We start from the raw sequence: 55,697 nt of genomic DNA on the forward strand, positions 1-55,697 counted from the left end.
GACGCCGGCGCGGCAGATCTCGCGCTCGCCGTAGGCGTCGGCCAGGAAGGCGTTGAGCGCCCGCACCCGCTGCGTCAGGCCCTTGTGCATGAACTCCCATTCGTCCCAGGCGATGACCCGCGGAATGATGTCGAACGGGATGGTGGTCTCGTGGCCCTCGGTCGCACCGTAGGCGCCGAAGGTGATGCCGTGCCGGCGGTAGAACTGGTCGACCTCGTGGCGCGTCGCCGCCAGCCGCTCCGGCGAGGTCGAATCGAGCCATTGCTGCACACCGCGATAGGGTGCGCGCAGTCCGTCGGCGCCCGAGCGCATCTCGTCGAATGCTTTAGCCGCCATCCGGCATTTCGCCCCCTGTCGAATCGCAATATAAGCAATCGACGGGCCAAGGAAAAAGGGCTCGTGGAGGCGTCCCCATGAGGACCACATGAAACAGGTGCTCATCGACAGCTACGGCACGCCGTGGGACGTGGCGCGCTGCGCCGACGTGCCCGATGTCGGCGACCCGGCTGCGGACGAGGTCGTGTTCGACGTGCTGGCCTTCCCGATCAATCCGGCCGACATGTGGTTCTGCCGCGGCAGCTACCGCCTGAAGCCGCCTTTGCCCGCGACGCCCGGCGCCGAGTGCGTCGGCCGGGTCACCGCCGTCGGCGCGCAGGTCAGGCACGTCAAGCCGGGCGACCTCGTCATCAACCTGCAGCGCGAGAACTGGGCGCAGAAGCGCCGGGTCAAAGGTGTCGATGCCATCTCCCTGCCGGCCGGCATCGACCTCGAGCAGGCCGCGATGGTGCGCATCAACCCGCCGACCGCCGAGCTGATGCTGTCGGACTTCGTGCAATTGAAAGGCGGCGACTGGGTGATCCAGAACGTCGCCAACTCCGCGGTCGGCCGGCTGGCGATCGTGCTGGCGCATGAGCGCGGCTTGCGCACGGTCAATATCGTACGCCGGCCCGAGCTCGCGACCGAGCTGAAGCCGCTCGGCGCCGACCTGGTGATCGTCGACGGCGACGATCTCGCGGCCCGGGTGACGCGCGAGACCGGCGACGCGCCGATCCGGCTCGGCCTGGAGGCGATCGGCGGCAAGGCGACGGGCCGGATCTGCGACTGCGTCGCGACCGACGGCACGGTGGTGCATTACGGCTCGATGAGCGGCCAGAACCCCGACGTCAGCCGCAACAACTTCATCTATCGCGGCGTCAAGCTGACCGGGTTCATGCTCGGGCGGTTCCTGGCGAAGCGCAACGCGCAGCAGATCCGCGACATCTACGCCAACCTCGCGGCGCAGGTGATGGATGGGCGGCTGCATGCGCCGGTGGACACCGTCTATCCGATCGAGAATATCAAGGAGGCGCTCGCCCATGCCGACAAGGGCGCGCGCAACGGCAAGATCTTGGTCAGCCCCAACGGGGCGATTTAGGGAGAGACGGACATGAGCTCGGACGTTGCGGAAGTCGAGAAGGTGCTGCAGGTCTATTTCGACGGCCTGTACGAGGGCGACACCCGGAAGCTGGGCCAGGCCTTCCACCCGTCGTCGCATCTCTACAGCGTCGGCGCCGACGGCAAGGCGGCGGACTTCCCGCGCACCGACTGGTTCAAGATGGTCGAGAACCGCAAGTCGGCCAAGGACAGCGGCAGCGAGCGGCGCGACCGCATCGTGTCGATCGACTTCTCCGGCCCCGGCACCGCCTTCGCCAAGGTCGAATGCCAGATCCCGCCGCGCTACTTCACCGACTACCTCACCCTGCTCAAGGTCGACGGCCGCTGGCAGGTGATCTCCAAGTCCTTCCATACGGCCACGAAGGACAAGTAGCGTCGAGGCCACCGAGGCCATCGGTATCGCGGCTGTGTCGCATCGAATTGACATGTTCCGCCGTCGGCATGCGCTATTCCTGCTCGGTGCCCTCGCGGCTGCCCCGGCAGGGCACGCCCAATCCCTCTCGGTCAGGCTCGGCACCACGCCCGCCGGCGGCGGCTTCGAGCCCTATAGCGTGGCCCTGGTCGAGACATTGAAGTCGGTCGATCCCGCGCTCGCCGTCACGGTCGTGGAGACCGGGGGTTCGAGCGACAATGCCGCGAGGCTGCAGGCCGGCACCCTCGACCTCGGCCTGGTCAGCGCCGAGGTGCTTCACGAGTGGGCCGCGGCGCTGCCGCCCCGCGCGCCGATGCTGCCAATCGTCAGCGTCATGTATTCCACGCCGGGGATGCTCGGCGTCCGCGCAGACAGCCGCTATCGCCAGATCGACGATCTGCGCGGCCAGCGGGTGGTATGGGGGCCGCGCGGCACCGGGAGCGCCGCGCAGGCGCGCTATGTGATGAGCGGCCTCGGTCTCGACATCGACCACGACTTCGAGCCGATATATCCGGACCAGTTCCTGGATGGGCCGGTGCTCGTCCTCGAAGGCCGCGCAGCGGCGCTATGGGGCAGCGGCCTGCGTTGGCCGGGCTTCGTCCAGCTCGCCGACCATCCGGTGAGCGCGCGCTTCCTGACACCCGACGCCGCACAGATCAGCCGCATTCGAGCGCGCTATCGCTTCCTCGTCCGGCTCGTCGTCCCGGCCAGCACCTATCCTGGCCAACGCAGCGCCATCGAGACCGTCGGATCCTGGAGCTTCATCGTCGCCCGTCACGGGTTGGACGAGACCATCGGCCATCGCCTGGCAATGGCCTTGCACAAGATCGAGCAGCTCACCTGGAAGCCGAGGTACCTCGCCCAAACCACCGCCCGCAACACGCTGAGTGCGATCGGCTCGAATGCTGAGCTGCAGCCCGGCGTCCTGCGCTTCTATCGCGAAGCGCACTTCGTCGAGTAACGGCGAGCCTGCACCATGAAGGCCCAGTGGATTCGCTTCCTCATCGCCGTGTTGGCGATGGCGGCTGCCGGAATCGCGTTCATGATGCTCGACGGCTGGACCGCATGGGTGGCGGCAGCCGGTCTGTTGCTGATGGGATGGAGCTTCGCCGAAGCCGCGTTCCGCCGGCTCGCCGACGCCGAAACCAAGCGCGCCGACCTCGAGGAGCGGGTTCGGAATTCGCATTTATAGGCGCGCCGGTACGGTTCCGGCCCTGCGAATTTTTCTTTCCTCCGCCCACCCTCCGGCCGCCGTTGACTCGTCCCGCCCGGAGTGAAAGCATTTCGTAACAAAGGGCTTCGCTCCGATCGAGGCGCCGCGGGTTCATCTCCTGCGTTCGCGTCACGGCCGAGGGTAGTTGGCGACCGTCACGGACGCTGGAGCTTGCCCGACGTCTCTCGGGGCTTCTCGCTTTCCAGCGGAGAAGGAGGACGTCGTCATGACCGACCTGAAGACCGGAACAGTCCTAAGCGGCAGACCAGGCAGCGGCGCGCATCGCGTGGTGGCGCTGTGCGGGCCGTATCTCTCGGGCAAGACCAGCCTGCTCGAGAGCCTCCTCTACGCCACGGGCGCCATCGGCCGGCGGGGCTCGACCCGCGCAGGCACGTCGGTCGGCGACGGTTCCCAGGAGGCGCGCAAGCGCAACATGGGCACTGAGATCAACATCGCGTCGGCCGAGTATCTCGGCGACCACTGGACTTTCCTCGACGTACCGGGCTCGATCGAGTTCCAGCACGACTCCCTGGCCGCGCTCGCGGTTTGCGACGCCGCGGTGATCGTGTGCGAGCCCTCGCCCGAGCGCGTGATCGCGCTGTCGCCGCTCGTGAAGTACATCGAGGACAACCGCATCCCGCACATCTTCTTCGTCAACAAGATCGATTCGGCCGACGGCCGGGTGCGCGACACGCTGGCGGCGCTGCAGACCGTCTCGTCGCGCAAGCTGGTGCTGCGCCAAGTGCCGATCCGCAAGCCGACGTCGGACGGCGGCGAGGAGACGATCGGCTATGTCGACCTCGTGAGCGAGCGCGCCTACCGCTACAAATCGAGCGGCGCGTCGGACCTGATCGAGATGCCGGCCGAGATCCTGCCACGTGAGAGCGAGGCGCGGCGCGAGATGCTGGAAACGCTGTCGGAGTTCGACGACACCCTGCTCGAGCAGCTGATCGAGGACGTGGCGCCCGAGAAGTCGCTGATCTACCGCGACCTGCACGACGAGTTCGGCGCCGACCAGATCTCGCCGGTGCTGATCGGCGCGGGCGACCGCGAGAACGGCGTGCGCCGCCTGCTCAAGGCGCTGCGCCACGACACGCCGTTCGTCGACGAGACCGCCACGCGCCGAGCGCTGCCGTCGAACGGCCCCTCGTCAAACTCAGGGGCGATGGCCGAATGCTTCAAGGTCCTGCACCAGGCGCATGCCGGTAAGCTGTCGCTCTGCCGCGTCTGGTCGGGCGCGTTGAGCGAGGGCCAGTCGCTGGGCGGCGTGCGCATCGGCAGCCTGTTCCGGCCGTTCGGCCAGCGCCTCGACAAGGCGAACGAGGTCACGGCCGGCGAGATCGTCGCCCTCGCCAAGGTCGACGCGCTGTCGGCCGGCCAGTCGATCGCCGCGGCGGGCATCGCCCCGGTCGACGACTTCCCACCGGCGGAGCCCGCGGTGTTCGCGCTGGCGCTGACGGCCAAGAACCGCAATGACGAGGTCAAGCTCACCGGTGCGCTGCAGAAGATCACCGAAGAGGACCCGTCGCTCTCCTACGAGCAGCGGTCGGAGACGCACGAGCTGCTGATCAAGGGCCAGGGCGAGATGCACCTGAAGGTCGCGGTCGAGAAGCTCGCCGGCCGCTACAACGTCGCGGTCGAGACGGTGCCGCCGCGGGTCGCCTATCGCGAGACCATCCAGGGCGGCAGCCAGCAGCACGCGCGCTACAAGCGCCAGACCGGCGGGCACGGCCAGTTCGCCGACATCAAGGTCGAGGTCAAGCCGCTGGCGCGCGGTTCGGGCTTCCGCTTCGTCGACAAGATCGTGGGCGGCGTGGTGCCGCGCAACTTCATCCCGGCGGTCGAGGAAGGCCTGCGCGACTACCTCAAGGAAGGCCCGCTCGGCCAGCCGGTGGTCGACCTCGAGGTCACTCTGTTCGACGGCCAGTACCATGCGGTCGACAGCTCGGAGATGTCGTTCAAGATGGCGTCGCGCATCGCCATGACCGAAGCGATGCCGAAGTGCCGGCCGGTGCTGCTCGAGCCGATTCTCAAGGTGACGGTGGCGGCGCCGTCGGACTCGACCTCGCGCATCCAACGCCTGATCTCGGGCCGGCGCGGGCAGCTCTTGGGCTACGACGCGCGGCCGGGCTGGCCGGGCTGGGACGAGGTCTCGGCGCTGATGCCGGAGGCCGAGGTCGCCGACATGATCGTCGAGATCCGCTCGGTGACGCAGGGCGTCGGCACCTACCGCACCGAGTTCGACCATCTGCAGGAGCTGGTCGGCCGCACCGCCGACCGCATCGTCGAAGAGACCAAGAAGCGCGCCGCTGCGTAGCTGCTGGCCGCATGAGCGCTGAGTCACAAGGCAGTGAGGCCGGCTTCCGATGGAGCCGGCCTCTCTTCATAGTGGCCTCGTGGAGTCCTTACGAGGAGCTTGAAGCATCATGTTCAACAGACGGTCCTTGATGGTGGGTGGCCTGGCGTCGGCCGCCGCACTGTCTTCGACCCGCGTCGCGCTCGCCCAGTCTGGGAAGCCGATGCTGGTGTTCGTCGGCCACGAGCTTTGAGGCGGCTGCAAGATCTGGCGTGCCCAGTCCGAACCGCTGCTGCTGAAGTCCGAAGCGTTTAGCAAGATCGACTACCGCGTCGTGCATCCCGCCGACGGCACGCTGATCCTCAAGGAAGAGCACTGGCCGGCCGACGCGCGGTGGGTGCTCACCGAATTCCTGATGAGCGACGAAGGCGCCCAGCGGGGCAACCAGACGCCGCGCTTCATCCTGGCCCAGGACAAGAAGATCGTCTTCACCGCCACCGGCAATGCCGGCTGGAAGGGGAAGATGTGGCCGAAGATCGTGGAAGTGACCGGAACGAAGGCCTAAGATCCGGGCCTCATGCCCACCGGCCTCTTCCAGCGACAGCTCGCCCGTTACGCGGCGGTCCACCGCTCGTGGCGCAACAAGGCGACGCACTTCGTCGGCATCCCGGTCATCGTCTTCTCGCTGCTGCTGCTCCTCGCCTTGTGGCGGGTCGAACCGGCGGGCCGCGAGATGTCGATGGCGCTGGTCATCGGCGTGATTGCGGTGCTGGGCTGGATGGCGCTCGATCTGGGCATCGGCCTGATCATGGGCGCGATCATGGTGCCGGCCTGGTACGCCGCCGAGGCGCTGGCCGGCGCGCTCGGCCAGTCGGGCAGCCTGACCGCCTTCGCGGTGCTGTTCGTCGCCGGCTGGGCCCTGCAGTTCCTCGGCCACCATTACGAGGGCAAGCGGCCGGCCCTGATGGATAACATCTTCCAGGCCTTCATCGGGCCCATGTTCCTGGTCGCCGAGACGCTGGTCGCGTCAGGATATCGCGCCGATCTTGCCGCAATGATGGGCGAGGGTGGCGACGTCACGGCACGGTGACTGAGGCTTGATTTGCCGAAGCTCCCGCGCCGAGCCATCTGAAACGGGAAGGCGTCTTAGGAGCACATCATGCTGATCAAGCGCATCAGAGGCTGGGAACTGCCCGAGCGCGCGGCCACTCCCGAAGGCCTCTATCTCGACCGCCGAGCCGTCGTGAAGGCGATGGGCCTCGGCGCCGTGGCGATCGCCGCGCCCGGCCTGGCGCTGGCGGAGGGCGATCCGAGCGCCGGCAAATATCCCGCGCCGCGCAACGACAAGTTCGGCAAGCCCGAGCCGATCACCGCCGAGAAGCTCGCGACGACCTACAACAATTACTACGAGTTCGACACCGACAAGAGCATCTGGAAGGACGCGCAGAAGCTCCAGATCCGGCCGTGGACCATCAAGGTCGGCGGCAAGGTCGAGAAGCCGTTCGAGATCGGGTTCGACGAGCTGCTCGCCAGGATGCCGCTCGAGGAGCGCGTCTACCGCCACCGCTGCGTCGAGACCTGGTCGATGATCGTGCCGTGGTCGGGCTTCCCGCTGAAGGCGCTGGTCGAATTCTGCAAGCCCACCGGCAATCCGCAGTACATCGTCATGAAGACGATCGCCGACCGCAAGACCATGCCGGGCACCAAGGACGTGCTCTATCCGTGGCCGTACACCGAGGGCCTGGCGATGGACGAGGCGACGCATGAGCTCGCCTTCATCGCCACCGGCCTCTACGGCAAGCCGATCCCCAAGCAGAACGGTGCGCCGCTGCGGCTCGTGGCGCCGTGGAAGTACGGCTTCAAGAACGTGAAGTCGATCGTCTCGATCGAATTCACCGACAAGCGGCCGGTCTCGTTCTGGGAAGCGCTGCAGTCGAGCGAGTACGGTTTCTGGGCCAATGTGAACCCCAAGGTGCCGCATCCGCGCTGGAGCCAGGCGACCGAAAAGCCGCTGGGCAGCGGCGAACGCATCCCGACCCAGCTCTACAACGGCTATGCGGAGTTCGTGGCCGGGCTGTACACGAACCGCACGGCAGAAAAGCTCTATATGTAAGCCTCCTTTGCCTCCTCGCGCCGGCCCGCTAAAACAAAGGTCGGCCCGCTCGGAGGCCTGGGAGGAAACGTGACGCTCAACCGCCGTGCCGCGCTCGCGGGCGCCGTCGCCTTGCCGTTCGCCGCGAACGGCGCGCGGGCCCAGGATTTCCCGAGCAAGCCGATCAAGATCATCGTGCCGTTCGCCGCGGGTAGCGCCACCGACACCACGGCGCGCGGGCTGGGGCAGAAGCTCTCGGAGATCCTGAAGCAGCCGGTGATCGTCGACGACAAGCCCGGCGCGTCCGGCCAGCTCGGTGCCTCGGCGGTCGCGACCGCCCCGGCCGACGGCTACACGCTGCTGATGGGCACCAACACGACCAACGCCGCCAACGGTGCGCTGTTCAAGAAGCTGTCCTACGATCCCGAGAAGGACTTCGCGCCGATCGCGCGCTGCATCACCGGCGTCAACGCGCTGGTGGTCAACAACGACCTGCCGATCAAGTCGGTGGCGGAGCTGGTCGACTACGCCAAGAAGAACCCGGGCAAGCTCAACTACGCCGAGGCGAGCGCCTCGCAGCGGCTGTCGGGCGAGATGTTCAATGCGCTGGCCGGTGTGAAGATCGAGCACGTGCCGTACAAGGCGAGCCCGCAGGCGCTGGGCGACGTCGTCTCGGGCCAGGTCCACATGATGTTCCCCGACCTGCCGCAGGCCCTGGCCCAGGTCCAGGCCGGCAAGGTCCGCGGTTTGGGCGTCACCGGCCCGCAGCGCACCAAGGTCGCGCCCGACCTGCCGGCGATCGCCGAGACGGTGAAAGGCTACTCGCTGGTCTATTGGCTCGCGGTGTTCGCGCCGGCGGCGACCCCCAAGCCGATCCAGCAGAAGCTGTTCGACGCGATCGCCGAGGCGATGAAAGATCCCGCCACGGTGCAGGCGATGACGCAGGGCCGCATGGAGGCCGCCGTGATCGGCCTCGACGACTTCGCCACCTACGTGAAGACCGAGACCAAGTGGTGGACCGACCAGATCAAGGCCGCAGGAATCGAACCGGAGTGACAGTCATGAGCAAGGTCATCATCGAGAAGAAGGGGCCGGTCAAGACGGTCTGGATGAACCGGCCGGAGAAGCGCAACGCGCTCGATTCCGAGCTGATCGGCAACATGATCGACGCGCTCGGGGCGCCGGTGGCGGCCGACGACCGCGTCGTGGTGATCCGCGGCAAGGGCGACGTGTTCTGCGCCGGCCTCGACATGGCCGAGCGCAGCAAGACCGCTGGCGCCGGCAAGGCGAGCGGCATCGAGGTGATGCTGCGCGCCATCGAGCTCTGCCCGCTTCCGGTCGTCGCCGTGGTGCAGGGCGACGCGATCGCTGGCGGCAACGAGCTGGCGCTGCATTGCGACCTCGTGGTGGCGAGCCAGAAGGCGCGCTTCGGCATGTCGCTGGCGCAGGTCGGGCTGGCGCCCAACTGGTTCCTGGCCAAGAAGCTGATGGAGGTGCTGGGCCCGGTGACGACGCGCGAGATGCTGCTGCTGGGCGATCCCCTGCCCTCGACCAAGCTGCACGCATTGGGCCTGATCGCTCGCTGCGTGCCGCATGACCAGCTCGAGGCGGAAGCCGACAAGGTGATCGGCCGGCTCGCCAACAACGCGCCCTTGTCGCTCAAGGCGATGAAGGCGCTGACGGTACGCCAGCTCGAGATCCGCGACCACATCAAGCACGACGACGTCGATGCGCTGGTGGTCGCCGCGATGCAAAGCCAGGACGCGCAGGAAGGCATGAAGGCGCGGCTGGAGAAGCGCACTGCGAAGTTCCAGGGGAAATAAGATGTCCCTGCGGTTGCGCCTCGACAAACCCTGGCAGCCGCTGACGGCCGAGACCGCCCAGCGCCTGCCTGGCCAGCTCGGCGTCTACCAGATCGCCGACGGCCAAGGCACCGTCCTCTATATCGGCCAGGCCGGGGCGCGCTCGCCCTTCGGCCTGCGCTCCGAGCTGCAGCGCGAGTTCGCCGAGCGCGGCCCGGGCTGCCAGTTCCGGGTCGAGGTCAACCAGCAGTACCGCTCGCGCTGGTTCGAATTGCTGATGGTCCATCAGGCCGACCACGGCAGCCTGCCCGTCGACAATGCCAAGAACCCGCCGCCGAATCTCGGCCGGCTCAGCCCGTCATGATGACGAACCTCACCCTGAGGAGGCCGCGAAGCGGCCGTCTCGAAGGGTGGGCCACCCGAACCTTGCCTGTTGCCCATCCTTCGAGACGCGGCCTGCGGCCGCTCCTCAGGATGAGGTGTCACTAAGGAAACGCCCCATGGATTTCGAACCGTCCGACGAACAGCAGATGCTGATCGACCAGGTGCGCCGCTACGTGCGCGAGGAGATCATCCCGCTCGAGGCCAAGCTCGATCCCGACGCCTCGGAGCTGCCGCCCGAGGACTTCAAGCGGCTGACCGAGAAGACCAAGGCGATGGGCCTGTTCGGCATCGACATCCCCAAGGAATTCGGCGGCCCCGACATCGACATCGTGACGCGCGTGCTGCTGGCGATCGAGATGGCGCAGCATCGCGCCGGCCTCTACGTGCCCTGCTACGGCACCTTCGGCGGCGCGGGCCTCGCCCAGATCTTCGAGGCCAACGAGGATCAGAAGGAGCGCTACCTCTATCCGACGCTGCGCGGCGAGAAGAAGGCCTTCTTCGGCCTGACCGAGCCGTCGGGCGGCAGCGATCCGGCGCGCGCCATCCAGACCAAGGCCGAGCGCAAGGACAATGGCTGGGTGCTGAACGGTGCCAAGATCTTCATCTCCAATGCCGACCGCGCGCAGTACGGCATCGTGTTCGCGCGCACCGACGCCTCCAAGGGTCGCGCCGGCATCACCTGCTTCATCATCGACAGCGACACGCCGGGCTTCCATGTGCGGCGCGTGGTGCACACGCTGCGCTCCTCGCACTACGCCACCGAGCTCGAGTTCAAGGACTGCTGGGTGAGCGATCACCAGGTGCTGGGCGAGGTCAACAAGGGCTTCGCGGTCGCCAACGACCGCCTGACCCGCCAGCGCATCCCCTACGCCGCGGGCTGCATCGGTGTCGCCATCGCCGCCCATGAGATGGCGATCGAATGGGCCAAGATGCGCAGCACCTTTGGCGAGAAGCTCGCCAACCGCCAGGCCGTGCAATGGATGCTGGTCGACAACGAGATCGACATCCGCACCGCCAAGCACTTCACCCTGGAAGCCGCCGAAAAGGCGCGGCGCGGCCTGCCGTTCCGCATCGAGGCCTCGATCGCCAAGCTGACGGCGTCGGAGGGCGGCGGCCGCGTCGTCGACCGCGCCATGCAGATCCATGGCGGCATGGGCATGACCAAGGACCTGCCGCTCGAGCGCTGGTACCGCGAGATGCGCATTCGCCGCGTTGGCGAGGGCCCGAGCGAGGTCCAGCGCATGGTGATCGCCCGCGAGATCCTCGGCAGCAACCTGCGATGAGCACCCTCTCGGCAAAGAAGGGGCCGCTCGAAGGCATCAAGGTCGTCGAGTTCGGCCAGAACCTCGCCGGTCCCTATGCCGGTCAGATCCTGGCGTTCCTCGGCGCCGAGGTGGTGAAGGTCGAGCGACCGGAGGGCGACGATGCGCGCAAATGGGGCCCGCCCTTCGTCGAGGGCGACGGGACCGGCTTCATCGCGCTCAACCGCGGCAAGAAATCGATCACCTGCGACCTCGCCAATCCGAAGCAGCGCGAGGCGCTGATCGAGCGGATCGGCGCCGCCGACATCTTCGTCCATAACCTGCGCGCCGACGTGCCCGCCAAGTTCGGCATCGACGGACCGACGCTGACCCGGAAGTTCCCGCGCCTGATCTATGCCGATCTCGGTGCCTTCGGGCACACCGGGCCCTGGAAGGACCGGCCGGGCTACGAGCCGATCATCCAGGCCGTCGCCGGGCTGATCTCGCTGAACGGCGATCCCAGCGGCCCCGAGGCGCGTGTCGGCGTCTCGATCATCGACCTGTCGACCGGCATGTGGACGGCGATCGGCATCCTGGCGGCGCTGGCCAAGCGCCATGCGTCAGGCGAAGGCAGCCTGGTCAACACGTCACTCTTCGAGTCGGGGCTGATGTGGGCGTCGAACCACGTCGCGGGCTACTCCGTGACCGGCAAGATGCCGCCGCGCCAGGGCACCGGCCATCCGACGCTCACGCCCTACCAGGCGTTCGAGTGCAGCGACGGGCCCTTGATGATCTGCCCCGGCAACGACCGGCTGTGGCGCAAGTTCGCCGACGTGTTGGGCCATCCCGAATGGCCCGACGAGGCGCGCTTCAAGACCAACGTGCAGCGCGCCGAGCAGCGCGAGCTCCTGCTCGGCATGATCGCCGACATCATGAGGAAGGAGAGCCGCGCCTTCTGGTCGGCCAAGCTCGATGCCGCGGGCGTGCCCAACGGCCCGCTCAACACGGTGCCGCAGGTGCTCGAGCTCGCCCAGACCGCGGCGCTCGGCATGTTCGGCCAGCCCTATGCCGGCTCGACCGCGATCTTCCACGGCCTGCCGCTCTCGATCGACGGCGAGCGCGCCGGCGGGCCCGACAAGGCGCCCAAGATCGGCGAGCACAACGGCAAGGTCTGACGGATCGAAAGCATCCGGGCATGACGCGTTTTCTCCTGCCCTGCGTGTGGATCGCCTGGGGTCTGTCCTATCCGCTGATGAGCTGGTCGCTCGAGGCGGTCGACCTATTCTCGGGCCGCCTCATCATCATGCCGACGTCAGGGTTGATCCTGCTGGCGCTCGGCGTCTGGAACGGCGCGCCGGCCCTGCCCGATCGCCGCCTGTGGGGCCAGCTCGCGCTGACCGGCCTGTTCAACATGGGCCTCTTCCAGATCTTCCTGATCGCGGGCATCGCCACGCTTGGCCCCAGCCGCACGCCGATCATCGTCTACACCATGCCGACCTGGTCGGCGCTGCTCGCCGTGTTCGTCCTGAAGGAGCGGATCACGCTGCGCATCGCGTTGTCGCTGGCGCTGAGCCTAGCGGCCGTCGGCATCATCATCAGCCAGGAAGCGGCCGCCCGGGCCGCGCCCGTGGGCACCCTGCTCACCCTGCTGGCGGCGATCTCCTTCGGCATCGGTACCGTGCTCACCAAGCGGATGGCGCTCGCCGGCGCCCCCACCATCAACGCAGCCTGGCAGATCCTGCTCGGCACGGCGCCCGTGCTGGTCGTCTGGCTGGTCTTCGCCCGCGGCGCCTACTTCCATCCCGAGCACGGGCGCGGCCTCGCCGCGCTCGCCTGGCTGATCCTCGTATCGAACGTGCTCGCTTATGCCTGCTGGTTCCGCATCATCCGCGCGCTACCGGCGGCAGTCGCCGGCCTGACCACGCTGGTGGTGCCGTGCATCGGCTTCGGCAGCAGCGCGCTCATGACGGCGGCGCCGGTCTCCTGGCTCGATGCGGTCGCGCTGGCGCTGATCATCGCCGCGGTGACGCTGGCGCTCGCCCGGCGCGAGGCGGCCAAATGGCCAAGAGAGGCGAAGACCTAACGCGGCTCCTTGGCCAGCGCGTCCAGCGCGGGGACCAGTCCGCGCATCGAGAACGGCAGCGCGCCGTCGCGCTCGCCGGCATCCTTGAAAGCGATCTGCATCGGCTCGCCGCGGCTGCGCAGCAGCTTGAGCAGCTCGACTCCGACCGGCATGTCGGCGAAGCAGCCATTGGGCAGGCAGCGGCGCCACGCCAGGTCGAAGTGCGGCCCGGTGAGGCCGGGCACGCTGAGCGTCGGGGTGCGGCTGAACGAAACGGCCGGCGGCAGCAGCAGGGTCATCCTGAGCTCGTTCTTGTCGTAGCCCACGGCGACCTGCGCGACCGGCTGCTGCTGGCCCTGCAGCACCATGGTCTGCACCACCTCGCAGACTCGCGGGCCGGCGTTCTTGTCGCCGGTACGCACGCAGCGCAGCACCCAGTCGGCATAGGTCGCGGTGGTCTGCGCCGGATCGGCGGCCGGTGCGGGCGCCGGTTGGGCGGCGGCGGGCTTGGCGGGCGCGGTCGGGGCTGGCGGAGTCTGGGGCTGCGCCAGAGCCGGCGCAGCGAAAGCAAGCGCGGCCAGCGCGCAGATCGCGGCGCGGCGCATCAACCGGCGAAGCTCAGGCAATAGTCGCGCACCCGCTCGAGCGGAATGCGCGCATGGCTCTGCACGATGATGAACTTGCCGCCGGGGTCGTTGCCGTTGGGCAGCTGGGCGAGGCGCTCGAAGTCGTCGGCGCCCCACACACAGGAGGTCTCGGAGAAGAGCTGCGTGTCGTGGAAGTAACTCGGGTCCCAATGGACGTGATAGTCGAACAGGTTGCCCTTGAGCTCGGCCACCGAAGTGTAGAGCGAGTACTCGGTCCAGGCGATGGAGCCGGGGCGGCGCGCCACCTGGAAACCGAGCGACGTGATCGAATCGAACGGGCCCTTGCCGAAATGCACCAGCGCCTGGCGGGTGAGATCGCCGTGCAGGATGTTGGGCGTCACCGACAGGCCGTGGGTGCGCGCGTCGTAGGGCACGCCGACGATGTCGGCGGCGTTCTTCCACCAGTCGTGGTGGCGCTTGGGCTCCCAGCGCGACAGCGCCCGGCCGTTCTCGACGAAGGTGCAGGCATCGAAGTCGCCGACGCAGCAGACGTCCGAATCGAGGGTCAGGAAGCCGCCGAAGCCCAGCATCGCCGGCACCTGCAGCTTGATCATCTGCTGCTTGTACCAACCGGGCAGCAGATAGAAGCGGCTCAGCGGGCTGAAGAAGTCGCTCTCCGACCGCACCGACACCTCGATGCTGGCGAAGCGCGGCAGGCTGGTGCGCAGCAGCGAGACATCGTTGCGCGGCGCCACGATCAGCAGCTGGAACGGCTGGCTGTCGCGCCAGTGCTTGGCGAGCGATTCGATCAGCAGACCGGCGCGTTCGAGGTCACCTCGGCGCTGCAACTTGCGCAGAGCCACGGGCAGGATGGCTTGGCGGATTACTGAAAACATCGGGTCTGCTGTGCGACTATATTTAGGACCAGAGCCGGTGGTTATCAAATGGTACGGGCCGCAAGACCGTGACGGTGCGGCGGCGCATCGTCTCACGCAGGGTCGTGCGCCAGGCTGTTGATTGCCCCCGTCTATCGCACCGCACGATGCGCGCGCGAACGCGATGCGCGCAACGCCGTCCTCAGAATTTGATCCGATCGAAAAAAAACGCCGGGCCAAAAGGCCCGGCGAGTCAAACAGGGAGGCTTCACGTCTGGGAGACGTGGGATCACTCGGATCCCGAGTTTCGAACGCGATCAGCCGAAACCGCTCGTGTCGAAGACCTGAGACCAAATTACGCTCTCTCCCTGGGAATGTGAGCGTCTGTGTTTTGGACACTGGCATGCGGCCTACGCATGCCTTGCATTTTAAATGCAATACAAAGATTTATGCCGGCTAAAAGCGGGTCTCGGCCACCTTGCGCAGCAGGAAGTCCCGGAACACCGCGATTCGCTTGGAATGGCGCAATTCTTCGGGGTACGTGAAGTAGACGTCGGTGGTTCGGACGTTGAGGTCCGGCAGCAGCATCTCGAGCTTGGTCGATTCGCGGGCCAGGTAGTCGGGCAGCGAAGCTATCCCCAGGCCCGATTCGACGGCGCGAAAGATGCCGTAGGTGTTGTTGACCCGCAGCACCACCAGCCGGGCGATCTGGTCGGCATTGCCCTCGCGCAGCAGCCAGTTGACGTCCTGGACGGGAGCGCGCGCATCCTCGCCGAAGATGATCATGCGGTGCTTGTCGAGGTCCTCGACCGTCGCCGGCTTGCCGTATTTCTGGACATAGCTGTGGCTGGCATAGACGTGGCTGCGCACCGTCAGGAGATGGCGCTGCACCAGGCCGGGCTGGCGCGGCATGACCATGCGGATGGCGACATCCGCCTCGCGCATGCCGAGATCGAGCTCGTTGTCGGACAGCACCAGGCTGACATCGATGTCCGGGTACATCGCGATGAAGTCGTGCATCTGCGCCGTCAGCCAGGTCGAGCCGAAGCCGATCGTGGTGGTGACCTTGAGCCGGCCCGCCGGCTTGTCCTGGTTGGCGCGCAGCAGCGCCTCCGCGGTGTTCACGCGGGCCGCCATATCGCGTGCGGTACGGTACAGGAGCTCGCCCTGCTCGGTCAGGATCAGGCCGCGCGCATGGCGGTGGAACAGCATCACCCCGAGCTGCTCCTCGAGCGCGCCGATCTGGCGGGAAATCGCGGACTGGCTGAGCTTCAGCCCCTCGCCCGCATGCGTGAAGCTGCCGGCATCGGCCACCGCCTGAAAGATGCGCAGCTTGTCCCAGTCCATACCCATCAACTCTCCCTGCGCCACCGCCTACTCCGCAGCGTGCGCGAGCGTCGCCTCCTGGCGCGCCAGCCACTTCTCCGCCTCGAGGGCCGCCATGCAGCCAGTGCCGGCTGCGGTCACGGCCTGGCGGAAGATCTTGTCCTGCACATCGCCGGCGGCGAAGACGCCGTCGATGTCGGTCGCGGTCGAATCGGGCTTGGTCAGCAGGTAGCCCTCGCTGTCCATCGCCAACTGGCCCTTGAATAGCTCGGTGTTGGGCGAATGGCCGATGGCGATGAACACGCCGTCGGTCGGCAAGGTGCTCTCCTGCCCGGTTTTGACATTCCTGAGCCGCACCGCCTTCACCAGCGGCGCAGGGCTCGTTTCGCCCATGATCTCCTCGAGCACGGTGTCCCAGATCACCTTGATCTTGGGGTTCTTGAACAGCCGGTCCTGCAGGATCTTCTCGGCGCGGAAGGTGTCGCGGCGATGGACCAGGGTCACCTTCGAGGCGTGGTGCGTGAGGTAGAGGGCCTCCTCGACCGCGGTGTTACCACCGCCGACCACCACGACTTCCCTGTTGCGGAAGAAGAAGCCGTCACAGGTCGCGCAGGCCGACACGCCGCCGCCGCGGAAGGTCTCCTCGGTCGGGATGCCCAGCCACCTGGCCGTTGCGCCGGTCGAAATGATCAATGCGTGCGTCTCATAGCGATCGCCGGAATCGCCGATGCAGACGAACGGCCGCTTGGACAGATCGACCCCGACGATGGTGTCGAAGAACAGCTGCGTACCAACGTGCTCGGCCTGCTTCTGCATCTGCTCCATCAGCCACGGGCCCTGGATGACGTCGGCGAAGCCCGGATAGTTCTCGACGTCGGTGGTGATGGTGAGCTGGCCGCCCGGCTGGATGCCCTGCACCAGTACGGGCTTGAGACTCGCGCGGGCGGCATAGATGGCGGCGGTATAGCCGGCCGGACCGGAGCCCAGGATCAGAACCTTACTGCGATGAACTGCTGCCATGACCTACTCGCATCCCACTGACCGCATGAGACTCAACATATATGCAAACCTCTGCTGCGTTGCACGGCCGTTATGGAGAATCGGCGCAATTGTCCTCAGAAAAGCCGGGGCTTCTCGCAACTTTATTGCGTGCTCGGCACGGTTCTGGCATAGACCGGCGCCAATGGAGGGAACCTCATGGCTCGAGCCAAGCTCGATCGGATCGACCGGCGTATTCTCAGCGACCTGCAAGCCAACGGCCGCATGACCAATGTGGAGTTGGCGGAGCGCGCCGGCATATCGGCGCCGCCCTGCCTGCGCCGGGTGCGGGCGCTGGAGCGCGCCGGCATCATCAAAGGATACCACGCCGAGCTCAGCCCTGAGGCGCTGGGCTACAGCGTGTCTGTGTTCGCGTTGGTCGGGCTGAACAGCCAGGCCGAGACCGATCTCAAGGCGTTCGAGGAGCTGGTGTCGGGCTGGCCCGAGATTCGCGAGTGCCACATGCTGGCCGGCGAGGCGGACTTCCTGCTGAAGATCGTCGCCGAGACCTGGGATGACTACCAGAAGTTCCTGACCACGCGGCTGACCTCGGCACCCAATGTCAGCCATGTGAAGTCGATGATGGTGTTCCGCACCGCCAAACAGCTGCCCGGCGTGCCCATTTCCACGGAGTAGGACGATGGACGGTCTCGCCAACGTCGACGTGACCCTCGAGATCCTGCACCGGATCGCCGACGCCTTCGCGCGGCGCGATGTCGACGGCATCGTCAATTCCTTCGCCGAAGACGGCGAGTTCCGCAACGCCAAGGGCCCCGACCATTGGGGCCGGAGCTACAAGGGCAAAGCCGCGATCCGCTCCTACTTCGAGCCGCTGTTCGCCTCGACCGGCGACGTGCAGTGGAAGCACACCAGCGAGTTCATCTGCGGCAATCGCGCGGTGACCGAATGGCATCGCACCGCCACGCTCAAGACCGGTGAGAAGCAGTCGTGGCTGGGCTGCGACCTCTACACCTTCCGCCGCAGCCTGATCGTGATGAAGGACACGTACATCAAGGTCGTCGGCTGACGGGCATGCGGTGAAGACTCCTCTTGCGGGAAACGCTGTGTAGCGATAGCCTGCACAACGGTACACAGCGTTACCGTTTAGCGACCGAGGGTCCGATGAAGAACCTCTTCCAGGCGGCGCGGGTCCTGATGATGGACCTCGCCTCGACGATCCTGTTCCTGGTCGTCTACCTCGCCACGGACAACCTCTTCCTCGCGGTCGGGCTCGGCATGGTGCTGGGCGTCGTCCAGATCGGCTGGCAGTACACGCGCAAGCAGCCGATCGGCAGCCTGCAGCTCCTGAGCGTGGTGCTGATCCTCGCCTCGGGCACGGCAACCTTCTTCACCCACGACCCGACCTTCGTGATGCTGAAGCCCAGCGCCATCTACTGCATCGTCGGGCTGGTGATGCTGAAGCGCGGCTGGATGAACCGCTACCTGCCGGAGCGCGCGGCGCCGGTCGCCGACGTCGCCACCGCCTTCGGCTATGCCTGGGCCGGCCTGATGTTCGGCTCGGCGGCGCTCAATATCGCGCTGGCGCTCAGCCTCGACCCCAAGACCTGGGCGGCGGTCATGTCGGCCTGGGGCCTGTTCAGCAAGATCGGCCTGTTCCTGATCCAGTACGGCTGGATGACCGCCGTAGGCCGCCGCCGCGCGGCGGCCGCGGGTGCAGCTGCTACTTGAAAGCTACGCCCACGACCTCGTAGGAGCGCGCGCCGCGCGGGGTCTGGACCTCGACGGTGTCGCCGACGGTCTTGCCGATCAGGGCGCGGCCGATCGGCGAGGTCACCGAGATCCGCCGCTTGGCGAGGTCGGCCTCGTAAGGCCCGACGATCTGATACTTCACCTTCTCGTCGGTATCCTCGTCGGCGAGCTGCACGGTGGCGCCGAACTTCACGACCTTGCCCGAGAGCTTGGAGAAGTCGATCACCTCGGCCCGCGAGATGATGTCCTCGATCTCGGCGATGCGGCCCTCGATGAAGCCCTGGCGTTCGCGCGCGGAGGTGTACTCGGCGTTCTCCGAGAGATCGCCGTGCTCGCGCGCCGCCGCGATCGCCTTGATGATCGCCGGCCGTTCCACGCTCTTCAGAGTCTTCAGCTCGTCCTCGAGGCTCCTGAGCCCCTCGGCCGTCATCGGCACCTTTTCCATGATCATAATCGTCCCCAATCAATCGAACGGCGTCAACGCCCAAGGCCCCGCCGCGGTTGCACCGGACGGGGCAATTCGCAGCGGACCGGGGACTAGAAAGCGCCTTTGAAGTAGGATTGCAGCGGCGCCACATCGAGCGCGCCGCCGCGCACGGCAGCGATGCCCTCGACCGAGGCCTTGGCGCCGGCGACCGTCGTGTAATAGGCGATCTTGTGCATCAGGGCGGTGCGCCGCAAGGTGAAGCTGTCAGTGAGCGCCGACGCGCCGTCGACGGTATTGAAGACCAGCTGAATCTTGCCGTCCTTCATCATGTCGACGATGTGCGGCCGGCCCTCCAGCACCTTGTTCACCCGCTCGGCCTTGATGCCGTGCTTGCCGAGGAAATCGGCGGTGCCGCCAGTCGCCACGACCTTGAAGCCGAGCTCGACCAGCCGCTTCACCGGCTTCACCAGGGCAGCCTTGTCGGGATCCTTGACCGAGACGAACACCGCGCCGTCGACCGGCACCTTGAGGCCGGCGCCGAGCTGGCTCTTGGCGAAGGCGCGGCCGAAATCCTGGTCGAGGCCCATGACCTCGCCGGTCGAGCGCATCTCCGGCCCGAGGATGACGTCGACACCGGGGAAGCGCGCGAACGGGAACACGGCCTCCTTCACGGCGATGTGCTTGCCCTTGGCCTTCTTGATGGCGAGCGACTTCAGCGCCTCGCCGGCCATCAGGCGGGCGGCAAACTTGGCGATCGGCTGGCCGGTTGCCTTGGCGACGAACGGAACCGTGCGGCTGGCGCGCGGATTGACCTCGAGCACGAAGACCTCGCCGTCCTTCACCGCGTACTGGACGTTCATCAGGCCGACGACCTGCAGCGCCTTGGCCATCGCCTCGGTCTGGCGCTCGATCTCGACGATGATCTTGTGCGGCAATGAGTACGGCGGCAGCGAGCAGGCCGAATCGCCGGAGTGGATTCCGGCTTCCTCGATATGCTCCATGATGCCGGCGACGAACACGTTCTGGTCTGCGTCGGCCAGCGCATCGACATCGACCTCGATCGCGTCGCGCAGGTAGCTGTCGATCAGCACCGGGTTGGTGCCCGACACCTTCACTGCATCGCGCATGTAGCGCTGCAGGGCATCGAGGTCGTAGACGATCTGCATCGCGCGTCCGCCCAGCACGTAGGACGGACGGATCACGACAGGATAGCCGATCGACTCGGCGACCTTGATCGCCTCGGCCTCCGACGTCGCCGTGCCGTTGTTCGGCTGGCGCAGATTCAGCATGTGAATCAGCTTCTGGAAGCGCTCGCGGTCCTCGGCGAGGTCGATCGCATCCGGCGAGGTGCCGAGAATGGGAATACCGGCGGCCTCGAGCGGCTTGGCGAGCTTCAGCGGCGTCTGGCCGCCGAACTGCACGATCAGGCCGAGCACCTCGCCTGCGCGGCGCTCGACCTCGACCAGCTCGATCACGTCCTCGGCCGTCAGCGGCTCGAAGTAGAGGCGATCGGCGGTGTCGTAGTCGGTCGACACGGTCTCCGGGTTGCAGTTGACCATGATGGTCTCGTACCCGGCCTCGCGCAGCGCATAGACGGCGTGCACGCAGCAATAGTCGAACTCGATACCCTGGCCGATGCGGTTCGGCCCGCCGCCCAGGATGATGATCTTCTTCTTGTCGGTCGGGTTGGCCTCGCACTGCGCCGGGCGGTGCCCGTCGCCCTCGTAGCAGGAGTAGAGGTACGGCGTGCGCGACTCGAACTCGGCGGCGCAGGTGTCGATGCGCTTGAACACCGGCCGCACGCCGGCGGCGCGGCGACGCTTGGCGACCTCGGCAGCGGAGAGATTGGCAAGCTCGCCCAGCCGGTCGTCCGAAAAACCCTTCTTCTTCAGGTCGAGCAGCGTCTTGGCGTCCTTCGGCAGGCCGTCCTTGCGAACCGTCGCCTCGATCTCGACCAGCTGCTGGATCTCGCGCAGGAACCACGGCTCGTACTTGGAGGCGTGGGCGATCTCCTCGACCGCCAGGCCGTGGCGGAACGCCTGGGCGATCACCAGGATGCGGTCAGGCGTCGGCCGTACCAGCGCCGCCACCAGCGCCGCCTTGTCGGGCGCGCCCTTGATCTCGATCTCGTTCAGGCCGGTAAGGCCCGTCTCCATCGAGCGCAGCGCCTTCTGCAACGATTCCTGGAAGGTCCGGCCGATCGACATCGCCTCGCCCACGCTCTTCATCGAGGTGGTGAGCAGCGGCTCGGCGCCGGGGAACTTCTCGAAGGCGAAGCGCGGCATCTTGGTGACGACGTAGTCGATCGTCGGCTCGAAGGCCGCGGGCGTCGTGCCGGTGATGTCGTTCAGGAGCTCGTCGAGCGTGTAGCCAACCGCCAGCCGCGCCGCGACCTTGGCGATCGGGAAGCCCGTGGCCTTCGATGCGAGCGCCGAGGAGCGCGAGACGCGCGGGTTCATCTCGATCACGACCATGCGGCCGCTCGCCGGATCGATCGCGAACTGCACGTTCGATCCGCCGGTATCGACCCCGATCTCGCGCAGGCACGCGATCGAGGCGTTGCGCATGATCTGGTATTCCTTGTCGGTGAGCGTCAGCGCCGGTGCGACCGTGACGGAATCGCCGGTGTGGATGCCCATCGGATCGACGTTCTCGATCGAGCAGATGATGATGCAATTGTCGTGGCGGTCGCGCACGACCTCCATCTCGTACTCTTTCCAGCCGAGCACCGATTCCTCGACCAGCACCTCGGTGGTCGGCGATGCGTCGAGGCCGCCCTGCACGATGTCGAAGAACTCGTCGCGGTTGTAGGCGATGCCGCCGCCGGTGCCACCTAAGGTGAACGACGGACGAATAATTGCCGGCAGGCCGACGAGCTCGAGCGCCGTGGTCGCCTCCTCGCGGTTGTGCACGACCTGGCTCTTGGGCGATTCCAGGCCGATCTTGGTCATAGCATCGCGGAACAAGAGCCGGTCCTCGGCCTTGTCGATGGCTTCGGCATTGGCGCCGATCAGCTCGACGCCGAGCTTGGCGAGACGGCCGTCGCGGTGCAGCGCCATCGCCGTGTTGAGCGCGGTCTGGCCGCCCATGGTCGGCAGGATGGCGTCCGGCTTCTCCTTCTCGATGATCTTGGCGACCATGTCGGGCGTGATCGGCTCGATGTAGGTCGCGTCCGCCAGGCCCGGATCGGTCATGATCGTGGCCGGGTTGGAGTTCACCAGGATGACGCGATAGCCCTCGTCCTTCAGCGCCTTGCACGCCTGCACGCCCGAGTAGTCGAACTCGCAGGCCTGGCCGATGACGATCGGCCCCGCGCCGATCACGAGGATGGACTTGATGTCTGTACGCTTGGGCATGTTGGATTACTTGCCCTTGCTCTCGTCGATCATCTCGACGAAGCGCTCGAACAGATAATGGCTGTCTTCCGGGCCGGGCGAAGCCTCGGGGTGATACTGGACCGAGAAGGCCGGCTTGTCGGTGCAGCGGATGCCCTCGTTGCTGCCGTCGAACAGCGAGACGTGAGTCACCTCGACATTCTTCGGAAGCGACTCGGCCACCACGCAGAAGCCGTGGTTCTGCGACGTGATCTCGACCTTGCCGGTCGTGAGGTCCTTCACGGGCTGATTGGCGCCGCGATGGCCGCGATCCATCTTCCTGGTCTTGCCGCCCAGCGTCAGCGCCAGCAGCTGATGACCGAGGCAGATGCCGAAGATCGGCACCTTCTTCTCGAGCACGGCCTGGATCGCCGGCACGGTGTACTCCACCGTCGCCGCCGGATCGCCCGGGCCGTTGGACAGGAATACACCGTCCGGCTTGTGGCGCAGGATGTCCTCGGCAGTCGCGGTCGCCGGGACGACCGTCACCTTGCAGCCGGTGTTGGCGAGGCAGCGCAGGATGTTGCGCTTGGCGCCGTAGTCGACGGCGACGACGTGGTAGCGCGGCTTGTCGAGCTTGCCGTAGCCCTTGCCCAGCGCCCAGGTGGTCTCGTTCCACTGGTAGCTCTGCTTGGTCGTGACCTCGATCGCGAGGTCCATGCCGTCGAGGCCCGGCCAGTCGCGCGCCGTCTTGGTCAGCGTCGGAATGTCGAACTTGCCGTCGGGCGAATGCACGACCACGCCGCTGGGCGCGCCGCCGTCGCGCACGCGGCGGGTGATCTCGCGGGTATCGACGCCGCAGATACCGGGCAGATTGTGGCTCTTCAGCCAGTCGTCGAGCGGCTTGGCGGCACGCCAGTTGGCGGGCTCGGTGATGTCGCCGCGCAGCACCACGCCGCGCGCGGCGGGGTTGATGCTCTCGATGTCTTCCGGGTTGGTGCCGACATTGCCGACATGGGGGAAGGTGAAGGTGATGATCTGGCCCGCGTAGGAAGGATCGGTGATGATCTCCTGATAGCCGGTCATCGAGGTGTTGAAGCACACCTCGCCGACCGCCTGCCGCGGCGCCCCGACACCTTTGCCCCAGAAGACCGCGCCATCGGCCAGCACCAGCGCGGCCGTGGCCCAACGCGGCGCGGCGGTCTCGGCGCCGGCGGTCTGTGATGAGGTCATGATGCGTGTGTCCGTTACGCCCGACAGCGGTCTGCCCGGGCCGGGGCGGTTTGTAACCGCGCCGTCGCATGGGGTCAAGGTATGGCCGGCCCGAAATAATCGAGGCTTTTCAACAACTTATTTGCTTTGCCAACACCTCTGGAGACGATTAGTTTCCGGCTCTTCTACAATTGGGATGCAATCATGCTGCGCGACAAGTCCCTACGGGACCAGCTGAACGAAGCGCTGAAGGACGCCATGCGCGCCCGCGACGCGGCCGCGCTGGGTACCATCCGCCTGATCCTGGCCAAGCTCAAGGAGGTCGACATCGCCTCCCGCACCGAAGCTAACCGCGAGGGCGTCGCCGACGACAAGATCCTGTCGATGATGCAGGGCATGATCAAACAGCGGAACGAATCGATCGCCCTCTACGACAAGGGCGGCCGCCAGGACCTGGTCGACAAGGAAAAGGCCGAGATCGTGGTGATCGAGCGCTTCTTGCCGCAGCAGATGGACGAGGCCGCGGTCCAGGCCGCGGTCAACGAGGCGATCGCCGCCGCGGGCGCCAAGTCGATCAAGGACATGGGCGGCGTGATGGCCGCCCTGAAGACCAGGTATGCCGGCCAGATGGACTTCGCCAAGGCCTCGGCCGTGGTGAAGAAGACGCTGGCGGGCTAGGTGCTCGGCGAGCGCGGCTTCCAGTGCTATCGGAGTGCTGCCGCGCCTGTCCTGACCAAGCTGCAAGGCATCCTTGCCAACACTTCCGTCGCGCGGGCAGGAGCGCGCCTGCGCGCCGTGCCGGGATTGAGCCCCCTTCTCGACCGCCACGGCCTCATCGGCGCGCTGGCGGCGATACACCTCGGGCCCGCGACGCGGCCCGTGCGCGCCCTGCTGTTCGACAAGTCCGCCAACCACAACTGGGTGCTCGGTTGGCATCAGGACCGCACGATCGCGGTGGCCGAACGCCGCGACGTCGCGGGCTTCGGTCCGTGGACCCTCAAGGCCGGCATGGTTCATGTCGAGCTGCCGCCCGCGGTGCAGGCGGCAATGGTGACGTTGCGCATCCATCTCGACGACGCCGACGAGTCCAATGCTCCGTTGCAGGTCTCGCCGGGCTCGCATCGGCTCGGTCGCATTGCCCAGGACAGCATCGCGGCCATCGTGCAGCGTTGCGGGATCGCAAGCTGTGCCGCCGCAGCGGGTGACGTCTGGGCCTATGCGACGCCCATCCTTCACGCCTCCGAAGCCGCCGGACGGCCGCGCCGGCGCCGGGTGCTCCAGGTCGACTATGCCGCGCGCGACTTGCCGGAGGGCCTGCGCTGGCTCGGCATCTGAGACTTCAGGCGGCGGCAGCGTATCGGATGAGGTAGCGCTCCGGGAACGGACCGCCGGCAAAATCGATCGGGCCGGCCGGGCGCACGCCGGGAATCTGCAGGATCCGCCGGACGATCTCCGGTACCTGGATGCGGCTGATCTGGTCGCCCAGACAGGTATGCATTCCGTAGCCGAGATGCATGTAGACGGACGGCGGCCGGTCGATGGCGAAGCTCGAGGCGGCATCGAGCTGGCGCCCGTCGCGCATCGCCGACCGCGTCGACACCAGCACCGTGCTTCCGGCCTTGATCGTCGCGGCCCGCAGCGTCCCCTTGGCGATCCGGTAGTCGGCGACGCAATGGCGCACGACGAACGGATTGATCGGGTTGAAGCGCAGGGCCTCCCAGCAATAGCGATACATCAGGCTGTCGTCGTTGCCGTTTGCCGCGGCAATCGCCTCGGCGAGGACCTTGGGCCTTTTGAACAGCTGATCGAGAATCTGCACGATCGCCTGGGACGTCGTTTCGACGCCGCCGACCAGCGTGCCCATCATGTTGGCGATGATGCGCTCGTCGTCGAAGCCGATGGCCGACGCGAAATGGCTCTCGAGCAGACGGCTGAAGATGTCGTCCAGCTTCTCGCCGGCCGCCAGTTGGGCGCGTCGGCGCGGCAGCAGCTCGGTCAGATAGGCGCGCATCTCGTGACCGGCGTCGATGTTGTCATGGTGGACCTTCGCGTCGCCGTCGAGATTGTGGAACATGTCGTACTGGGTGGCGCGCGACCACCGGAACATCGCGGCGGCATCGGGCCCGGGAAAGCCGATATATTCGCCGGTCAGCTTGACCGGCACGCCGCGCGACAGCGTGCGGACGACCTCGATCTCGTTCTGGGTGTAGAGCGCCTTCTCGACCGCTTCGTTCGCCAGCCGCCTCACCATCTGGCGAATCTCCGGCAGATCCTCCATGCGCATGTAGGCGCGCATGATGCCCTTGTCGCGCTGGTTGATCTCGGTGCAGTCGCGTCCGAGCATGTAGGGCCCGACCGACGGATCGATCATCGGCGCATAGGTGACGTTGAAGATCTCGGGCCGGCTGAGCGCTTCCAGGACGTCCGGGAATCGCGTGATGAAGACCGGTCCGGTGGCGCCGAGAACGAGGTTCGGCCGCGTGTTGCGGATGATCGCGAACAGCAGGTCCGGGTGATTCGCGATCATCCAGCCCAGGAGCCTCGCCACGAGTCCCTTCGAGTTGCCCTGCGCCATGGCCGCTTCCTATATGGTTTTGAGGAATTCGATGATGGCGTTCCGTTCATCGGGCGATAGCGCCGGCCCGATCACGCCGCTGCCTTTGCTGTTGGAGAATTCGTGGCCGGTATTGCGATTGCCCGGCGTCGAGGTATCGAGAATGAAATAGCCCTGGTCGTCGTAGGTCTGGCCTCGCGGCTCGACGGCTCGGGTGGCGAGGCCGACCCGGACCGGGTCGAAGCGCGGATCGCCGAGCAGGAACGCCTTCGGGCGCTCCGCGACCGGGCTGAGCAGGTCGTACAGGGTCGGCACCGAGCCGTTGTGCAGGAACGGCGCGGTCGCCCACACGCCGTCCAGCGGCCGCGCCTTGTAGCCGCCGCCGGCCTGAAGGCAGTTCGGCCGATCCCCCTCGAGCGCGATCCGCTCGCCCGGGGTCGCGGGCGAGCCGCGAAACCACTCGTCGATGCTCATTTGAACCACGGCGCCCAAGGCCTTCGCATATGACAGCATCGCGCTATCCTTGATGCGCACCGTCTCCAGGCCGTTTCGGCCTACCAGGCAGATGTCGGCATTGAGGCCGAGACCGGGGCTGTAGGCGCCGGACCGCGCGAGCGGCGTGCCGGCGGTATCGACCTGCCGGTTGGCAAGGATGTCGCCCTGGGCCGGGTCGGTTCCGATCTCTTTTTGCGCGATGATCTTGAGGTCGAGATAGGCGTTCGCCGTTTCCTTCTGGACGTCGTTCTCGAGCCAGCGGATGGTCTTGAAATAGGTCCAGAATGCGGCGTCCGGGGCCTTGCCCTGGGCGATCTCGCGGGTGAGCGCCGGGCGATGGCATCCGCTGCAATGCTTCTCGTACAGGGCGGCGCCGGCGGCGGCCTTGGCCGCATCGATCGCCGGGAAGTCCTTGGGCCAGCCTGGCGCGACCAGACCGACGAAGGCCTTGCCCAGAGCCGGCGGCGTGGTTCCGGCGAGCTGCTTCTCGATCCAGTGCAGGTTGTCGAACGGGATGCTGCTGGCGAACTGCCCCGCCTTCGGCGCCGCGTTGAAGATCACATTGGCGCTGACGCCCATCGCCTCGCCGGCATTGCGCGTCAGCGGCTGCATGATCGAGCCGTCGTACTGCACCCAGTCGAACCACGACGCGGTCCAGATATGGGGATAGTTCACCGGCGCGTTGATGTCGGCGTAATTGCCGTATCGCTTGGTATCCAGCGCAAAGACCTGGTTGCCGATGCGGTTCAGGGCATCGAGCCGCGTGAACCCTTCGGTGACGGCGATGCCGTTCGGTTGGGCGGCGACGGTCTTGAGGACGGCGTCGAGCTCCTGCGCCAGCTGGTTGCGGGTGATGTCGCTGTACTCCGCCTTGAGCACGGCCCGGGCGAACCGGTCGAAACGACCGTCGAAGAGAGGGATCTTCTCCGACAAGGCGGTCTGACCGAGGGCGGCGCCGAGGGCCGCCGTGAGCTGGCCCAGATCGGTTGCCGCCGGCCCGCCATCGATGACGTAGCGCTTGCCGCCGAACACCACCTGTCCGGTATGGCAGGCGGCACAGGTCAGGCCGACGGCCGTTTCCTTTCGGGAAAGGCCGTCGATGGTCTGGTACGGCGACACGGCGAAGCCGACCGGCAAGCCGTATGGATTGTGTTGGCTCGGCTCGGCGCTGATGAAGCCGAACCGCAGCAGATACCGGTTGTCGACGAAGCGGCCCCGCTTGCCGAACAGGATCGCGAACGGCGAGTCGAGCGGCTCCTCAAGGGCCAGCAGCCAGGGCAACGGGATGGGCAGCGTGCGTGTGCCCTGCGATTCGAAATGGAATCGCGCAGCCTGATCCACCGTCCAGTTCTGATCGCCCGACCAGACCTGGGCGGTCACCGGAAGCTCCGGCGGCAGGCGCGGCGGCGTCAGCAGCTCCACGACCGCGCCCACTCGCGGGCCGGTCAGGAAGCCCGTCAGCAACACCAGAACAACGATGACCAGCGCGATCCGGGCGCGCCGCCATGATTGACGACGCACTGCTTCAGCGAGTGTCGACACAGGGCCCCCGGCGCTATCGAATACCAACCGCGACTTTCAGGCACGGTAGCGTGTATAACCTATAACATTGAAAACCCATAAGGGTGGGATTTGTCCACATGCCCTACGACACCAAGGCCGCCGACGGCATCCGCGCCCTGCTGAGCGACCGAATCTTCGTCGAGCGCAAGATGATGGGCGGCATCGTGTTCATGGTGAACGGCCACATGTGCGTCACGGCGAGCGGCCGCGGCGGCATCCTGGTGCGCGTCGGGCCCGAGGCACAGGCACGCGTCGCGAAGGAGCCGCACGTGCAGCCCATGAAGATGGCCGGCCGGACCATGAACGGTTTCGTGCGGGTGATGCCAGAGGGTTACCGGACGGCCGCGAGCTTGCGAAAATGGGTCGAGCGCGGCCTCGACCACGTCGCCACGCTGCCGGCCAAGCCGGCGAAGCGGAAGCCTGCGCGGGACAAGCGTTAGCGGTTATCCCCGTGACCCCCTCTCACGCGCTTGAGGGGAGATGTTTACACTTGGACGATGGCCTTCCCCCCGGGCTTCCTCGACGAACTGCGCGCGCGCATCAGCCTGAGCGACGTCGTCGGCCGCAAGGTCGCGCTCAAGCGGCGGTCGGGGGCGGAGTATGCCGGCCTCTGCCCGTTCCATAACGAGAAGACGCCCTCCTTCACGGTCAACGACAAGAAAGGCTTCTTCCACTGCTTCGGCTGCGGCGAGCACGGCGACGCGGTCGGCTTCGTGATGAAGACCGAGGGCCTCTCCTTCCCCGAATCGGTCGAGAAGCTCGCGCGCGAGGTCAACCTGCCGGTGCCGCGCGCCACGCCGCAGGAACGCGAGCGGGCCGAACGCGCCTCCACCCTGCAGGAAGTGGTCGAGCAGGCGGCACGCTGGTTCCAGAAGCAGCTGCGCCTGCCGGTCGGCCGCCACGGCCTCGACTATCTGCGCGGCCGCGGCCTCAGCGACCAGACGATCGACGACTTTCGCCTGGGCTTCGCGCCCGATTCGCGCGACGGGTTGCTGGCAGCGCTGAAGCGCGAGGGCGCCACCATCGAGAAGCTGGTGGAGGCCGGCCTCGTCATCCAGCCCGACGATCGCGGCCGCGAGCCCTACGACCGCTTCCGCGGCCGGGTGACGTTCACCATCAACGACCGCCGCGGCCGCGCCATCGCCTTCGGCGGCCGCGTCATGGGCCAGGGCGAGCCCAAGTACCTGAACTCGCCCGAGACGCCGCTCTTCCACAAGGGCGCCAACCTCTATTGCCTCGACCGCGCCCGGGTCGCCGCGACCAAGGACCAGCCGGTGATCGTGGCCGAGGGCTACATGGACGTCATCGCGCTGCACGGCGCGGGCTTCACCGGCGCGGTGGCGCCGCTCGGCACGGCGCTGACCGAGGGCCAACTCGGCGAGATGTGGAAGCTCGCCGACGAGCCCTTCCTCTGCTTCGACGGCGACAATGCCGGCCGCCGCGCCGCCCAGCGCGCCGCCGAGCGCGCCCTGCCTCTGCTGCGGCCGGGCAAGAGCCTGCGCTTCGTCAGCCTGCCGGCCGGCGACGACCCCGACAGCCTGATCCGCGCCCGCGGGCCCGACGCCATCCACCGGGTGCTCCAGCTCGCCCGCCCCCTGGCCGACGTCCTCTGGGACATGGAGACCGACGGCAAGCCGGCCGACACGCCCGAGCGCCGCGCCAGCATCCGCACCGCGCTGATGGCCAAGGCGGCCGAGATCGGCGACGGGACGGTTCGGAGCGCCTATCGCGACGAGTTCACCCAGCGCTTCGACAAGGCCTTCGGCCGCCGACCGCCGGCCTCCGGCGGCCGCTGGCAGGGCAACCGCCGCCCGTTTCGCGGCATGGGGCTCGAGCCGCCCGCCCCCTTCGCCCCGGGCACGGCCGCCCGGATGGCCGGGTCCGACCTCGACAGCTCCCGGTCCGAGCGGGTCCTGCTGGGTGCCCTGATCGACCGGCCGCCCCTGCTCCACGTCGTGGCCGACGAGCTGCGGCATCTGGAAATCGAGAACCCCGAGCTGCGGCGGCTGGAAAGCGCCCTGCTCGATTTCCTGGCCGAGGCCCCCTCGATCGACCCTGCGGCAGAAGAGGCTCTGGGCGGAGAGCCCCTTGAAGAACGGCTGCTCGCGGAGCATCTGCAGCGCTGCGGGCTCGACCGGGTCGCCCAGATGGCGCGGGTCAAGGCCCGGGAATTGTTTCGCGAGAAGGAGAATGAGGCCTGGATCGACCGCTGGCGGCGGATTGCCGGCCATTTGGTCAAAAGAAAGGCAGCCGCGGCCCAGCTGAGCGAAGCGAAGCAGGCCTTTGCCGCCGACGGGAGCGAAGAAAACCTGCGCGACCTCGAAGCCGCCCTCCGGCAGCACAAGGAAGTGGCGGCCTCGGAAACCGGATAGCCGGTCTGCGCATTTTCCTCCCGTAAACCCTATCGCCGCTTGAACTTATTGACCATATAGTAGAGGGGTACGCTGGTGGGTCCGCCCCCCACATTCCCTTCTTGCAGCCTCTCCACGGCCCAGCCGGGCCGCGAGAGGGATTTTGCCGTAGACCCGTTCGTCGCAGTCCCAAGGAAAAGAAATGGCGACAAAGACCGCAACCGTCTCTCAGACCGACGCCAACGAAGCCCGCGAGGAGGGCCCGGACGCGCCGCTTCTCGACACCCTGGGCGCCGAGCTGAAGAAGCTCGTGCAGAAGGGCAAGGAGCGCGGCTACGTCACCTATGACGAGTTGAACTCCGCCTTGCCGCCCGACGAGGTGTCCTCCGAGCAGATCGAGGACACGATGGCGATGCTCTCGGAAGCCGGCGTCAACGTTGTCGAGGCCGAGGAGCAGGAAGAGGCTCCCGCCCCGAACCCGGCCGAACCGGCCAAGACCGCCGTGGTCGCCGCCGAGGCGACCGGCGAGGACGAGGAGCTCGGCCGCACCGACGACCCCGTGCGCATGTACCTGCGCGAGATGGGCTCGGTCGAGCTGCTCTCCCGCGAAGGCGAGATCGAGATCGCCAAGCGCATCGAGGCCGGCCAGGACAAGATGATCGGCGGCATCTGCGAGAGCCCGATGACCATCACCGCGCTGCTGGCGTGGCGTGATGCGATCAACGAAGGCCGCATGCTGCTGCGCGACGTGATCGACCTCGAGGCGACGCAGGGCGGTGGCGCGCCCGGCGAGGGCAAGGGTGCTCCTCCGGCCGCCGAAGGCGGCGTGCCGGCCCCGGCGATCCCGCGTCCGGCGATGCCCAAGCCGCCGGTGATCCGCGTGGCGCCGCAGCCCAACGGCGAGGCCACCGCGGAGGGCGGCGCGCCGGGCGAAGCCGGGGCCGAGGACGACGACGAGAACGCGCTGTCGCTGTCGGCTCTGGAAGAGAAGCTGAAGCCCGAGGTGCTGCGCACCCTCACCAAGATCCACAAGGTCTATGCCGAGATGGCGAAGGTGCAGAACCGTCGCCTGTCGACCTTGAGCCGCGGCCAGAAGCCGTCGGCGGAGTTCGAGAAGAGCTACGAGAAGCACCGCAAGAAGATCGTCGAGCTGGTGCGCACGGTGCACATCAACGCCGGCCGCATCGAGCAGCTCAAGCTGTCGCTCTACGACCTGAACCGCAAGCTGATGATGCTCGAGGGCAAGCTGCTGCGGCTGGCCGAGGGCTTCCGCATCCCGCGCCAGGACTTCCTCGACAACTACCTGACCCACGAGATCGACCCCAACTGGCTCGACAAGGTCGGCAAGCTCTCGGGCAAGGGCTGGAAGGACTTCGCCAAGAAGCGGGCGACCGACGTCGAGAAGGTGCGCGCCGAGATCAAGGCGATCTCCGACCTCGCCGGCGCGCCGATCTTCGAGTTCCGCCGCATGTGCAAGACCGTGCAGGACGGCGAGCGCGAGATGATGCGGGCGAAGAAGGAGATGATCGAGGCCAACCTGCGCCTCGTGATCTCGATCGCCAAGAAGTACACCAACCGCGGCCTGCAGTTCCTGGACCTCATCCAGGAGGGCAACATCGGCCTGATGAAGGCGGTCGACAAGTTCGAGTACCGCCGCGGCTACAAGTTCTCGACCTACGCGACGTGGTGGATCCGGCAGGCGATCACCCGCTCGATCGCCGACCAGGCGCGCACCATCCGCATCCCGGTGCACATGATCGAGACGATCAACAAGCTGGTCCGCACCAGCCGCCAGATGCTGCACGAGATCGGCCGCGAGCCGCAGCCCGAGGAGCTGGCCGAGAAGCTCGGCATGCCGCTGGAGAAGGTGCGCAAGGTGCTGAAGATCGCCAAGGAGCCGATCTCCCTCGAGACGCCGATCGGCGACGAGGAAGATTCGCATCTCGGCGACTTCATCGAGGACAAGAATGCGGTCATCCCGCTCGAGGCCGCGATCCAGGGCAACCTGCGCGAAAGCACGACACGGGTGCTGGCGACGCTGACGCCGCGCGAGGAGCGCGTGCTGCGCATGCGCTTCGGCATCGGCATGAACACCGACCACACCCTCGAGGAGGTCGGCCAGCAGTTCTCGGTCACCCGCGAGCGCATCCGCCAGATCGAGGCCAAGGCGCTGCGCAAGCTGAAGCACCCCAGCCGTTCGCGGATGCTGCGCAGCTTCCTCGACCAGGGCTGAGCGGACACACGATCAGACAAAGGGGCCGGTTCGACCATTGGGTCTGACCGGCCCTTTTCTTTTCAGGCGGCCGGCATCAGGTGCGCGAGATGCGAAGATTGCCGGCGCAGGAACGCTTCCAGTCGCGCCTCGTAGTCGGGCACTACGGCGCCCCGCACCGAAGGCCGCGCCGCCAGCGCCCGACGCCAGGCCCTCACCTTGGCGAGGCCGTCAAAGGTCCCGAGCGCGACCAACCGGTCGAACAGGTCGAAATAGCGGAACACCGGCGCGAACACCGCATCGACCAGGCTGAACGCCGCGCCGGCGAAGTACGGCCCCTCGCCCAGCTCCGCCTCCAGCCGCTCGAACTTGGTCCGCAGCGCCTGTCGCCTGGCCTCGAACGCGGCAGCGTCCGGCGTCGTCTCGATCGTCCAGATGTCGGCCAGGATCGAGGAGCCGAACTCCATCCAGGCGCGATGCCGCGCACGGGTGAGCGGGTCGGCAGGGTGGAGCGGAGGCGCCTGCGTGTCCTCGAGGTACTCGACGATCGGCGCGCTCTCGAACAGCACCGTGTCGCCGACCTGCAGCAGCGGCACCTTGCCGAGCGGCGACAGCGCCTTGAACCAGTCCGGCCGGTCGGCGAGGTCGACGGTGCGGCGCTCGAACGGCACCTCCTTCTCGATCAGCGCGATCGCGGCGCGCTGCACGTAGGGGCAGAGATCGAAGGAGACGAGGGTCAGCATGGGAGGCTCCACAGATAGATGCAATTGCATTCATCTGGTCGTCCGAAGCGGCGAAGTCAAGATTGATGCAAGTGCATCTATTGGTAAGATCCCACCATGTCCGACCGCCCCTCCGAAGCCGCCGTCCGCGCCTGGGCCCGCCTGGAGCGCGCCCATCGCGCTGCCGTCGGCACCGTCGAGGCGCGGCTGGCCGGGGCCGGCCTGCCCGACCTCGCCTGGTACGACGTGCTGCTCGAGCTGGAGCGCGCCGGCACGGGCGGCCTGCGCTCCTTCCAGCTCCAGGCCGCGCTCCTGTTCCAGCAGTACAACCTGTCCCGCCTGGTCGACCGCATGACCGAGGCCGGCCATGTCGCCAAGGCGCCGAGCCCCGACGACGGGCGGGGCTTGGTGCTGACCATCACCCGTTCGGGCCGCGCCCTGAGGCGCAAGATGTGGCCGGTCTACGCCCTTGCGATCGAGGAAGCGGTCGGCCGCCATTTTACCGATGCCGAGGCGCGCACTTTCGGCGACCTGCTGGGCCGACTCCATCCGTCCGGCTAAATGCGCGCACGGGGGTGTTGTTGCAGCAGGCATATTCCGTTCGGCTGATTCCAGCCGAACGGAATATGCTTTAGACGAACCTTGGCATCACCTTGGTCGCCATCAGCTCGAGCGACGTCAGGATCTGCCGGCGATCGTGCAGACCCTGCGGGATCAGCAGCACGACCTCGTCCTGGTCGGGCAGCAGCCGCTTCACCTCGTCGAGGCGGCGGCTGATCGTGTCGGGCGAGCCGATCAGCAGTTCCGGCACGCCCTGCCCGAACGGCGTCGCCCAGCTGTTCCAGAACCACATCATGTCCTTGGCCCATTCCCGGGCCTCGGCATCCGTCGGCGCGCAGACGAAGATGCCGCCCCACGCCGCCTGCTGGCCGTTCTTGATCGTGCGGCCGTGCTTCTCGGCCTCCACGGTGTAGCCGCGACAGAGCTGACCGTAGAAGTCGAGGTTGTCGGTCAGCACGATCGGCTTGCCGCCGTACTTGGCCCAGAACAGCGCCGTGCGCATCGAGGCGGCGAAGCCGCCATAGAGCGGCGGATGCGGCGTCTGCAGCGGACGCGGCGCGATGCCGATCTCGTTGACCCGCATGTCCGGCGCCACGCCCTGGCCGTACTTCACATAGACCGGGTGCTCGTGCGGATTGACCATGCCCTCGGGCGGGAAGCTCCAGTACTTGCCGCGATGGCTGAAGGTCTCGCTCGACAGGGCCTTGACCACGATGTCGACGAACTCGCCGAAATACTCGCGGTTCGCCACGTCGGCCGGCTGGTCCTTGTTCCACGGCCCGACCGCATTGAGCTCGCCGCGGATCTTGAAGTTCTCGACCCAGCGCGCCTGGTAGCCGCGCACCAGGCCGACGCCGAAGCGGCCGCCCAGCATGTGGTCCATGGTGGCGATGTCCTCGGCGACGCGCAGCGGATTGTGCGTGGTCGAGACGAAGCCGCAGGTGATGACGCGCAGCCGCTTGCTGTGCCTGCCGAGCCACATCGACATCAGCTTGGGATCGTTGGAGATCTCGAAGCCTTCGATCTGCAGGTGATGCTCGGGATGGCCGAAGCCGAAATAGCCGGCATCGTCGGCGAAGCGCACGTACTCGGCGATCTCGTCCAGCATGCGCTGGTAGAGCTCGGGCTTGCGGCCGGCCATGCCGGCCTCGAGCTCCGCCCGCCGTCCGACCGTGCAGTACATGAACAGGCTGAAGCGCATGCGAAAGCCTCATTCTCCTGCCGGACCGCGGGCCTCCGGCCCGCGGTCCGGCAAGACTATGCCGCGAGCTTGTACAGCTCCTTCACGTTGTCCCTCAGGATCCGCTTCCTCAGCACCGGATCGAGATGCCCGGTCTGCTCCTTGATCACGTCCTGGCTCCATGGCCAGGTCGAATCGCTGTGCGGGAAGTCGTTGGCCCACATCAGCTGGTTCGGTCCCAACCGGTCGGCGAACTGGAACGCCGTCCAGTCGTCCTGGAAGGTGAGCGAGATGTTGTCGCGGAAATACTCCGACGGCAGGCGGGCGAGCTCCTTGCCCTTCATCCAGTAGCGATGGCGCTTGTAGGCGTGGTCCATGCGGTAGGCGAAGTGCGGCGCCCAGCCGGCGTCGGCCTCGACGCACACCACCTTGAGCTTCGGGTGCCGCTCGAACACGCCGGAGAAGACCAGCATGCCCATGATGTCCTGGCAGCCGCGGATGATGGCAAGGAAACCGTTGATCTTGGGGCCGCGCGGCTTGCTGAGCTGGTTGTCGCCGCTCGAGGTCAGGATGTGCCAACTGAGCGGCAGGTCGAGCGCGACGGCGGCTTCCCAGAACGGATCGTAGGCCGGGTCGTCGTAGTCCTTCTCGGCCGGGTTGCCCGGCATCATCACGCCCTTGAAGCCCATCGCCTTGATGCGCTCGAGGTCGGCGACGCCCTCCTGGACCGAGCGCATCGCGGTCTGGCCCATGCCGACCAGCCGGTCGGGGTCGAGGCTGCAATACTGCTGGAGCCAGCGATTGTAGGCGTCGAAGCAGGCCTTCTTGTAGTCGAAGTCGGGATGATTGCAGATCATCATGCCGACGGTCGGATAGATGATCTCGGCGGCCACCCCGTCCTTGTCCTGGTCGGCCAGCCGGCCCTTGGGGTCCCAGCCGCTGCGGTGCAGATCCTCGAATTTCGCGCCGCCCATGCGCAGATCCTTGGGCGGAATGCCGGCGGCGGCGACCAGGCCCATCGGCACCGGTGAGCGCATGCCCTCGACGACGAAGGTGTCGCCCAGCCCCTCCTTGTTCACGATCCGCGGCGCACGCTCGCGGAACGCGGGGTCGATGTTGTCGACGTAGCAGTTCGGCGGCTCGGTGATGTGCGAATCGGCCGAAATCGGGCGCCAGTCCATTCGTTCCTCCAGCCTGTTTTGCGCAATGGTAAGGTGCGGCGAAGCGCGGCGGCAAGCCGCCGAATGCCCGCGATTTCGGCCGGCGGCAGCGGTTGAACCGCCGGTCCCCCTGTGGCATACCCCCGGCCGCGCTCGGTTTGGGCGCCCAAGCGTCGCTGCCGTAGCTCAGTGGTAGAGCACTCCCTTGGTAAGGGAGAGGTCGACAGTTCAATCCTGTCCGGCAGCACCATTCCCTGCAAGCGTCAGAGCGGACCAGCCATGGGAGCATCCTCAAACAGGCTGCCGCTTCTGTTTTCCACTGTCGACAATTGGCGCTCTAAGAGCTCTCGACTATGTGCACGTCGCCATCCTTGAGGGGTAGGTATGCAAGGCCATGCGATTTACAAAAGTCGATCTCCTTGTCGATGTCGGCAGCTTCGGGATGATCCGAGTTCCAGTGGGGCATCAGGGCGAAATCGATAATCGAAAGGCCGTCCCAAATGACTTCCGAAAGCGCACGATAGGGCGTCTCTGGTTTGTCCACGACAGCGTAGGCCCTCAAGCTGGGCGCCAGAACGCATCCAGCAGCACTGTAACCGGCATAGAGAAATCCGGCGTCCTTGCGCTTCTCCAAAAGAAGTTCGTCCAGTCCGCTCAAGCGCATCGCTTGACGCAATACGAATACGTTTCCTCCACTCACGAAGATCGCGCCGAGTTCGTCGATCTTCCGCCGCAGATCGTCTTTCCTGCCGAAATAGTCTCGCAAATCAACCTCAGTGACTTCGAATGAAAGAAGCTTGAGGCTCTCGATGTCCGATTGGACATGCAGCGCGCGCTTTTCCTTGTTCACATTGGTGAAATCAAGCGCATTGGCGATGTACCCAATGGTTCCTTTCGAAGCCATCCGCTTCAGTTGGCTCGCCATGCTTCCGAGCTTGTACGAGGAGAGGTAAAGCTTCATCCAAAATCCTCGAGCGGAAGTAGGCTCCAAGGCAGCGGCTGCACCGTTGGAATGCAACTGCCTCACCGCAATCTCCCCAGGCTCGCTCCCACAAGATGCCGAACACGCCGTCCCTGCTCAAGCCATTGGGAGGCGGGGCGCGAACAGCTCGGTCAGCCACGCCGTCGATGCGCTGGCTCTGCAATCGACCGCATCTGCTCTGATGGGCATTTTGCCTTTCAATCCAACGCCCCCCGCCGCAAGATCGCCCAACGGGGAGAATCCAGGAGGCTTGCAATGACAAGAGCTTTCTCGCTTCTCACAGCAGCGTTGCTTGGCGTCTCGGTGGTCGGCGTAACGGGGGCAGGCGCACAGACCGCGTCCTCGGGTTCCAAGTGTGGCCCGGAAGTCTTCTCGCAGGACAAGATGGCCTACGTCGCGGTGCCGTGTAGCGGCGAGACGCCCGGCGCAACGACCGCGCCGGCGGCGGGGCAGTCGGCGCAGGGGTCCACCGGCTGCAAGCCCGAAGGCTGGTCGACCGACAAGATGACCTACACCAGCGCGCCGTGCGCCGCCGGTACGACGTACGAGAATCCCGGCTGGAAGGGACCCAAGCCGCAATAGCAATGAGGAACGCGCCGCCGCACGACCTGCGGCGGCGCCACTTTTCGGACTCTATGTCGGCCGGGCCGGCTCTGGCATAGTCATGGCACCGGATGCCGATCCACTGGACTATCTCGAAGCCGACCAAGCTCGTGGTCGCCGTCTGCAAGGGGACGCTGACGCGCAAGGACATCGAGGGCTATCTCGATGCCGTCGTTGTCGCGGACGTGATGTCCTATCGAAAGATCTTCGATACCACCCACGCCGAGGGGGACCTGTCCGACGACGACATGATGGCGCTCGGCGCCCGCATCCGTGCTTATGCGACGACCGGTGAAATGGGTCCGCTGGCGATCGTCGCCTCGACGCCGCAGAACTTCGAGCGCGCGCATCTGTTCTCCGCGCTCGCCGAGGCGCGGCGGCCGATCAAGATCTTCCAGGAGCTGCACGAGGCGCGGCAGTGGCTGGACGCCGAAGCGCCCGCCGACTGATGGACGGCAGCTTTGCTGCCGGAAGAGCTGTGGATAAGCCAGCGCAGACGCGTCCAATTATGGACAATGGAACGCGATTCGGCCCCTGATTTCCGGGGCGAAAAATCGCGGCCATTGCCCAAAATAGGAATCTGGCGCGCGTTGCTGCAGTGTGGCGTGCATGACGATGCCCGCCCTTTGCCCGAACCGTCCGTTCCCGAAAAACATGCAAGTCGGAGAGGGAGTGTGCGGAATTCCGGGACTGAATGACCCTGGATGCCGATACCATCGGCATCCAGGCCGTCCCATCCCTGGGACGGTTTGGGACGGGGGTGGGTTGAGCGTGTCGACCTGCGCGGTCCTCGTCTCAGTTGCGCATGAAGCCTTCGATCTCGCTCTCCGCCCAGGCCAGCGTCTTCTCCAGCGGCTCGCCGCGGAAGTAGCGCACCGCCATCTGGGTCTGCGTCGCCTGGGTGTAGATGCGCTCGGCGATGCCGTGCGGCGCCGGCGCGCCGGCGACCGACAGGATCTGGTGATTGTGGGGGTTCGGGTAGTGGTAGAGCGTGCCCTTGGGCGGGCCCTCCTCCTGCCACACCTTGAAGGTGGTGAAGTTCTCGAACGACGGCAGGTCGTAGCCGCCCGACGCCACCACCATCGATTCCACGACATCGCGCGTCGACAGGTGCCGGATCAGGCTCTTGGCCGCCGAGGCGTTCTTGCTGAAGTTCCAGGTGCTCCAGAAGTAGGGCACGAACGGCGCGAAGCGGCCCTTCGGGCCGGCCGCGAAACCGTGCGTCCAGCAAAGCTCCGCGACCTTCGGCGCGTCGCGCTTGGCGACCGCCCAGGCGCTCGGCGGGTTCATGATCATCGAGGCCTGGCCGGAGACCAGGAACTTGTTGTTCGAGGCGTCGTCCCACGCCGCCACGTCGGGCGGCAGGAACGCCATCAGCTTCTTGTAGAACTCGAGCGCCTGGCGCACCGCGTCGGTCTTGACCGTGGCGTCGCCCTTCTCGTTGACCAGCATGGCGCCGAAGCCGTGGAAGATCGCGCCGGCGGTGTCGACGTTGTCGGCCGTCGTGCCGAGCCCGATGCCGAACGGATGGCCGCCCTTGTGGCAGGCCTCGGCCGCCTTCAGGAAGGCGTCGAACGTCCAGGCGTCGGCCTTGGGCGGCGCGCCGTTGGGGTACATCGCCTGCACGTCGATGCCGGCGTACTGCTTCATGTAGTCGATGCGCGAGCACGGGCCCTTGATCTGGCTGCCGACCGTCGCCGGCACGCCGACCCACTTGCCCTTGATCCTGCCGAGATACTCGACCGTCGGATTGACCTTGCCGTTCTCCCTGATCAGGTCGGCCATGACGTCGTCCATCGACACCAGCATCTCGGCGTAGCGCGACGGCAGCCAGGTCGACAGCGCCAGGATGTCGTGGCCCGACTTGGCCTGCGATTCAGCGGCGCCGGTCAGCAGCAGCTTGTTGCCCTGGCTGGTGATGAAGTCGATCTGGACCTCGACCTTCTCCTTCTCGGCCCACGCCCGCACGGCCTTCTCCGTGGCGGCGTTGGCGCCCGGTACCCAGTGATCCCAGAAGCCCATCGACAGCTTGCCGGCGGCATAGGCCCCGCGCACGAACGGCGCGGCGACCATCGCGGTGGCCATGGCAGATCCGGCCATCAGGCGCCGGCGCGAAATCTTGTTCAAAACCATGCTGATCCAACTCCCTGTAGTGAGGACTCTCGACCGGAGCCTTGGTTCGCAGGCTATGCAGGGATCGGCTGCACTCGCAATGAGTTTCGCCAATCGGTAAACAAGCGTTAACCATTTGCCCGCTAGGCTGGTGGATCATGAGGCTGACTGTCTGCGCGCTGGCGCTCCCCCTGCTGCTCGCCCCGCTCGGTCCCGCGCTGGGCTGGGGCGCGACCGGCCATGAGCTCGTGAGCGGTGTCGCCGCCGAGTCCCTGCCCGACGAAATCCCGGCTTTCGTGCGCACGCCGGAGGGGATTGAGGAGATCGCGGTGCTGGGCCGCGAGCTCGACCGCTCCAAGGGCTCGGGCGATAGCCACGACAAGGAGCGCGACCCCGCCCACTTCGTCGGCCTCGACGATCGGGGGCTGGTGATGGGCGTGATGGCGCTCGAGGCGATCCCGGCGACGCGCGAGGCCTACGACAGCGCGCTGCGTGCCGGGTCGACGTTCACGCAATACAGCGCAGGCTACCTGCCGCTCGCCATCGTCGACGGCTGGCAGCAGCTGGCGAAGGACTTCGCCTACTGGCGCGCCGCGTCGGTCGGCGCACGCACCGCAGCCGATCCGGCCGAGCGTGCGTGGTTCGAGTTGGACCGGCAGCGGCGCGAGCGCCTGGTGATCCGCGACCTCGGCGTGTGGAGCCACTACATCGGCGATGCCAACCAGCCCCTGCATGTGTCGACCCACTTCGACGGCTGGGGCCCGTTCGACAATCCGCGCGGCTTCTCGACTCGGCGCGGCCTGCACGCGCAGTTCGAGGGCGCGTTCGTGAAGACCAACGTGCGGCGCGAGGCGGTGACGGCGGCGATGGCGCCCTATCGCGCCTGCACTTGCTCGGTGCAGGACCGCGCCCGCACCCTGATGCTCGCCAGCCACGCCGCCGTGGTGCCGTTCTACGAGCTCGAGCAGAAAGGCGCCTTCGTCGACGGCAACCCGGAGGGCATCGCCTTCGCCACCGGGCGGCTCGCCGATTCGGCGTCGGTGCTGCGCGATATGGTCGTCGATGCCTGGCGGGCCAGCGCCGACATCGGTGTCGGCTATCCGATGATCCCGGTGCGCGACATCGAGGCCGGGCGGCACGTGCTCAGCCGCGACGATTTCGGCCGCGACTGAGGCTGGCCTATAGTGACGCCATGACTCTGCAGCGCGCCGCCTTGTGGGCCATCGTCATCGCCGCGACGATGTACCTGCTCGTGGCCGGCCGCGGCCTGCTGCTGCCGCTCGTGCTGGGCCTCACCCTCTGGTACATGGTCGATTCGCTGGCCGACGCGCTCGAGACGCCGCGCTTCGGGCTGCGCCTGCCGCGGCCGCTGGCGCTGCTGGCGGCGTTCCTGGTGATGGGCGGGCTGGTCTGGATCCTCGGCCGCACCATCGGCCACAACGTCACCGCCGTCGCCGCTGCCGCGCCGGCCTACGAAGTCCGCCTGCAGAAGCTGATCGACAGCGGCGCGTCGCTGGTCGGCGTCGAGCACGCGCCGACCCTGGGCGAGCTGTTCGACCGTATCAGCCTGTCGGATACGCTGGCCGGCGTCGCCGCCGCCGCGGCGTCGGTGGTGAGCGTCGCCGGGATCGTGCTGATCTATGCCGGCTTCCTGTTCGTCGAGCAGGTCCAGTTCCGCCGCAAGCTCACGATCCTGCTCGGCAGCGGCCCGCACCAGGCACGCGTGCGCTCGGTGCTGGCGCAGATCGACCACGACATCCGCGTCTATGTCCGCATCAAGACCACGCTCGCCACCGCGATCTCGGCGATCTCCTACCTGGTGATGGCCTGGGTCGGCGTCGACTTCGCGGGCTTCTGGGCGGTGATGGTTTTCTTCTTCTACTACATCCCGACCGTCGGCTCGATCCTGGCGATCGCCGCGCCGGCGCTGCTGACGCTGGTGCAGTTCGACCACCTGACGCCGTTCCTGATCGTGCTGCTCGTGATCGGCGCGATCCAGATCGTGACGGCCAACGTGATCGAGCCGGCGATCATGGGCCGTTCGCTCAACCTCTCGCCGCTGGTGGTGATCGTGTCGCTGATGGTGTGGGGCACGATCTGGGGTGTGGTCGGCATGTTCCTGTGCGTGCCGATCATGGTGGTGCTGCTGATCGTGTTCGCCCACTTCGAGACGACGCGGCCGGTGGCGGTGCTGCTGTCGGCCGACGGCCGCATCCCCGAGCCCGTGGTGCGCGGCGCCGATTAGGGCCCCGCGGACGGATCGGCCTGCAGCACCAGCATGTTGTCCTCGCGGGTGATGCGCAGGAACGGCAGGCCGCTCGGGAGCGGGTCGCTCGAGATCGGGTCGTCGAAGGTGCGCACGACCTCGCCGAACAGCCGGATATAGAGCTTGCGCTCGACCGCCTCCGGCTCGAGCGGCAGGCGCAGCGTCTCGTTCCAGTCGAGCGCGCGCACGCCGCTTTGCACCGACTTCTCCTGTGTCTGGTCGCGCGCCAGCGTCGCCTCGAAGCGGCCGATGGTGGCGGTGCGCGCGCCCGCGGTCACCGGCTTGGCGCTGACGATCAGACAGACTTGCTCCGGCTTCTCGTCCTGGGCGAATTCCACCGTGCCGCCATTCAAGGTGGGATCGCTCTCGTCGCCCAGCCAGCCCAGCCGCTCGACGATCACGACGCGGCGGTCCTTCTTGTCGAAGCGCCAGCCCTCCGGCGGATTGAAGCAGCGGCGCAGCGAGCGCGTCTCGCCGGCGGCCGCCCGCACCATGATCTCGGGCGACAGCAGCGTGTTGGATTCGGGGACCGTCCAGCGCAGCTGCTGGTCGAGCGCCACCGAGCCCGGCCGGTCCGGCAGCACGAGGAACGGCACGTCGAAGGTGACCAGCCGGCCGCCGCTGCGCAGCGCCAGCAGCCCGATCGACAGGCCGGTGCGGTTGGCGTCGGTCGCGAAGGCGCGGCGCGGCACGGAGAAACGCAGCCGCTCGGGCGCGACCGTCGCCTCGCCGCGCCAGCCGCCGATACTCAAGCTGGCCGGCCCGTCGCCGGCGAGCCGCAGCCCGGCGATCTCGATCTCGACCGCCGGATCCTCGCCGGCTGCTTCGACGAACTCGGGCGCGTAGCGCACCGTGCTCGGGATCTCCTTGTCGGCGTGTGGCGGCGCAGCCGTCGGCAGATGCAGCTCGGCATCGTCGGGCGGCACCGGCGGGTCTTGCGGCACCAGCGCCAGCTCGCCGCCGTTGCGGCGCGGCGGCACGGCTCGCGGCGAAACCTGCAGCACCAGCGGCCCGTGGTCGTCGGCCAGCGCGTCGAGCGCCTTGGCTGCCCGATCGGCGGCCTGCCGGGCCCGTGCGCGCGCGCCGTCGCCGGGATATGCCAGGGCTTCCTTCAAGGTGTCGTTCAGCGACAGCAGAGCGGTGAACGCCTCGCGGCGCGGCGGCGACAGTGCGTCGAGGGCGCGGCCTGCCGCCCCTTCGCGGGCCGACAGCGCATCGGTCAGGAAGCCCGCGATCCGCAGCGGCTGGAAGAGCGTGAGCCGCGCCGCGCCGTCGGCGCGCGCCTGCAGGGCGCTGCGCTCGCTGCGCAGCTGCACCAGGCGCTCGTCGGTTGCGGGCTCGCCGGCAAATGCCGGGAAGGCGATTGCCAGCAGCGCCGCCAGCAGGGCGAGAAGGCGGCGCACGGTACGATCAGTAGGAGAACAGCACCGGCATCGGTGAATGCAGGATCAGGTGCCGCGTCATGCCGCCGAAGATCATCTGGCGCAGCCGGCTCTGGGTGTAGGCGCCTTTGACGATCAGATCGCAGCCGCCGGCGATCGCGGTATCGACGATCGTCTGCCCCGCCGTGCGCGTGCCCGGCTTGACGTGCTGGCTGGTGACGTTGAGGCCGTGGCTGCGCAGCGAATCGGCGATCTCCGCCGAGCTCGGCCCCGGCACCATCGCGCCGTCGACGCTCAGCACGTCGATCGACTCGGCGCGGCCCATCACCGGCATGGCGAGCGAGATCGCACGCGCGCTTTCGGTCGAGCCGTTCCAGGCGAACAGCACCTTCTTGCCGACCGTGCCCGAGAAGCGCGGCGGCACCACCAGCACCGGCCGACCCGAATCGAACAGCGCGGTCTCGAACACGCTCTCCGGCATCTTCGGCAACGCGCCGGGTTGCGGCATCACGATCAGGTCGTAGGCGCGGCCGATGATGCCGATCGCCGTCGGACCGCTGTCGTCGGCCGCGCGCCATTCGGCGGTGAGGCCCGACGCCCGCATCTCGAAGGCCTGCTTGACCGCGGCGACCCGCTGGCGCTCCTCGGCGTCCTCGGCCAGGCCGCCGCCGATCGGCGCACCCATGCCGGCATCGGCCCAGGCCATGCTCATCACGCCGTACGACGGCGGCTCAAGTCCCACCAGCCTGGCGCCGAACGACTTGGCGAGCTTGGCCGCCAGATCGAACGCAGACGGATCCTCTGCCGTCCAGGCCATTGTCAGAATTGACTTCATGACATGCCTCTCCCTGTTTTGCGCCACGATAACACAAGGGCCCCAGCATGATGCACATGATACAATCAGTCTGTTGTATCAAGCAGTGTATTCAATACGTTAGGGCCACTGACTCAGCTTATTGTTGAGGCTGGGCATATTTCATGAGCCCAGCGTCTCCGTCAGGTCCTCCGCCTCGGCCCCAGAACTCAGGCGGCACGGCCTCGCAAAGGCGCAGGTCAAAAGGCCTATTCTTTTGGAGATACCCATGCTGTCCATTTTCCGCCGTCTGATGCAGTCCGAGAAGGGCGCCACCGCCATCGAGTATACGCTGATCGCCTCGCTGATCGCCGTCGCCGCCATCGTCGCCATGGGCTCGGTCGGCACCAAGGTCAACGGCGTGCTCAGCAACGTCGCGAGCACCATGCAGTAGTCGACCGGACGGTCGAGAAAGGGGCGGCCTAGGAACGGGCCGCCCATTCTGTTTGTTCCAACGGCAGCGACAAAATTTACGAACGATACTGGCACCCCATGCTGATCAAATACAGTTCGTTGGCCCTGCTGATCGCCCTGGCTGCCGTTACCATCATCGCCGACTTGCCGAACCCGTACCCTTAGTCGCTCGACTAGGCGATCGACGCCGCCTTCGGCACGATCCAGGCGAAGCGATCCGACAGCGCCGCCAGGGTGATGCGGTTGAGCGAGGCCGCGTCGACCGTGCCGTTGCCCGTGGCATCCGGCAGGTCGCGCGTCGCCACCGTGTCGGCCGCCACCGTGCTCATGAAGCCGTGGTCGGTCGCCGAGCGCACCGTCGCCGATACGCACATGTGGGTCATGAAGCCGCCGACGATCAGGTTCTTGCGACCGGTCGCGCCGAGATGCTTGGCAAGCTCGGTGCCGGTGAAGGCGTTCGGCAGGCCCTTGTCGACGATCACCTCGCCCGCGCGCGGCGTCAGCGGCTTGACGATCTCGTAGCCCGTCGACTCGGGATTGAAGGCCTTGCCCTTGCTGGCATGGCGAACGTGAACGATCGGAGCGCCGGCGGCGCGCGCCTTCTCCAGCAGCGCGGCCAGCTGCTCGATCGCCGGCGCCACGCCGGCGAGCGGCAGCAGCCCATCCGTGTACTCGCGCTGGGCATCGATGATCAACAGCACGCCATCCTTCATCGTCGCCGGCGCCGGCGCCACTCCCGACATCTGCAGCATGGTCATCGCCATGGTTCCTACCCCTACTCCCAAACGGTTGTGAAACGCTCGGCGGCATCAACGCCGAAGATTTGACTTTTGGCAAGTCTCGGCCCCAGTGCGCAATCAAACCTGCAGCGACGCGGCAGCTTGACGCGCACACTGCAGTCAATGAGTGTCCGCGCCGATGAAAGTCATAGTAATCGGCGCCGGCGTCATGGGTCTGAGCACCGCGTGGGGACTCGCGCGCAACGGCCATCACGTCGAAATCTTCGAGCAGGCGGCGCTGCCCAATCCGCAGGCCTCGTCGATGGACGAGCATCGTCTGATCCGCCATCCCTACGGCGATCACGCGGGCTACGCGCGGATGATCGATCCGGCGTTTGCCGCCTGGGACCTGCTCTGGAGCGATCTCGGCCGCAAATTGTACGCCGCCACCGGTACGCTCGCCCTGACCGGCAACGGCGCCGACTGGGCCGAGCGCTCGGCGCTGACCCTGGCCGCGATCGGCCGGCCGATGACAGAACTCACCCTCTCTGAACTGCGGCGACGCTTCCCGCAGCTGAATGCCGGCGGCGTCGAGCGTGCCTTCTGGCTCGACACCGGCGGTGTGCTGTTCGCACAGGACATCGTGACGGCACTGGCGCGCTATCTTGCGAACCAGTCGCACGTTCGGCTTCGCGCAGATATGCAAATCCGCACGGTCGATCTCGACCTCGGCCGCGTCACCGCCAACGACGGCACGGTGCATGAAGCCGACATGGTGGTCGTCGCGGCCGGCGCCTGGGTCGGCCGGCTGCTGCCGATGGGCCAGCGCCTGCTGCCGTCGCGCCAGATCGTCATCTATTTCCGCCTGCCGGAGGATCAGCGCGCGGTCTGGGCCAAGGGGCCGATGATCATCGAGAAGACCGGCGACGTCGGGCTCTACTTCGTGCCGCCGATGGAAGGCCGCGGCTTCAAGGTCGGCGACCACGAGTTCAGCCGCACGGGCGATCCCGATGGCGGCCGCGAGGCGCGCGAGGAGGAGATCGCCCCTCTGATCGAGCGTTGCCGCGGCCTGTTCAAGGGTTTCGACTCGTGGACCACCGACCGCCTCAAGGTCTGCTTCTATACGGTGACCGACGACGAGCGCTTCGTGGTCGAGAAGACCGGCGCGAAAGGCTGGGTGATGTCGCCCTGCTCGGGCCACGGCTTCAAGTTCGGCGCGCTGATGGGCCTCGAGCTGGCGCGCACCATTGCATCCAATCGCGACCCCCTCCAGCATGCGCGCTGGGCGGCGGGCCTTGAAGGTGAGTAGGACATGACCGACGACAAGAAGACCCCGAAGGGCATGCGCCAGGGCCTTGCCACTTACGGCGACGCTGGCTTCTCGCTGTTCCTGCGCAAGGCGTTCCTCAAGGCCGGCGGCTACACCGACGACGCGCTCGACCGGCCGATCGTCGGCATCACCAACACCTTCAGCGACTACAATCCCTGCCATGGCAACGTGCCCGACCTGATCGAGGCGGTGAAGCGCGGCGTGATGCTGGCCGGCGCCATGCCGATGGTGTTCCCAACCGTGTCGATCCACGAGAGCTTCTCGCACCCGACCTCGATGTTCCTGCGCAACCTGATGGCGATGGACACCGAGGAGATGGTGCGCGCCCAGCCGATGGACTCGGTCGTGCTGATCGGCGGCTGCGACAAGACCCTGCCGGCACAGCTCATGGCCGCCGCCAGCGTCGACCGTCCCGCGGTCGTGCTGCCGGTCGGGCCGATGCTGGTCGGCCATTTCAAAGGCGAGGTGCTGGGTGCCTGCACCGACTGCCGCCGCCTGTGGGGCCAGTTCCGCGCCGGCACCTTCTCCCAGGAAGACATCGACAAGGTGAGCGAGCGGCTGGCGCCGACCAAGGGCACCTGCATGGTGATGGGCACCGCCAGCACCATGGGCTGCATCGTCGAGACGCTCGGCATGGGCCTGCCGACCTCGGGCTCGATCCCCGCCACCCACTCCGACCGCCTGCGCGTCGCCGAGGCGACCGGCAAGCTCGCCGCCGAGCTCGCGGTCAAGGGCGGCCCCAAGCCCAGCGAGATCATGACCGAGGCGGCATTCAGGAACGCGCTGACCGTGCTGCAGGCGATCGGCGGCTCGACCAACGCGCTGGTCCATCTCACCGCCGTCGCGCGGCGGCTCGGCATCCAGATCGAGCTGGACGAGTTCGACGCGATCGGCCGCAAGGTGCCGGTGCTGGTCGACCTCAAGCCGTCGGGCGACCACTACATGGAGCACTTCCATTGGGCCGGCGGCAATTCGCGCCTGATGAAAGAGATCCGCTCGCACCTCGACGAGAGCTGCACGACCGTTTCGGGCAAGACCCTGAAGGACGTGATCGACGACGCCGAGATGGTGCCGGGCCAGACGGTGATCCGCACGCCCGAGAATCCGATCAAGCCGACCGGCGGCATGGCGGTGCTGCGCGGCAACCTCGCACCGCGCGGCGCGGTGATCAAGCACGCCGCGGCAACGCCGGCGCTGATGACCCACACCGGCCGCGCCGTGGTGTTCGATTCGCTGGAGGATCTCGCGGCGCGCGGCGACGATCCCAACCTCGACGTCAAGGCCGACGACATCCTGGTGCTGCGCAACGCGGGGCCCAAGGGCGCGCCCGGCATGCCCGAGGCCGGCTCCTTCCCGATCCCGATGAAGCTCGCGCGCGCCGGCGTGAAGGACATGATCCGCATCTCCGACGCGCGCATGAGCGGCACGGCGTTCGGCACCATCGTGCTGCACGTGTCGCCTGAATCGGCCGTCGGCGGACCGCTGGCCCTGGTCAAGACCGGCGATCGCATCGCTCTCGACGTACCGAACCGCAAGCTCGAGCTGCTGGTGCCGCTCGAGGAGCTGGAGACGCGCAAGAAGGCGTGGACCCCGCCGCCGGCGCATCCCGGCAGCGACCGCGGCTACACCGGACTGTTCCACCGGACCGTGTTGCAGGCCGATGAAGGCGTCGACTTCGACTTCCTCGGGCCGGCGAAAAAATAAAGGCAAGGCGTCCGACGGACGCTTTCTCGGCTTTCTCACGGCTTGAGAACGCGTCCGGATGCGATGGCATCGGCATCCGTCGGCCCTTTTCTCAATTCTCGTCGCATCTCCATCCCGCGCCACGCCAAGGCAACGAGGGGGCGCATCACGCCGGCCGGTTCGAGCGTTGCGAAAAACTTGCGACCTCATCGAAGGATTCTATCAACGATTCTCGCGGAAACCTACTTTGGGCATTGGCCGCGATTTTTCTCGCGGAATCTCACGGGTCGAAGTCCATTCCATTGCCCAGAATGTCATCGAGCTGACGAAGGGACCGGATGGCAGATGTGCGCGCATAAAGTGCGCCCGATTTCGGTGGATCGTGATATTCTGTAGCCAGCATCCGTCAACAAGCGGATGACGCCTTCGACCTTGGACTTTGGGGGGAGAACTCCGTGATCAGGAAAGCAGTAGTAGTGGCGGCCGCCTTCGCGGCGATGCCAGTCGCGTCGCAAGCCCAGTCCCTGCAGTATCCGGGCTTCTACGTCGGCGCCCTGGGCGGACTGAACTGGCTGCTCAACAACTCCTATCCCGTCAATACCAGCGCCCCTGGCGTCACCGCAAATCCGACGGCCAACGCTAGCTACAGCACCGGCTGGGCAGCCGGTGGCATGATTGGCTACGACTTCCTTGGCCCCAGGGTCGAGATTGAGGGCATGTATCGCCAGAACCAGGGCACGATCAACGTCCCCACCACCGGCACGACCGCCGGCGTCGACTTCTACCAAGTCTCGGCGATGGCCAACCTGCTGTACGACTTCAACGCCGGCGGCGTGATCGTTCCCTACATCGGTGCCGGCGCCGGCGTAGCCTTCGTCAACACCCGGTCCGGGGGCAGCTGGGCCGAAAGCACCCAGTTCGCCTATCAGGCGATCGTTGGCGTTGGCTACAACTTCGACTCGATGTTCCGCTTCAACCTGGAAGGCCGCTTCTACGGCACGACCAACCCGACCTTCAACCAGACGGTCAACATCGGCGGCGTGGCGTTCAACACCACCACCAGCCCGCAGAACTACAACGTCAGCCTGATCGCGAGCGTGCAGGTCAAGTTCGGCGCACCGGCTGCGGCACCGCCGCCGCCGCCGTCGGAAGTGAAGACGACCTCGTTCATGGTGTTCTTCGACTGGGACCGCTCGAACCTGTCGGCCCAGGCGCTGAACACGATCAAGCAGGCGGCCAACGCCTTCAAGACCACGGGTAACGCCCGCATCACCGCGACCGGCCATGCCGACCGCTCGGGCCCGGAGAACTACAACATGGCGCTGTCGCTGCGCCGTGCCAACGCGGTCAAGGATGCCCTGGTGCGCAACGGCGTGCCGGCGACGGCGATCTCGGTGGTCGGCAAGGGCGAGAGCCAGCCGCTGGTCCCGACCGCCGACGGCGTGCGCGACATGTCTCATGGGACCGCGGACCTCCAGGTCCGCTCATGCGCTCCTATGAGCGGACCTGGAGGTCCGCGGTCCGAATGAGCTCTACCGGGCGACCGAAGCTGCGGTGCAGCCCGACTTCGGGGCGACCGCGCCGAGGGCCTGCACCTGCAGGAGTTGCGGCCCCCGGGTCTTCGCCAGGAACATGTCGAGCGTGGCGTGGTGGTCCCTGCCGATGGTCACCGGCCCGGCCGGCGAGTCGAAGGTCACGCCTTCGAGCGCGTCGATCAGCGCCTCCTTGTCGACCTTGCCCGCCTTCTCGAGCGCCGCCTTGATCGCGAACAGCGCGTTGTAGTGCGCCTCGACATAGTTGGAGATCGCCTTGTCCGGCCCCGCCTTGGCGCGCGCCCGCGCGGTGAAAGCCTTGGCCTTGGGATCCTCGCTCGACACCACGAACGGCACGGCGGCGTGGATGTTGTCGACCTTGCCGCCGAACGCCTTGAGGTCGGCCTCGGTCAGGCCGAGGAAGGCAACGGTCGTGTTCCTGAAGACTCCGCGCTCGGACGCGTAAGGGATGAACTGCATGCCGTCGCCCTTCAGCGCATAGAGCAGGATCTTGGCCTTGCTGGCGACAACGCGGTCGGCCAACGACGCGAAATCCTTCTCCGCCCCCAGCGTGTACTGCTTGTCGACCACCTTGCCGCCCAGCCGGGCGATCACCGGCCCGGCGGCGTCGAACATGCGGTGCGGCCAGTCGCGGTCAGCGCCGAGCAGGAAATAGTCGCCGCCGAAGGTCTTCGTCATGTAGGGCAGCAGCGAGTCGAGCTCCTGGTTGGGCACCGTGTTGAGCGCGAACATGTAGCGGCTGCACTTGCCGCCTTCGTAGTTGGTGGCATAGAGCAACGGCGTCCGCCGCTCCGCCAACACCGGCACGATGGCGTCGAGGTTCTGCGAGGTGATCGGCCCGACCACAGCCAGCACACCGTCCTCCTCGACCGCCTTGCGCGCCGCTTCGCTCGCGATGTTCGGCCGCGTACCGTCATCGCGGAAAACGACGGCGACCGGCCGGCCGAGGATGCCGCCGGCGGCATTGATGTCGGCCATCGCCAGCTCGAGACCGAGCCGCCCCTGCCCGCCATAGAGCTCGACGCCGCCCGAGAACGGCAGCACCGCGCCGATCTTGATCGGTTCGACGGCCGCGACCTCGACCGGCGCGAACGCCGCCAGGATCGCCCCGGCCAACACACCGACGACCCCTTGCTTCACGCTTCTGCAAGCCATGACACCCCCCACCGCGACGCAACCCAGGCCGGCACGCTAACACGATGATCGGCCGCGGTTTTCCCGCTTAACCCGATCTTGATCATTTCTTGACGTCCATCAAGCCGCGACGTCGCGCACACTCGGTTCGTGGATCGGGCAGGTCGACGATCGACGGCGGGGTGCGATGACGGGTGGGGCGTTGTCGAGACGCTTGGGCAGTGGGAACGTGCGATGCGCGCGTGTGCGCCGGCGCCTGCGGGCCCTCTGGCTCGGGGCGCTGTGCGGCACCTCGCTGCTCGCGAACGCAGCCGTCGCGCAGCCCGTATCGGACCGTCCGGCCGTCGCCTCGGTCACCGGCAACCCCGCTGCCACGACCTTCTCTACCGGCACCGGCCAGCTCGGCCGCTGGCTCGGCCTGCGCGACGAATGGGGACTGGCGCTCGGCGGCGTCTGGCTGGCCGACACCAATCTCGTCGCAGCCGGCGGCGTGCATCCCGGCAGCACGACCAACAACAGCGCCCTGTTCGTGAGCCTCGGCATAAATGCCGAGAAGCTGGCCGACTGGCGCGGCGCCGCCTTCGGCTTCCAGTTCCTCCAGTTCAACGGCGGCGACACCAACGCCGACGCCGGCACGATCACCGGCTACAACGGCATCACCGGACCGCTACCGCACAACCGCTCGGAGCTCTTCCAGGCCTGGTACGAACAGGTCCTGGTGAAGGACGTGCTGAAGGTCCGCATCGGCCGCAGCGCGCCGTCCGCCGACTTCAACAACGTGACGCGCCCGGTGGCATTCGACGACGCCACACAGAACATCCCGTCGGTCAGCGGCCTGCTCTACACCACGATCTTCGCCAACGGCTCGATGCTCGACATCCTGCCCGGCTACTACAATCCGGGCGACGGCATCACCGTCAGCTTCACGCCGACCACCCAGTTCTACGTCAATGTCGGCGCCTACGACGGCAACCTGGCGCGCGGCATCCAGACCGGCCTGACGGGGCCGCAGCTCAACGGCTACTACACCATGATCGCCGAGATGGGCTTCGACTGGGTGCTCGGCGAAGGCCGCAATCCCGGCCAGCTCGGCATCGGCTTGTGGCGCCATACCGGCCAGCTCACCGCGCCGGGCGGCATCACCCAGGACAGCACCGGCGGCTTCTACCTGTTCGGCTCGCAGCGCCTCGCATTCGGGCTGAACGACCGGGTCACCGCCTCGTCGATCTCCGCCTTCTACCAGCTCGGCTTCAACGATTCGCAGACGCTGCCGATCAACCAGTACTACGGCGCGGGCCTCACCGCCTTCGGCCTGATCGGCGACCGCGAGCGCGATTCGATGGGCATCGGCATCGGCGTGTCGCGGACCAACCCGAACGTGTTCGTGCGGCCGACCGAGGTGATCCTGCAGGCCTACTACCAGGCCCACTTGTTTGCTGCGATATTTCTACAACCTACTATCAGCTACATACCGACGCCGGGGGCAGTCGCGAGCGCGCCGGGCGCGCTGACCACGACCATGCGGTTGACGGTGCTTTTCTAGGGTAAACCTTCGTGAAAGGACAAAAGGGGTAAGCAGATGAAAGTTATGTTGTCGCGGCTGGCGATCGGCGTGATCGCGGCCGGTCTTGCCGTGGGCTCGGCCTCGGCGCAGAGCACCGGTCTGCCGGACTATCTCTCGACCATCGCCGGCACGACGCCGCCGGCCCCGGCCGATCTCGCGTCCAAGAACGTGCAGCAGCTCAACGTCAGCATGTTCGCGCTCTACGACAATGCGGGCCAGACCTTCCGCAAGAACATCCTGGCCAAGCACCCGATCATCCTCGCGCTGTTCTCGGGTGCCGGCGGCCGGATGATCCTTTACCGGCCGGGCCAGGCGCCGCTCGACGCGCCGGGCGTGCCTCGCAAGTACCAGGTGCAGAAGTCGCTCGGCCACAGCGTGATGGCGATCTCCGAGGTCGTCATGCCCTACCTCAACAACGCCAACGACAAGACCTGGGTGGCGCCGATGCGCGCCTACCTCACCGAGATGAAGAGCGCGCTCGAGGGCATCGATGCCGCCGATCAGGACGCCGACTGGAAGCCCAACTCGCGCGCCATCCTCGAGAACAACATCGCCTTCATGGAGGATTGCCTTGCCAAGGGCGTGATCGCGATGGATGCCCTGCAGGCCTACGCCAAGAAGCAGGGTCCGTTCATCAAGCTCGCGATCAACTGGGCGGCCTCGACCCAGGTCAAGCACTGGATGGAGGTGCTCGACGGCTGGAAGGCCCAGCTCGGCGCCGACTGGGACAAGACCTACGCCGCGTCGAACACCATCTACGTGGCGCGCCAGAACAACGTGCTGTTCAGCGTGCTGGCCCAGTACTTCGGCCCCGAGGCGATCAACGACCGGCTGATGCTGATCGAGACGATCTCCTTCACCACGACGCCTGAGGACATGCTGGTGTCGCTGGTGCGCATCATCTCCGACCGCTCGGTCGGCGCACTGTACTTCAACTCCTATCACCTGATGGACTACGAGCTGATGGGAGGCGACGCGCGCAAGACCATCGTTTCGGAGATGCAGCGTCGCGGCAAGCAGCCCTTCCTGCCGCCAGCCGTGCCGTTCGGCTCCAAGCAGTGGCCGACGCTGATCACGCCCGGCCTGGGCCCGACCTCGCTCGACGACCTGAAGTAAACGGAAGCGCATCATGAACCTGAACACGATCGTTCAAGTGAAGCGGCCGACGTCGTTCGACGAGATCGAATGGCGCGACGGCCACGCCTTCCTCGGCGGCGGCACCTGGCTGTTCTCCGAGCCGCAGGTGACGACCGACACGCTGGTCGACCTCCAGCAGTTCGGCTGGCCGCCGCTCACCGTGACGCCGGCCGGGCTGGAGATCGCCGCGACAGCCAAGATCGTCGACCTGCACAAGTTCAAGCCGCCGGCCGACTGGGGGGCGGCGCCGCTGTTCCAGCAATGCATCGACGCCTTCCTGATGTCGTTCAAGATCTGGAACGCGGCGACCGTGGGCGGCAACCTCGTGATGTCGCTGCCGGCCGGCGCAATGGTCTCGCTGACCGCGGGACTCGAGGGCGTCTGCACCCTGTGGCCGCAGAACGGCCAGCCGCGCCAGGTGCCGGTGGTCGACTTCGTCACCGGCATGCACACCAACGTGCTGCAGAAGGGCGAGCTGCTGCGCTCGATCCTGCTGCCGATGTCGGCCCTCAAGAAGCGGGCGGCGATGCGCCAGGTATCGCTGACCAAGTTCGGCCGCTCGGCGGCGCTGATCATCGCCACCGTCGGCGACGACGGACAGGACTTCCTGCTGACCGTCAGCGCGGCGACGCCGCGACCGGTCCATTTGCGCTTCGCCAAGACGCCGAGCGCCACCGAGCTGCATCGCGCCATCGACCGGCGCCTGCCGCCCGACGCCTGGTTCAACGACGTCCACGGCTCGGCGCCCTACAAGCGCCACATCACCCTCTACCTGGCCGAGCAGATTCGCGCGGAGCTGTCATGAGCAACTACGACGTCAACGGCCACCTCTACTCGGCCGAACCGAAGCCGGGCCAGTGCCTGCGCACCTTCCTGCGCGACCTCGAGGTGTTCGGCGTCAAGAAGGGCTGCGACGCGGGCGACTGCGGCGCCTGCACGGTGTGGGTCGACGGCGAGCCGTTCCATTCCTGCCTGGTGCCGGCCTTCCGCGGCGCCGGCCGCAAGATCACCACGATCGAAGGCCTTTCCAAGAACGGCAGCTTGCATCCGGTCCAGCAGGCCTTCCACGATGCCCAGGCCTTCCAGTGCGGCTTCTGCGCCGCCGGCATGATGATGACGACGGCGTCCAAAGCCTTCGACGATCACCGCAAGGCAGACCTGCCGCATGCGCTGAAGGGCAACATCTGCCGCTGCACCGGCTATCGCTCGATCGTCGATGCGCTGCATGGTAAGATCAACATCGAGGAGGATGTCGCCGGCAATGCGCTCGGCGCCAACATCCCCAACCCGCACACCGACGCCATCCTGACCGGCCATGCGCGCTACACCATGGACATCGCGATGGACGGCATGCTGCACCTCAAGGTGCTGCGCTCGCCGCACGCCCATGCGCGGCTGAAATCGATCGACAAGAGCGAGGCGCTCGCCATTCCGGGCGTGGTCGCGGTCTATACCTGGGAGGACGTGCCGCGCCGGCTCTACAGCACCGCGCTGCACGAGGACCATCTGGTCGATCCCGACGATACCTACATGCTCGACAATGTCGCGCGCTTCGTCGGCCAGCGGCTGGCGGCGGTGGTCGCCGAGACCGAGGCGGCGGCCGAGGCCGGCGTGCGCGCCGTCCACATCGACTACGAGATCCTGCCGGCGGTGTTCGATCCCGTGGCGGCGATGGAGCCCGGCGCGCCCTTGCTGCACGACAAGGACGTGGTCACCCAGAGCGGCAACCTGTTCTGCACCCT

General features: G+C 66.9%; 55 protein-coding genes and 1 tRNA gene (2 of these 56 cut by a window edge). 37 read left to right on the plus strand and 19 right to left on the minus strand.

The window, feature by feature from the left end:
- Positions 1-336 carry the 5' end (the start) of a circularly permuted type 2 ATP-grasp protein gene (locus J0J01_RS15025; protein WP_296381919.1) on the minus strand. The gene continues 1,140 nt to the left of window position 1, outside the view, so only the first 336 of its 1,476 coding nucleotides appear in the window; its start codon is at positions 334-336; its stop codon lies off the left edge, out of view.
- Between the two features lie 88 nt (positions 337-424).
- On the opposite strand from J0J01_RS15025, the gene J0J01_RS15030 reads away from it, so the two are divergent.
- The 15 genes from J0J01_RS15030 (at position 425) to J0J01_RS15100 (ending at position 12,957) form a co-directional block, all read left to right on the plus strand.
- On the plus strand, positions 425-1,414 hold the full coding sequence (locus tag J0J01_RS15030; RefSeq protein WP_296381920.1) for a zinc-dependent alcohol dehydrogenase family protein: 990 nt from the start codon (positions 425-427) through the stop codon (positions 1,412-1,414).
- 12 nt (positions 1,415-1,426) lie between these two features.
- A complete protein-coding gene (locus J0J01_RS15035) occupies positions 1,427-1,807 on the plus strand; it encodes a nuclear transport factor 2 family protein (RefSeq protein ID WP_296381922.1) in 381 nt (126 codons plus the stop codon).
- Positions 1,808-1,859: 52 nt separating this feature from the next.
- Positions 1,860-2,807: a TAXI family TRAP transporter solute-binding subunit gene (locus tag J0J01_RS15040; protein ID WP_296381924.1), complete on the plus strand. Its 948-nt coding sequence runs from the start codon at positions 1,860-1,862 to the stop codon at positions 2,805-2,807.
- Between the two features lie 15 nt (positions 2,808-2,822).
- On the plus strand, positions 2,823-3,038 hold the full coding sequence (locus tag J0J01_RS15045) for a hypothetical protein (protein ID WP_296381926.1): 216 nt from the start codon (positions 2,823-2,825) through the stop codon (positions 3,036-3,038).
- A gap of 247 nt (positions 3,039-3,285) precedes the next feature.
- On the plus strand, positions 3,286-5,376 hold the full coding sequence (locus tag J0J01_RS15050; RefSeq protein WP_296381928.1) for an elongation factor G: 2,091 nt from the start codon (positions 3,286-3,288) through the stop codon (positions 5,374-5,376).
- 109 nt (positions 5,377-5,485) lie between these two features.
- Positions 5,486-5,608 (plus strand): hypothetical protein, encoded by a 123-nt coding sequence (locus J0J01_RS15055; protein WP_296381930.1) that lies wholly within the window; start codon positions 5,486-5,488, stop codon positions 5,606-5,608.
- Between the two features lie 81 nt (positions 5,609-5,689).
- Positions 5,690-5,920, plus strand: coding sequence for a hypothetical protein (locus J0J01_RS15060; RefSeq protein ID WP_296381933.1), 231 nt, complete (start codon positions 5,690-5,692; stop codon positions 5,918-5,920).
- 12 nt (positions 5,921-5,932) lie between these two features.
- Positions 5,933-6,445 (plus strand): Mpo1-like protein, encoded by a 513-nt coding sequence (locus J0J01_RS15065; protein WP_296381934.1) that lies wholly within the window; start codon positions 5,933-5,935, stop codon positions 6,443-6,445.
- Positions 6,446-6,514: 69 nt separating this feature from the next.
- On the plus strand, positions 6,515-7,468 hold the full coding sequence (gene msrP, locus J0J01_RS15070) for a protein-methionine-sulfoxide reductase catalytic subunit MsrP (RefSeq protein ID WP_296381936.1): 954 nt from the start codon (positions 6,515-6,517) through the stop codon (positions 7,466-7,468).
- Positions 7,469-7,537: 69 nt separating this feature from the next.
- Positions 7,538-8,503, plus strand: coding sequence for a tripartite tricarboxylate transporter substrate binding protein (locus tag J0J01_RS15075; RefSeq protein WP_296381938.1), 966 nt, complete (start codon positions 7,538-7,540; stop codon positions 8,501-8,503).
- A gap of 5 nt (positions 8,504-8,508) precedes the next feature.
- Positions 8,509-9,270 carry an enoyl-CoA hydratase-related protein gene (locus J0J01_RS15080; protein WP_296381940.1) on the plus strand — a complete coding sequence of 254 codons (762 nt, stop codon included), beginning with the start codon at positions 8,509-8,511 and terminating at the stop codon, positions 9,268-9,270.
- A 1-nt stretch (position 9,271) separates the two neighbouring features.
- Positions 9,272-9,613: a hypothetical protein gene (locus tag J0J01_RS15085; RefSeq protein WP_296381942.1), complete on the plus strand. Its 342-nt coding sequence runs from the start codon at positions 9,272-9,274 to the stop codon at positions 9,611-9,613.
- Positions 9,614-9,749: 136 nt separating this feature from the next.
- A complete protein-coding gene (locus J0J01_RS15090; protein ID WP_296381944.1) occupies positions 9,750-10,916 on the plus strand; it encodes an acyl-CoA dehydrogenase family protein in 1,167 nt (388 codons plus the stop codon).
- Complete coding sequence (locus tag J0J01_RS15095) at positions 10,913-12,049, plus strand: CoA transferase (protein ID WP_296381946.1); 1,137 nt, start codon at positions 10,913-10,915, stop codon at positions 12,047-12,049. The genes J0J01_RS15090 and J0J01_RS15095 overlap by 4 nt, the downstream gene beginning before the upstream one ends.
- 20 nt (positions 12,050-12,069) lie before the next feature.
- On the plus strand, positions 12,070-12,957 hold the full coding sequence (locus J0J01_RS15100; protein WP_296381948.1) for a DMT family transporter: 888 nt from the start codon (positions 12,070-12,072) through the stop codon (positions 12,955-12,957).
- Here the strand turns inward: J0J01_RS15100 and J0J01_RS15105 are convergent.
- The 4 genes from J0J01_RS15105 to trxB all read right to left on the minus strand — a co-directional run bounded on the left by J0J01_RS15105 (position 12,954) and on the right by trxB (position 16,744).
- The gene (locus tag J0J01_RS15105) at positions 12,954-13,541 is read right to left on the minus strand and encodes an invasion associated locus B family protein (RefSeq protein ID WP_296381950.1); all 588 of its coding nucleotides are present in this window, start codon (positions 13,539-13,541) and stop codon (positions 12,954-12,956) included. The two genes, J0J01_RS15100 and J0J01_RS15105, sit on opposite strands and share 4 nt — an antisense overlap.
- Positions 13,541-14,386 carry a DUF6492 family protein gene (locus J0J01_RS15110; protein ID WP_296381952.1) on the minus strand — a complete coding sequence of 282 codons (846 nt, stop codon included), beginning with the start codon at positions 14,384-14,386 and terminating at the stop codon, positions 13,541-13,543. Before J0J01_RS15110 ends, J0J01_RS15105 begins: the two co-directional genes overlap by 1 nt.
- Positions 14,387-14,854: 468 nt before the next feature.
- Entirely contained in the window at positions 14,855-15,745 is an 891-nt protein-coding gene (locus tag J0J01_RS15115) for a LysR family transcriptional regulator (protein WP_296382328.1), read from the minus strand.
- Between the two features lie 27 nt (positions 15,746-15,772).
- Entirely contained in the window at positions 15,773-16,744 is a 972-nt protein-coding gene (gene trxB / locus J0J01_RS15120) for a thioredoxin-disulfide reductase (RefSeq protein ID WP_296381954.1), read from the minus strand.
- Positions 16,745-16,921: 177 nt separating this feature from the next.
- On the opposite strand from trxB, the gene J0J01_RS15125 reads away from it, so the two are divergent.
- The 3 genes from J0J01_RS15125 to J0J01_RS15135 all read left to right on the plus strand — a co-directional run bounded on the left by J0J01_RS15125 (position 16,922) and on the right by J0J01_RS15135 (position 18,451).
- Positions 16,922-17,398, plus strand: coding sequence for an Lrp/AsnC family transcriptional regulator (locus tag J0J01_RS15125; RefSeq protein WP_296381957.1), 477 nt, complete (start codon positions 16,922-16,924; stop codon positions 17,396-17,398).
- A gap of 4 nt (positions 17,399-17,402) precedes the next feature.
- Positions 17,403-17,789, plus strand: a complete 387-nt coding sequence (locus J0J01_RS15130) for a nuclear transport factor 2 family protein (RefSeq protein WP_296381959.1) — start codon at positions 17,403-17,405, stop codon at positions 17,787-17,789.
- 95 nt (positions 17,790-17,884) lie between these two features.
- The gene (locus J0J01_RS15135) at positions 17,885-18,451 is read left to right on the plus strand and encodes a septation protein IspZ (RefSeq protein ID WP_296381961.1); all 567 of its coding nucleotides are present in this window, start codon (positions 17,885-17,887) and stop codon (positions 18,449-18,451) included.
- On the opposite strand, the gene greA is transcribed toward J0J01_RS15135, so the two are convergent.
- From greA to carA, 3 genes are all read right to left on the minus strand, one after another.
- Complete coding sequence (greA, locus tag J0J01_RS15140) at positions 18,444-18,917, minus strand: transcription elongation factor GreA (RefSeq protein WP_296381963.1); 474 nt, start codon at positions 18,915-18,917, stop codon at positions 18,444-18,446. The two genes, J0J01_RS15135 and greA, sit on opposite strands and share 8 nt — an antisense overlap.
- A 92-nt stretch (positions 18,918-19,009) precedes the next feature.
- Positions 19,010-22,255, minus strand: a complete 3,246-nt coding sequence (gene carB, locus J0J01_RS15145) for a carbamoyl-phosphate synthase large subunit (RefSeq protein ID WP_296381965.1) — start codon at positions 22,253-22,255, stop codon at positions 19,010-19,012.
- A 6-nt stretch (positions 22,256-22,261) separates the two neighbouring features.
- Positions 22,262-23,446, minus strand: coding sequence for a glutamine-hydrolyzing carbamoyl-phosphate synthase small subunit (carA, locus tag J0J01_RS15150; RefSeq protein WP_296381967.1), 1,185 nt, complete (start codon positions 23,444-23,446; stop codon positions 22,262-22,264).
- Between the two features lie 183 nt (positions 23,447-23,629).
- On the opposite strand from carA, the gene J0J01_RS15155 reads away from it, so the two are divergent.
- Together J0J01_RS15155 and J0J01_RS15160 are read left to right on the plus strand one after the other, a co-directional pair.
- Complete coding sequence (locus tag J0J01_RS15155) at positions 23,630-24,103, plus strand: GatB/YqeY domain-containing protein (RefSeq protein WP_296381969.1); 474 nt, start codon at positions 23,630-23,632, stop codon at positions 24,101-24,103.
- Positions 24,104-24,760 carry a phytanoyl-CoA dioxygenase family protein gene (locus J0J01_RS15160; protein WP_296381971.1) on the plus strand — a complete coding sequence of 219 codons (657 nt, stop codon included), beginning with the start codon at positions 24,104-24,106 and terminating at the stop codon, positions 24,758-24,760.
- Between the two features lie 4 nt (positions 24,761-24,764).
- On the opposite strand, the gene J0J01_RS15165 is transcribed toward J0J01_RS15160, so the two are convergent.
- Positions 24,765-26,000 carry a cytochrome P450 gene (locus J0J01_RS15165; protein WP_296381973.1) on the minus strand — a complete coding sequence of 412 codons (1,236 nt, stop codon included), beginning with the start codon at positions 25,998-26,000 and terminating at the stop codon, positions 24,765-24,767.
- Positions 26,001-26,009: 9 nt separating this feature from the next.
- A complete protein-coding gene (locus J0J01_RS15170) occupies positions 26,010-28,043 on the minus strand; it encodes a di-heme-cytochrome C peroxidase (protein ID WP_296381975.1) in 2,034 nt (677 codons plus the stop codon).
- A 71-nt stretch (positions 28,044-28,114) separates the two neighbouring features.
- Between J0J01_RS15170 and J0J01_RS15175 the strand changes: the two genes are divergently transcribed.
- The 3 genes from J0J01_RS15175 to rpoD all read left to right on the plus strand — a co-directional run bounded on the left by J0J01_RS15175 (position 28,115) and on the right by rpoD (position 32,621).
- The gene (locus J0J01_RS15175) at positions 28,115-28,477 is read left to right on the plus strand and encodes a TfoX/Sxy family protein (protein ID WP_296381977.1); all 363 of its coding nucleotides are present in this window, start codon (positions 28,115-28,117) and stop codon (positions 28,475-28,477) included.
- 57 nt (positions 28,478-28,534) lie between these two features.
- Positions 28,535-30,409, plus strand: coding sequence for a DNA primase (dnaG, locus tag J0J01_RS15180; protein ID WP_296381979.1), 1,875 nt, complete (start codon positions 28,535-28,537; stop codon positions 30,407-30,409).
- 181 nt (positions 30,410-30,590) lie between these two features.
- Positions 30,591-32,621 carry an RNA polymerase sigma factor RpoD gene (gene rpoD / locus J0J01_RS15185; RefSeq protein ID WP_296381981.1) on the plus strand — a complete coding sequence of 677 codons (2,031 nt, stop codon included), beginning with the start codon at positions 30,591-30,593 and terminating at the stop codon, positions 32,619-32,621.
- Positions 32,622-32,683: 62 nt separating this feature from the next.
- Here rpoD and J0J01_RS15190 read toward each other — a convergent pair whose 3' ends face one another.
- Positions 32,684-33,343 carry a glutathione S-transferase family protein gene (locus tag J0J01_RS15190; RefSeq protein WP_296381982.1) on the minus strand — a complete coding sequence of 220 codons (660 nt, stop codon included), beginning with the start codon at positions 33,341-33,343 and terminating at the stop codon, positions 32,684-32,686.
- A 96-nt stretch (positions 33,344-33,439) separates the two neighbouring features.
- On the opposite strand from J0J01_RS15190, the gene J0J01_RS15195 reads away from it, so the two are divergent.
- Entirely contained in the window at positions 33,440-33,883 is a 444-nt protein-coding gene (locus tag J0J01_RS15195; protein WP_296381983.1) for a MarR family winged helix-turn-helix transcriptional regulator, read from the plus strand.
- Between the two features lie 70 nt (positions 33,884-33,953).
- On the opposite strand, the gene J0J01_RS15200 is transcribed toward J0J01_RS15195, so the two are convergent.
- Both J0J01_RS15200 and J0J01_RS15205 read right to left on the minus strand, forming a co-directional pair.
- On the minus strand, positions 33,954-35,084 hold the full coding sequence (locus J0J01_RS15200) for an LLM class flavin-dependent oxidoreductase (RefSeq protein ID WP_296381984.1): 1,131 nt from the start codon (positions 35,082-35,084) through the stop codon (positions 33,954-33,956).
- Positions 35,085-35,140: 56 nt separating this feature from the next.
- Positions 35,141-36,244: an amidohydrolase family protein gene (locus J0J01_RS15205; RefSeq protein ID WP_296381985.1), complete on the minus strand. Its 1,104-nt coding sequence runs from the start codon at positions 36,242-36,244 to the stop codon at positions 35,141-35,143.
- Between the two features lie 154 nt (positions 36,245-36,398).
- Between J0J01_RS15205 and J0J01_RS15210 the strand changes: the two genes are divergently transcribed.
- Positions 36,399-36,473: transfer RNA gene (locus J0J01_RS15210), tRNA-Thr, on the plus strand.
- Between the two features lie 87 nt (positions 36,474-36,560).
- On the opposite strand, the gene J0J01_RS15215 is transcribed toward J0J01_RS15210, so the two are convergent.
- On the minus strand, positions 36,561-37,184 hold the full coding sequence (locus J0J01_RS15215; RefSeq protein ID WP_296381986.1) for a Type 1 glutamine amidotransferase-like domain-containing protein: 624 nt from the start codon (positions 37,182-37,184) through the stop codon (positions 36,561-36,563).
- A 276-nt stretch (positions 37,185-37,460) separates the two neighbouring features.
- On the opposite strand from J0J01_RS15215, the gene J0J01_RS15220 reads away from it, so the two are divergent.
- Together J0J01_RS15220 and J0J01_RS15225 are read left to right on the plus strand one after the other, a co-directional pair.
- Positions 37,461-37,787 (plus strand): hypothetical protein, encoded by a 327-nt coding sequence (locus J0J01_RS15220; RefSeq protein WP_296381987.1) that lies wholly within the window; start codon positions 37,461-37,463, stop codon positions 37,785-37,787.
- A gap of 92 nt (positions 37,788-37,879) precedes the next feature.
- On the plus strand, positions 37,880-38,257 hold the full coding sequence (locus J0J01_RS15225; protein ID WP_296381988.1) for a hypothetical protein: 378 nt from the start codon (positions 37,880-37,882) through the stop codon (positions 38,255-38,257).
- A 346-nt stretch (positions 38,258-38,603) separates the two neighbouring features.
- Here the strand turns inward: J0J01_RS15225 and J0J01_RS15230 are convergent, their stop codons facing one another.
- Positions 38,604-39,941 carry an extracellular solute-binding protein gene (locus J0J01_RS15230; RefSeq protein WP_296381989.1) on the minus strand — a complete coding sequence of 446 codons (1,338 nt, stop codon included), beginning with the start codon at positions 39,939-39,941 and terminating at the stop codon, positions 38,604-38,606.
- A 137-nt stretch (positions 39,942-40,078) separates the two neighbouring features.
- On the opposite strand from J0J01_RS15230, the gene J0J01_RS15235 reads away from it, so the two are divergent.
- Complete coding sequence (locus J0J01_RS15235; RefSeq protein ID WP_296381990.1) at positions 40,079-41,092, plus strand: hypothetical protein; 1,014 nt, start codon at positions 40,079-40,081, stop codon at positions 41,090-41,092.
- A 20-nt stretch (positions 41,093-41,112) separates the two neighbouring features.
- Positions 41,113-42,165 carry an AI-2E family transporter gene (locus J0J01_RS15240; RefSeq protein WP_296381991.1) on the plus strand — a complete coding sequence of 351 codons (1,053 nt, stop codon included), beginning with the start codon at positions 41,113-41,115 and terminating at the stop codon, positions 42,163-42,165.
- On the opposite strand, the gene J0J01_RS15245 is transcribed toward J0J01_RS15240, so the two are convergent.
- Together J0J01_RS15245 and J0J01_RS15250 are read right to left on the minus strand one after the other, a co-directional pair.
- The gene (locus J0J01_RS15245; protein WP_296381992.1) at positions 42,162-43,589 is read right to left on the minus strand and encodes a hypothetical protein; all 1,428 of its coding nucleotides are present in this window, start codon (positions 43,587-43,589) and stop codon (positions 42,162-42,164) included. The genes J0J01_RS15240 and J0J01_RS15245 overlap by 4 nt on opposite strands.
- 7 nt (positions 43,590-43,596) lie before the next feature.
- A complete protein-coding gene (locus J0J01_RS15250) occupies positions 43,597-44,403 on the minus strand; it encodes a universal stress protein (RefSeq protein WP_296381993.1) in 807 nt (268 codons plus the stop codon).
- Between the two features lie 247 nt (positions 44,404-44,650).
- On the opposite strand from J0J01_RS15250, the gene J0J01_RS15255 reads away from it, so the two are divergent.
- Entirely contained in the window at positions 44,651-44,815 is a 165-nt protein-coding gene (locus J0J01_RS15255) for a Flp family type IVb pilin (protein WP_296381994.1), read from the plus strand.
- A 193-nt stretch (positions 44,816-45,008) separates the two neighbouring features.
- Here the strand turns inward: J0J01_RS15255 and J0J01_RS15260 are convergent, their stop codons facing one another.
- A complete protein-coding gene (locus tag J0J01_RS15260; RefSeq protein WP_296381995.1) occupies positions 45,009-45,599 on the minus strand; it encodes a cysteine hydrolase family protein in 591 nt (196 codons plus the stop codon).
- Between the two features lie 154 nt (positions 45,600-45,753).
- Between J0J01_RS15260 and J0J01_RS15265 the strand changes: the two genes are divergently transcribed.
- The 3 genes from J0J01_RS15265 (at position 45,754) to J0J01_RS15275 (ending at position 50,096) form a co-directional block, all read left to right on the plus strand.
- Entirely contained in the window at positions 45,754-46,863 is a 1,110-nt protein-coding gene (locus J0J01_RS15265; RefSeq protein WP_296381996.1) for an FAD-dependent oxidoreductase, read from the plus strand.
- A gap of 3 nt (positions 46,864-46,866) precedes the next feature.
- Entirely contained in the window at positions 46,867-48,588 is a 1,722-nt protein-coding gene (locus tag J0J01_RS15270) for an IlvD/Edd family dehydratase (RefSeq protein WP_296381998.1), read from the plus strand.
- Between the two features lie 434 nt (positions 48,589-49,022).
- The gene (locus tag J0J01_RS15275) at positions 49,023-50,096 is read left to right on the plus strand and encodes an OmpA family protein (protein ID WP_296382000.1); all 1,074 of its coding nucleotides are present in this window, start codon (positions 49,023-49,025) and stop codon (positions 50,094-50,096) included.
- A 3-nt stretch (positions 50,097-50,099) separates the two neighbouring features.
- On the opposite strand, the gene J0J01_RS15280 is transcribed toward J0J01_RS15275, so the two are convergent.
- Positions 50,100-51,275, minus strand: a complete 1,176-nt coding sequence (locus tag J0J01_RS15280; protein WP_296382001.1) for an ABC transporter substrate-binding protein — start codon at positions 51,273-51,275, stop codon at positions 50,100-50,102.
- 223 nt (positions 51,276-51,498) lie between these two features.
- Here J0J01_RS15280 and J0J01_RS15285 point away from each other — a divergent pair, with 223 nt between their 5' ends.
- The 4 genes in view from J0J01_RS15285 to J0J01_RS15300 are tightly spaced (at most 36 nt apart) and all read left to right on the plus strand, a layout consistent with a single transcriptional unit that may run on beyond the window.
- Positions 51,499-52,797, plus strand: a complete 1,299-nt coding sequence (locus J0J01_RS15285) for a carbohydrate porin (protein ID WP_296382003.1) — start codon at positions 51,499-51,501, stop codon at positions 52,795-52,797.
- Between the two features lie 36 nt (positions 52,798-52,833).
- Positions 52,834-53,934: a hypothetical protein gene (locus J0J01_RS15290; protein ID WP_296382005.1), complete on the plus strand. Its 1,101-nt coding sequence runs from the start codon at positions 52,834-52,836 to the stop codon at positions 53,932-53,934.
- Positions 53,935-53,947: 13 nt separating this feature from the next.
- On the plus strand, positions 53,948-54,760 hold the full coding sequence (locus tag J0J01_RS15295) for an FAD binding domain-containing protein (protein ID WP_296382007.1): 813 nt from the start codon (positions 53,948-53,950) through the stop codon (positions 54,758-54,760).
- On the plus strand, positions 54,757-55,697 hold the beginning of the coding sequence (locus tag J0J01_RS15300) for a molybdopterin cofactor-binding domain-containing protein (RefSeq protein WP_296382009.1). The gene runs 1,789 nt beyond the window's last position; the window shows 941 of its 2,730 coding nt (coding positions 1-941); it begins with the start codon at positions 54,757-54,759; its stop codon lies off the right edge, out of view. Before J0J01_RS15295 ends, J0J01_RS15300 begins: the two co-directional genes overlap by 4 nt.

The sequence above is a fragment of the Reyranella sp. genome, from assembly GCF_017305915.1.
Lineage (GTDB): Bacteria > Pseudomonadota > Alphaproteobacteria > Reyranellales > Reyranellaceae > Reyranella.

Excerpts from the sequence above, each read along its gene's own strand:
- J0J01_RS15030 (WP_296381920.1), top strand. The coding sequence starts at position 425 with ATGAAACAGGTGCTCATCGACAGCTACGGCACGCCGTGGGACGTGGCG.
- J0J01_RS15035 (WP_296381922.1), top strand. The coding sequence starts at position 1,427 with ATGAGCTCGGACGTTGCGGAAGTCGAGAAGGTGCTGCAGGTCTATTTC.
- J0J01_RS15040 (WP_296381924.1), top strand. The coding sequence starts at position 1,860 with ATGTTCCGCCGTCGGCATGCGCTATTCCTGCTCGGTGCCCTCGCGGCT.
- J0J01_RS15045 (WP_296381926.1), top strand. The coding sequence starts at position 2,823 with ATGAAGGCCCAGTGGATTCGCTTCCTCATCGCCGTGTTGGCGATGGCG.
- J0J01_RS15050 (WP_296381928.1), top strand. The coding sequence starts at position 3,286 with ATGACCGACCTGAAGACCGGAACAGTCCTAAGCGGCAGACCAGGCAGC.
- J0J01_RS15055 (WP_296381930.1), top strand. The coding sequence starts at position 5,486 with ATGTTCAACAGACGGTCCTTGATGGTGGGTGGCCTGGCGTCGGCCGCC.
- J0J01_RS15065 (WP_296381934.1), top strand. The coding sequence starts at position 5,933 with ATGCCCACCGGCCTCTTCCAGCGACAGCTCGCCCGTTACGCGGCGGTC.
- msrP (WP_296381936.1), top strand. The coding sequence starts at position 6,515 with ATGCTGATCAAGCGCATCAGAGGCTGGGAACTGCCCGAGCGCGCGGCC.
- J0J01_RS15080 (WP_296381940.1), top strand. The coding sequence starts at position 8,509 with ATGAGCAAGGTCATCATCGAGAAGAAGGGGCCGGTCAAGACGGTCTGG.
- J0J01_RS15085 (WP_296381942.1), top strand. The coding sequence starts at position 9,272 with ATGTCCCTGCGGTTGCGCCTCGACAAACCCTGGCAGCCGCTGACGGCC.
- J0J01_RS15090 (WP_296381944.1), top strand. The coding sequence starts at position 9,750 with ATGGATTTCGAACCGTCCGACGAACAGCAGATGCTGATCGACCAGGTG.
- J0J01_RS15095 (WP_296381946.1), top strand. The coding sequence starts at position 10,913 with ATGAGCACCCTCTCGGCAAAGAAGGGGCCGCTCGAAGGCATCAAGGTC.
- J0J01_RS15100 (WP_296381948.1), top strand. The coding sequence starts at position 12,070 with ATGACGCGTTTTCTCCTGCCCTGCGTGTGGATCGCCTGGGGTCTGTCC.
- J0J01_RS15105 (WP_296381950.1), bottom strand. The coding sequence starts at position 13,541 with ATGCGCCGCGCCGCGATCTGCGCGCTGGCCGCGCTTGCTTTCGCTGCG.
- J0J01_RS15115 (WP_296382328.1), bottom strand. The coding sequence starts at position 15,745 with ATGGACTGGGACAAGCTGCGCATCTTTCAGGCGGTGGCCGATGCCGGC.
- trxB (WP_296381954.1), bottom strand. The coding sequence starts at position 16,744 with ATGGCAGCAGTTCATCGCAGTAAGGTTCTGATCCTGGGCTCCGGTCCG.
- J0J01_RS15125 (WP_296381957.1), top strand. The coding sequence starts at position 16,922 with ATGGCTCGAGCCAAGCTCGATCGGATCGACCGGCGTATTCTCAGCGAC.
- J0J01_RS15130 (WP_296381959.1), top strand. The coding sequence starts at position 17,403 with ATGGACGGTCTCGCCAACGTCGACGTGACCCTCGAGATCCTGCACCGG.
- J0J01_RS15135 (WP_296381961.1), top strand. The coding sequence starts at position 17,885 with ATGAAGAACCTCTTCCAGGCGGCGCGGGTCCTGATGATGGACCTCGCC.
- greA (WP_296381963.1), bottom strand. The coding sequence starts at position 18,917 with ATGGAAAAGGTGCCGATGACGGCCGAGGGGCTCAGGAGCCTCGAGGAC.
- carB (WP_296381965.1), bottom strand. The coding sequence starts at position 22,255 with ATGCCCAAGCGTACAGACATCAAGTCCATCCTCGTGATCGGCGCGGGG.
- carA (WP_296381967.1), bottom strand. The coding sequence starts at position 23,446 with ATGACCTCATCACAGACCGCCGGCGCCGAGACCGCCGCGCCGCGTTGG.
- J0J01_RS15155 (WP_296381969.1), top strand. The coding sequence starts at position 23,630 with ATGCTGCGCGACAAGTCCCTACGGGACCAGCTGAACGAAGCGCTGAAG.
- J0J01_RS15165 (WP_296381973.1), bottom strand. The coding sequence starts at position 26,000 with ATGGCGCAGGGCAACTCGAAGGGACTCGTGGCGAGGCTCCTGGGCTGG.
- J0J01_RS15175 (WP_296381977.1), top strand. The coding sequence starts at position 28,115 with ATGCCCTACGACACCAAGGCCGCCGACGGCATCCGCGCCCTGCTGAGC.
- dnaG (WP_296381979.1), top strand. The coding sequence starts at position 28,535 with ATGGCCTTCCCCCCGGGCTTCCTCGACGAACTGCGCGCGCGCATCAGC.
- rpoD (WP_296381981.1), top strand. The coding sequence starts at position 30,591 with ATGGCGACAAAGACCGCAACCGTCTCTCAGACCGACGCCAACGAAGCC.
- J0J01_RS15190 (WP_296381982.1), bottom strand. The coding sequence starts at position 33,343 with ATGCTGACCCTCGTCTCCTTCGATCTCTGCCCCTACGTGCAGCGCGCC.
- J0J01_RS15195 (WP_296381983.1), top strand. The coding sequence starts at position 33,440 with ATGTCCGACCGCCCCTCCGAAGCCGCCGTCCGCGCCTGGGCCCGCCTG.
- J0J01_RS15200 (WP_296381984.1), bottom strand. The coding sequence starts at position 35,084 with ATGCGCTTCAGCCTGTTCATGTACTGCACGGTCGGACGGCGGGCGGAG.
- J0J01_RS15205 (WP_296381985.1), bottom strand. The coding sequence starts at position 36,244 with ATGGACTGGCGCCCGATTTCGGCCGATTCGCACATCACCGAGCCGCCG.
- J0J01_RS15215 (WP_296381986.1), bottom strand. The coding sequence starts at position 37,184 with ATGAAGCTTTACCTCTCCTCGTACAAGCTCGGAAGCATGGCGAGCCAA.
- J0J01_RS15220 (WP_296381987.1), top strand. The coding sequence starts at position 37,461 with ATGACAAGAGCTTTCTCGCTTCTCACAGCAGCGTTGCTTGGCGTCTCG.
- J0J01_RS15225 (WP_296381988.1), top strand. The coding sequence starts at position 37,880 with ATGCCGATCCACTGGACTATCTCGAAGCCGACCAAGCTCGTGGTCGCC.
- J0J01_RS15230 (WP_296381989.1), bottom strand. The coding sequence starts at position 39,941 with ATGGTTTTGAACAAGATTTCGCGCCGGCGCCTGATGGCCGGATCTGCC.
- J0J01_RS15235 (WP_296381990.1), top strand. The coding sequence starts at position 40,079 with ATGAGGCTGACTGTCTGCGCGCTGGCGCTCCCCCTGCTGCTCGCCCCG.
- J0J01_RS15240 (WP_296381991.1), top strand. The coding sequence starts at position 41,113 with ATGACTCTGCAGCGCGCCGCCTTGTGGGCCATCGTCATCGCCGCGACG.
- J0J01_RS15250 (WP_296381993.1), bottom strand. The coding sequence starts at position 44,403 with ATGAAGTCAATTCTGACAATGGCCTGGACGGCAGAGGATCCGTCTGCG.
- J0J01_RS15255 (WP_296381994.1), top strand. The coding sequence starts at position 44,651 with ATGCTGTCCATTTTCCGCCGTCTGATGCAGTCCGAGAAGGGCGCCACC.
- J0J01_RS15260 (WP_296381995.1), bottom strand. The coding sequence starts at position 45,599 with ATGGCGATGACCATGCTGCAGATGTCGGGAGTGGCGCCGGCGCCGGCG.
- J0J01_RS15265 (WP_296381996.1), top strand. The coding sequence starts at position 45,754 with ATGAAAGTCATAGTAATCGGCGCCGGCGTCATGGGTCTGAGCACCGCG.
- J0J01_RS15270 (WP_296381998.1), top strand. The coding sequence starts at position 46,867 with ATGACCGACGACAAGAAGACCCCGAAGGGCATGCGCCAGGGCCTTGCC.
- J0J01_RS15280 (WP_296382001.1), bottom strand. The coding sequence starts at position 51,275 with ATGGCTTGCAGAAGCGTGAAGCAAGGGGTCGTCGGTGTGTTGGCCGGG.
- J0J01_RS15290 (WP_296382005.1), top strand. The coding sequence starts at position 52,834 with ATGAAAGTTATGTTGTCGCGGCTGGCGATCGGCGTGATCGCGGCCGGT.
- J0J01_RS15295 (WP_296382007.1), top strand. The coding sequence starts at position 53,948 with ATGAACCTGAACACGATCGTTCAAGTGAAGCGGCCGACGTCGTTCGAC.